We start from the raw sequence: 56,558 nt of genomic DNA on the forward strand, positions 1-56,558 counted from the left end.
TGGTAGTACAGGTCGATGTGGTCGGTACGCAGCCGCTTGAGGGAGCCCTCGACAGCGGCACGGATGGTGGCCGGGCTGCTGTCGAGGACATGGGTGCCCCGCTCCGGTGCGGCGTGCGGGATCAGGCCGAACTTGGTGGCCAGCACGACCTCGTCACGGCGGCCCGCCAGCGCCCTGGCGACGAGTTCCTCGTTGACGTAAGGCCCGTAGACCTCGGCGGTGTCGATCAGGGTGACGCCCCGGTCGAGGGCCCGCGCGATGGTGCGGACGGATTCGGCGTCGTCGCTGCCGGCGCCGGTGTAGTAGGAGGACATGCCCATCGTGCCCAGGCCGACACGGGCGACCTTCAGATTTCCCAACGTGGTGTGCTTCATGATGACTTTCTTGGAGTGGGCGGATACGGCCGCCGCGGATTGCGACACGCTGCGGGCGACGCTGCTGCTCGGACACCCCATGTCACGGTTTGCACCAGATGTCATCGGGCGAACAGCCGTCTCCAGGGAATCTCGTTTCGCTGTCCGGTGGCAGTGTCTGGTCTTCCAGGTAACGCCAGTACCTGCCTCGCAACCGGGGCCCGCCTTCTGTGGACGGCCTCGGCGCACCGCTGCGCCGAGCCGTGCGGAACGCCGACGTCAGGCGCGTGCCGGGCGGTCTTGTGGGGCATGTGTTCCGCTGCGGACCCGGGCTGTGTCCGCCGCCTCGTCAGCGAGTCGTAGCAGTTCGGTGACTGGCAGTGACCGGGCGGGGCGCTTGTCCCGTGCGAACTCGGTGGCCAGACGTTGCAGGAGTTCGTTCACGGGGGTCGGGACGCCGTACAGCCGGCCCAGCAGGACGATCTCACCGTTGAGGAAATCGGCCTCGATCGTGCCCGTGCCGCGAGCCAGGGACTGCCAGGAGGAGCCACCGCCTCCCTGGGCCCATTGGACCTTGGCGCCGCGTGCGTCGTGCTGTTCTTGCGCGCTCGCATACGGAATGCCGGCGGCATCGAGTACTGTTTCGCCCTCGGTGCGCACCTGCGCGTACAGTCGCCGACCTCCGTCACCTGGGACCGGCCCGCTCAACGCGTCGATCGCGTTGGCGAGGTTGCCCAGCAGTTTGGCGTACTGCCAGCGCGCCACGTCCGGCACCACGGGGGCTTCGAAGCGCGCTGTCTCCAGGTCGGCGGCGATCCGGCGGACGGTGTCATCGGTGCCATGGGGGTGCCGCCCGAGGTGCAGGATGCCGCTGAGCGGAGCGCCGGACGCGGAGACGACCCCTGGTTCGACGAAGGTGGCCGGCAGCCAGACGCAGACGCCGTACACGTGGCGGAAGCGGCGCAGGGCGATCCGCTGGCTCTCGACGCCGTTCTGCGCGCACACCACGGGAAGCCTTTCCGCGGCCGTGCCGCCGCCTTCCACCGGTGCCTGGCCCCAGGTGTTCAGGGCGCCCTCGCAGTCCTGTGTCTTGACGGTCAGCACGAGCACGTCCGTGGCGCGCAACGCGCCCAACGTCTCCGGAGCGTCGACGACGGGGAGTCGGTGGACGCGCTCGCCGTCGGGGGCGCGGAAGCGCAGGCCGCCCGACTTCAGCGCCGCGTACTGCGCGCCCCTTGCGACCAGGACCACTTCGTGCCCTGCCTCAGCCATCCGCGCCCCGATGGTTCCGCCGATCGCTCCCGCTCCGATGACGATGTAGCGCGTGCCGCTGCCGCCGTCGGCGGGGCGGGAAGACGTGTCCGTCGCGCGCAGGCCGATGCCGGATACTTCGGAATGTCCAAGAGCCGTCTGCTTCATGATCACTTTCCCGGGTCGGAGGCGGCCGCCGCTGGCGGCTGGCGGTGTCGCCGACGCGTCGGCGCCGGCCGCGCTGAACAGCCACCTCCAGCAAACCCTGCTTCCCCTACAGGTGGCAGTGCCTGGTGTTGCAGGTAATGGCAGTACCTGTCTCGCCCAAGGGGGCTCGCTTACCGTGGAGAGATGGACGACCGAGCCGAGATCAGGGAGTTCCTGGCCTCCCGCCGGGCCCGCATCACCCCCGAGCAGGCGGGACTGCCCGCCTACGGCGGCCACCGGCGGGTAAAGGGGTTGCGCCGTGAAGAGGTCGCGATGCTGGCCGGTGTGTCGGTCGACTACTACGTGCGACTGGAGCGAGGCAATCTCTCGGGTGCCTCCGACAGCGTCCTGGACGGCGTGGCCCGCGCCCTCCACCTCGACGACGCCGAACGCCAGTACCTGTTCGACCTCGCCCGGCACGCCTCCCCGCCCACCAGGGCCCGCCGCCGCACCGCGGCGAAGCGCCTCCGGCCCGCCCTGCAGTACATGTTGGACGCCATCACGGACGCACCCGCATGGATCCACAACGACCGCCAGGACCTGCTGGCCGCCAACGACCTGGCACATGCCCTGTACGCCCCACTCCTCGCTGGCCCGCGCCGCCCCGCCAACATCGCCAGGTTCATCTACCTCGACCCAGCCGCCCGCGACTTCCTCCCCGACTGGGACAAGGCCGCCGACGACGTCGCCGCAATGCTCCGTGGGGAGGCCGGTCGAAACCCCTACAGCAAGGACCTCACCGACCTCATCGGGGAGCTGTCCACCCGCAGCGAGATCTTCCGGAAACGCTGGGCAGACCACAACGTCCGGCAACATCGCACCGGACCCAAGAGAATTCATCATCCAGCCGTCGGAAACCTGGAGCTGAACTTCGAGACCATGTCCCTGGACTCCGACCCCAGCCTCACACTCGTGATCTACACCGCCGTCCCCCACAGCCCCAGCGCCGACGCCCTCCGTCTCCTGGCCACCTGGGCCGCCACCCAGAACCAGTCGCAAGCCGACCTTGACGAACGCCTCACGTAAACAACGGTGGCAACGCAGGCGCTGGTCGTGAACCGCGCTGCACATCTTGAAGGGGAGCCGCTCGCCGTTCGAAGCTGCCGGCTCTGCGTCCCACGTCGGTGGTTCCTTGACTGCCCGTCAACGCCGACCGGTCAGCTGACTCCCGACCGAATGATCCTGCCCAGGTGCGAAGTGCCGCTCGGCAACAGATGCACGCGGAGGCCTCTCGGCCGCGGGTCCATGAGCGGCGCCTTCACGCCGCACGCGTACCCGTTTCCAGACCGGAGCGGGGCCGAGGGCGGCGCCGGGAATCCTCAGGAGAGCGCGGTCTTGGCCGAGTTCCAGAGCACGCCGCGGTTCACGCGGTCGGGATAGAGGCGGAGCATCGACGTGTAGAGGTCGGTGTGGTCGTCGGCCGTCGCCGCCGCGGCCGTGAAGTCCTCGATGTAGCGGCGCGTCCGCCTCACGTCGTCGGGGCTGTCCGGATCGCCGTCGCGCTTGTGGCCGGAGACCACGGCGCTCGGGCGCAGTGCCTCGATCACGTCCAGGGCGCGCAGCCAGTGCTCCGTGCCGTCACCCTTGGCCTCACCGAGGTAGAGGTGGACGTCGCCGTAGACGGCGTCGCCGGCGACCACCAGTCCGAGGGAGGGCACGTGCAGGGCGCTCGTGCCGTCGGTGTCGGTGTGACCGAGTTCGATCGCGCGCAGTTCCTCGCCCTCCAACTCGATCCGGCCGTCGGGCAGCGGCTCGGGGACGAGGTGACGGTCGGGGAGCTGGTCAGGGAAGCGGGGCTGCCAGAACCCGTCGAACCAGGCGGACCCCCACTGCGCCCCAGCGTGGGCCGCGACGTCCGGTGCGGCGACCAGCCGGGCCTGTGGGAAGCGGTCGAGTACTGCGGGCGCCCCGAAGAAGTGGTCGCCGTGCGCGTGCGTGACGAAGATCGTGGTGACGTTCTTGCCCTGCGCGGCGACCCAGTCGGCCAGGCGGCGCGATTCGTCCACGGTCAGCAGCGGGTCCACGAGCACCGCATCACGTTCGCCGTAGATGAGCGTCGACGTTGTCGGGGACCACATCCGCCGATTCTCGCCCGGTGGGAGGTCGTCGGACACCGCCGGCTTCGACGGAGCGACGTGGACGGTGTAGGCGAGTGCGGTCATCACGACTCCCGCTGTCTGGGACCGTACAGCGGCCGGGCCGGCCATCAAATGAGGCCGGGACACGATGGTCGAAACGTGCTGAATTAGACCTCCAGGCGCTTTCGACAGTAGCTGGGTCCGAGCGGAGGTACCACTTTGCCCTGCATCGCCGATCTCCGAGGAGGTGCTGACCTACGACACGATCTTGCTTGCCAGCCAATCTGGAACACAGAGGGTCCCGTGATCACGACGAAGCTCACCGACCCCCATGGCTCCCACGGCGCAAAGTCTGGCCTGCAACACCAGCGCCAGCCGCTGTCGCACCGCATGAGTTGCTGCTGCGGTGCGTGGGGGACAGGGCTGGGGGAACCCTGCATGGCGGCACGCAGCACTTGCATATGCCCCTGACCTGCTGAAAGAAACACACATTTTATATGCTTGTAGGTGTGATGTAAGGGCATGCGGTGGCCAGGAGGTTGATAACAATGGTTCCCCTGCTTCTGGTTCTTCTGCTGGCTCTGATCCTCTTCGGCGCGGGCTTCGCGCTGAAGGCACTGTGGTGGATCGCGGTGATCGTGCTCGTCGTGTGGCTGCTGGGCTTCGTCGTGCGTACGGCGGACAGCGGCGGCCGCAAGGGCCGCTGGTACCGCTGGTAGACGCATCACACCCGGCGCGGTCAGCGCGCCACACGCGTAAGGGTTGGGGCTCGGCCGGATACGGCCGGGCCCCAAACGCGTAACCAGCCGAGCGGTTCGGAGGGATCGGGCTTATCGGACGCACCGCCGGGTACGTGAGACATACACCGGCCCCGCAGGCCCAGCAGTGGAACCCTGCTCCTCCTGTCTGCGGGGCCGCTGCATGCGCTTGTTCCGCTCGCCGGACCTGCTGATCGGCTCGCATGGTGCCCGAGGTTGGTCGTCTGCTGTGTCTGCCGTCGCCGGGCACTCGCGGCTGCGCCCCCAGTGAACGGCAGCCTCACGACGCACCCCTTGCGGCGGCGTACTGGCGCATGATCCCCAAGGAGCAGAACCAGGGCGGCGGCAAGGCTCTCGCCAACTTCTACCTCTACAACCGGATCCTGGAGAAGGATAAGTTCCTCGTCTGGATCAAGAACTAGTCACCCGCCGAGCGTCCGGGACATGCCATGACCGAGCAGGCCACGCACGGGCAGCAGCTCGTGCCCGTGCACTACCACCAGTTCAGGATCAGCGATGAGTGCGGCCCCGCCGGCCCCGACCTGTCCCGTCGGCACAACGGCCTGATCGAGGTAGAAGACGGCATCGCCACCATCCTCACCGGTATCCACACCGGCGATGTCGATGTCACCGTCACCTTCCACACCGACGCCCCCCAGCCCGGAGACGCCGACTGGGAGGAGATCGTCGAAATGCCGATGCACTCGGCATCGGGCGAACTCATGGTGCGCGGCCTGATGTCCGACCTCGACGAGGAACTGCCCGAGCTGTCCTTCAGCGGGCCGGGCGACTACCGGCTGCGCGTCCACGCCCGCGGCCGCGACACCGCCGTCGACCTCGCACCGGATGACGTCACCGAGTGGTACCTCATCCAGGTATGGCCCGCACCGCCCCAGGACGCTGCGGTGCTCCGCCAGAGCGACGACTACGGCGCCTCCGTCCGAGCGGAGTGACCGCCGCCGCATCCACCGGTCCACGGCCGTGACGACGTGAGCCCCGGACACGGTCGGTCCGGGGCTCATCCGCACCCCCTGCGCGTCCAAAGGCCGCGGCGCGGCGCTACGAACGCGATCCCCGCAACTACCTGGCCTTTCTCCGACTGGCAGCCGCCGGCCTGTGTTGCTACAAACGACTCGTCCGCCTCACCACATAGGACATGGTCTTAAGTGTCGAAACCGGGGCTGGGCAGCCCGCTTCCCGGTAATACTCGGTGCACGCTCGACTCACCTCCCAATTCGGCGGCAGCGAGGGGATTCAGGTATGACGTCAGGCATGGGGCAGCAGCCCTTAGACACAGACGACCCGCCGCAGGTCGGCTCGTATCGGCTGGAGGCGCGGCTCGGACAGGGCGGCACAGGCATGGTGTACCTGGGGCGGACCCGGGGTGCCGACGCAGTCGCCGTGAAAGCGATCTCCCCGCAGCTCGCCGGGAATGAGGGCTTTCGGTTGCGGCTCACTGAGGACCTGGCCGCAGTCGGCCGGGCCACGGGCCCGGGACGGCATCGCGCAACCGTTCCATCGACCCCGGCGCATCGGCACCTCCCGACCACAGCCGGAAAGCCTCGCCCGAACCAGTGTCCGACGCCGCCGAAGCAGGCTGACAACGAATCGACTCCCCACCCAGTCATGACCGGCAACGGCTGACCGCCCGGTCCTTGCCGGACGCGTTGGACAAAGGAGTACGCAGCCATACCGCAAGGACGAACTCGGTTGAGAACCAAGGCCGTTGGTGTGCCTTGGTCTACCGTTGTTACACCCTGGTGCGGTCTAGCGCGATGCCACCTGGGTATGTCAATGGGCGACGGAGACGGTCAAAGGGAGCGATGTCGTGATCGAACTGACCACTGTCATCAAAGATCTACGCGAAGAGCTGGAACAGGCCGTCACCGCCGGTGTGGGTAAGGCTCTGCGCTTCGAACTGGGCACGATCGAGCTGGAGGTCTCGCTCGCCTTGGAGAAGAAGGCGGGGACGAGCGGGAAGGTCCGCTTCTGGGTCGTCGACCTGGGGGCCGACGGATCCGTCAGCAGCAACGCCGTACAGAGAGTGAAGCTGTCCTTGTCCCCGACGCTCGATGTGGCCGGTGTGCGAACGAGTGCCTTCGTGTCAGGTGAAGAGGGTACGGTTGAGCAGTAGTTGGAGCCCCGAAACCCCGGCGGGCCTGGACGCGCGTCATGCCGTCCAGATCGTGACAGTGTGTGCCGACGGGCACGGACGGCGCGGATCCGGCTACTGCGTCGGTCCCGGTCATGCTCTGACCGCGGCGCATGTTCTCGCCGGCGCCGAATCGATCCGTGCACGCTTCGTCGATGCCTGCGGCACTCCCACGGACATCGACGTCGAGCCGGTCTTCGTCCATCATGACCTCGACATCGCCGTGCTGGAGTGGAGACTTGATCGTCAGGAGGCCCGGGCTGCTCTGCCCGTTGCGCCTGTGCCCCTGTACGGTCGGCTGGAGCGTTCCACTCCGTGCGAGGCCCTGGGTTTCCCCCGCTTCAAGATGCACCGCGAGGTGGAGCCCGATGGGCGCTTCACTGAGTATCGGGACACGCGGCATGCTCAGGGCCGTGCCTCGGCGCAGTCGGGGCGTCGCCGGGGCAGGTTGGAGATCATCGTTGACCCTCCCGAGCGCGATCCCGACCCTTCCAGGTCCCCCTGGGAAGGCATGTCGGGTGCCGCCGTATGGAGTGGTGGCTGTCTCATCGGGGTGGTCAGCGAGCACAGGCGTACGGATGGTTTGGGAACGCTGACGGCCAGCCGAGTGGACCGATGGCATCAAAAGCTCAGTCAGGATGAACGTGACACCCTCCATGGACTGATCGGTCTTCCCCTGACTCCTGAGGAGTTGCGGCAGGCAGATCCAAGGGCCCGGCATGTTCGCGACCTCGTGGCGGCGAGCCTCGACTCCGCACGCGAACACCCCTATGTCGGCGCTGTCATCAACGATGCGGCGCCGCCGTTGACGGACCTCTATGTGGGACAGCGAGCTCGTCGCCGTAGTCTCGACCACGGCCCGGAGCTGGCCACCGAATTTTCGCCTGACGATCTGCTGGAGGAGATCCGGAACAAGGGCAACAGCGTGATCGTCGTCACGGGGGGTCCAGGCGGAGGCAAGACGACGCTCCTGCGCACGGTGATAGCTACGACGGCGGAGCGCTACCTCGCGGGCGGCGAGGTGCAGATGCTTCCCATCCTGCTTCCGGCCGCCGACCTGCTCGGGGAACAGCCAGTGCCGGAGGTCGTCGCCAAAGCCGTCACACGCGGCCTGAGCCGCTTCGGACTGTTTGAGGCCCCGGCAGCCGAGATCTTCACCACGGAGGCAGAACCAGGGGTTCCATGGCTGATCCTGGTGGACGGCTTGGACGAAATCGTCCTGCCGGAGGCGCGACGCACAGCATTGCAGAGCATCGCCAGTCTCATCACCCGCGCACGAAACGATCCCAATCGCATGCCCAGCCCATTCCGTTTCGTACTCGCGACTCGCCAACTCCCGCCCGGAGAGCTGGACATTCTCGGGCATGACCTACTGGAATTCGAACTGTGCCCTTTCGCGCCCTGTGAGTTACGCGAGCTGGCCACGGGATGGTTGCGCGCCCTCGGGGACGCCGATCCACAGGAATCGTCTACTCGCTTCATACACGGCGTCCCGCCTTCTCTGGCGACAGGTCTGGGCACGGTTCCTCTCATGGCGACCATTCTATGCGTGCTGCACTGCGCCGCACCCGAAGCACCCATGCCCGTCAGCCGCAGCGACGCCTACCGACGCTTCGTCGCTGCTCTCCTTGAGCGCCAGCAAGCCGCAGGTCTGTCGGGTATTCAGGAACAAACCCGCCAGGCACTGGAGCGGTTTGGCGCCGACGCACTGAAGCAAGCACGGAGCACCATCGACCATTTCCACGCGATCGTCTCTGACATCGCGGCCCGACAGAAGGGTGAGGTGACGACTGACCCGGATGCTGATAGACGAGTTCTGGCACGAATAGAGGCGTCTGCCTACGCGGCGCCATCGACTGTCCCGGAGGAGACCTGGCACCGATTTCTCGGCGACCTGCTGCGGCGCAGTGGCCTGTTCACGGAGGAAGAGTCTGGATTCCGGTTCCTGCACCGGACTCTGGTGGACTACCTGGCGGCCGAGTCGCTGGCCAGCGACCACAAGCAGCGCAGAGCACAGCTGAGCAGCCATCTCGCTGACGGCCGATTGAAGAGTCGCAGCAAACGCCTTATCCAGCTGGATAAGCGCACGAGTGAACTGTCCTATGTGGGATTCTTGTTGGACGCGTCCACCTCGGATGACAAGGTCAACGACCATTTGAGGCGGCTGGCGCGGCGTGGAGATCTCACCGATCTCGAATTCCTGGCTGCGCATGTGCGACTGGGAACCCAGCTGCCGACCGATATCTCGAGCAGAGTCACCGCGCGGCTGCTCAACCTGGCCCGGAAGGCCGACAGCACTACCGGAGGCGAACCGCTACGCGCCGCCATCGCCCTGGCGGACCTCGGTGACACGCAGGCCGGAAGAATCCTCCACGAAATGGCCGAGGGCAAGAGTCTCCTGGACACCGTCGGCAAGGTGGCGATGCACTACGACGACCACAACAGCACGCTAGTCGAAGTAATACGCCTGTACAGCGGAATGGCACGCGTCCAGGCCGCTCTCAGGCTGGCCGACAACGGCGACGAGCGCGGAGCCAAACTTCTGATGGAATTCGCCCACTCCCCGTCGCTGCAGCCGTTGGCTCGCTCCCATGCTGCTGGCGCTCTAGCCCATATCGGCCACGAGAGCGCTGCCGAGCTCCTCCTGACCTTGGCCAGGGACCCAGAATTCGACGGCTCCGCACGAGCCTTGGCCGGTCGACTTCTTGGAACGCAGCTGGGCGACAAGCGCGCTCAGCGAATCCTGGTCGACATGGCTCGCGACCGCACCCTCGATCCGATCTGTCGGGTCAACGCAGCCCATTCACTCGTACGCCTGGGAGACTCGCGGGCCCGAAGTGTTCTCATGGAACTGGTCGAACCCCCTTCCAAGAGGAAACAGGACGGTTATCGGGACGTAGTTACTTCCTTCGTCCGAGTGAAAGCCGCGAGGTTGCTCGCCGAAACCAACGACAAGCGTGCCATGGAACTTTTGAGTAAGCTACGCCACGATCACAGCATCTGGCCCTTCTATCGTCGCCGGGCCAAGGTACTGATGGTCATGATGCATGAGGGACGTCTACAACCTCGCACCGACGATGACCTTCTGGCGCTCGAACGCGACATCCGCGAGATGACCTACGGGCGGACTCTCCGCATCGTGAGCGCCTACTTTCGGATCCAATCCCGGGTACTTCTGCCATTCGCGCTCCGCAGGCTCGGGTCCGACACGGACCGGTCCAAGTAGAGGGCCCGGTGCCCCGGTCGCGGGACCGTACAGGGGCGGACCGGATCCATGCCCTCGACAGGGTTCCGGAGGGGTGAATATTCGTTGCCTGGAGAACAGCACCCTTGGATGCGCACTCATCTGCTGGCGGCGCCTGAAGTCACTCCGATAAGAGTTCCTACTCCGTTGCGAACTCGCCGAGTATCGGTTACTGCCTGTGGGGAAGACATCGGTCGTACCAACCAAAGGCACGCGGTTTGTGCCCCTGACGGTCAGCTGCCGGCTTGACTAGCTGCATGGGGTGTCGCTGAGTGGCTCGGGGTGGGTTTCCGAGCAAGGTGGAGGCGGAGTGAATGTTCGGACTCTGGCAGGCCGATACGTACTGGAGCGTCCGCTGGGCCGTGGCGGCATGGGCGAGGTGTGGGCCGGGCATGACAATGTGATCCACCGTCCCGTTGCGGTCAAGCTTCTCCGACACCCCGACGACGGGTCCAGAGTCGACCTTTTCTTCCGTGAAGCCCGCACGGCTGGCAACCTCAGCCATCCCGGTGTTGTCGCCATCTTCGATCTCGGGCAGGATCGCGAGAACGGCGACTTGTTCCTAGTCATGGAGCTGCTGACCGGGCGAGACTTGGCGTACGTGTTGCGTACTGACGGTCCGCCGGCGGTGGCTGAGGCGGTGGGCTGGGTCACGCAGGCCACCGATGCCCTGGCTGCGGCACATGCAGCGGGAATCGTGCACCGGGATCTCAAACCAGCCAACCTCATGCTCACGGAGGCCGGCACCGTCAAGATCCTGGACTTCGGCATCGCGCGCTATCTCGACACCGTCAGCCAGACCAGCCACGTGATGGGAACGCCCGCCTACATGCCGCTCGAACGACTGCGCGGACAGCCGGGCGATGCCAGAAGCGATCTGTACTCCCTGGGTTGTCTGCTCTACCACCTGCTCACCGGGCAGACTCCCTACCTCGCTAACGACGTTGTCTCCCTTGTCTACACGCACCTCCATACCCGCCCAAAGCCGCCAAGTGTTCACCGGCCAGAAGTCCCCGCCGTCTTGGACGCCCTCGTCATCCAACTGCTTGACCAAGACCCCGATCAGCGCCCCGCGACCGCAGGGGAAGTCCGCGACCGCCTGGGCGTCATCGCGCCGACTCTGCCCTCCGAGGTGCCACCGCCCATGTCTCAAGGGCCTTCCCTGACGATCCCGCACACCCGTTTGCGCACCACAGCACTCGCTGTCACCAACGAAGCGCCGTCACCTCCTTCGTCGAGGCACGAGGGCCCTCCCTCGCCGATCCTCCAGACTTGTCGGTTCCGGCTGGCCGTCGCGGACGCAGGCGTCGATGGCGTGGCGTTCTCGTCGGACGGAGCACTGCTGGCGGCACGCATTGCAGACGGACGCAACACCATCCGAATCTGGGGGATGGGCTCCGGCGCTCATCAGCACGATTTGAACGTCATCCGGATGCACCGAACGGGCTTGTTGCGGCAGCCCGCAGAAGTCCTTGACTCGGATGACCCCTGGATGGACAGGAACGCGGCAGACTGGGCGTTCTCGCCAGACGGTGCGCTTATTTTCACCGCACGCCGCTCGCGCCCTCCGCGCTGGGAAGTTCGCAACGGAACCTTCCGGCGGACCTTGGCGAAAGTCTTTCCCAGATGTCTGGACAGCATGCCCTCATGGGCCGAGATATGGGATGCGCGCGCCGGAGTGCTCTTGCACACTCCCGACGACTACTTCGTCGCGTTCTCGCCCGACGGCGTGTGCATGGCCACGGAGCGCGGCATTTGGGACGCCCGCACCGGCACCCTCATGCACCAGCTCGGCTCCGTCCGCGCGTTCTCACCGAACGGCCGTCTGGCAGTCACCATTTGGCACGAACGCAACGGCGGCTATGCGGCCCGGCTCTGCGACCCGCGGACGGGTGCCGTCTTGCACACGCTGACCGGCGACGCCCGCTATGTGAGGAGCGTGGCGTTCTCGCCCGACAGTTCCGTGCTGGCCACAGACAGTGACGAGAGCACGGTCCGTATCTGGGATGCATCCAGGGGCACCGCCCTGCACACACTGCCCATCGGCAGCGGGAACGACATGGTGCAGATGGCGTTCTCCGCTGACGGGACACTCCTCATGACTCACAACGTCGGCGTCGTCCAAATCTGGGATCCTCACACCGGGACACGTCTGCACAGCCAGGAGTGGGTCTACGAGGCCGAGCTGTCCCCCGACAGCACATTCCTCGCCACCACCCGGCTAGGGGGGAGTCCATTCCAGGACGGTCGTATCGGCATCCGCGACGCTCGTACCGGGGCCCTTCTGCACGCCCTGGCCCACCGCGCCGGGGACCGCCAAGACACCGGCGAGCGAGACACCTGGGCATCAGTGGCAGGCTTCTCCCCGGACGGCACGCTTCTGGCTACCCAAAGCTGCCGGGGGACCCTCGTCTGGGACCCGCGCACAGGCGCCCTCCTTCGTCACCTCGACGGCGGCTTCGGCGCGTTCTCCCCGGACAGCACACAGCTCGCTCTCCGCGTACGCGGCGGCATCGAAGTCTGGCGTGTCGGGCAGTGAACCTGAACTGATTCTCCTGAGCGACGGGCTCGTGCGAAACCTGCGCGCTCGGTATCGCAACTCGAAGATCATTTCGTTAGGAGTTCTTACTCGGACTCCGGTTACGTCGTGGTGCACGAGACCGGGGAGGCTTTCACGATCAAGCAGCTCCGCAGGCGCGCGTACTGGCTCATGGAGGTCCTTGGCCTGCGCAGAGTACGTCTCGACGACGCTCGTGCCTCCTGCCTCACCTTCCTTGCAAATAACGGTGTGCCGGATCACATCCTCGCCGGGTGGGCCGGGCACACGAACGTGAAGACCACGAAAAAGTGGTGCGTGAAGCCAGACGTGGAGGACCTCCGCGAAGCTGCCACCACATGGGGCGGCCTGCCCGGTGAGGTGAACGGTCGTGCGTGCGGCCGGCGGCGTTACCCAAGGGGTGGTCATCAGGTGCTGGTCGGATTGATCCGAACGGTTCCCCGCTGCTTCGTCCCGCCCTTCGGGACGGCGCCCCATGCTTTGCTGCAAACTCGGAACGGCTGGCGGCAGTGCTGATGAAGGAAGCAGCGCGTCGACGTGAGGGCCGGCCGGGAACGCGGCCAGCAGGACACGCTGGGTCGGGGGCGCGCGTGCACACCGAGAGGCTCTGACTCGATCGATGACACCGCCGGCAGTGCCCGAGGAGTCGAGCCGCGGATGCATCGGGTCACAGGATTCCCCCGGCTGTGTGAGATTTTGTGGGACGTGAGAGGGTCGGAGCCGTGAGCGAGACACCCCCGAACACCCTGCAATACCGCTTCGACGGGCGAGGAGACGCCCCGGTCCTGATCCTGGGTCCCTCACTGGGTACCACCTGGCACAGGTTGTAGAGACAGTCCAGGGGCGTCTACATCAGTCCAGTGCGGGCATGAAATGGCAGGTCAGGGCCTCCTGGTTCGTAAGGGGCTGCCCAGTTGGTGATCGCGGCGTGATAGGCGAGTGATACGGCGAGGCCCCGCCGGGCCCCCTCCTGACGGGACCTCTGTGCGGAGCCGTGAGGCGGCGAAGCCGCACCGGAATGCTCCGGTGCGGCTTCGTCGTGAGATCAGCTGCGCTGGCCGCACGATGCGGCCGGCACCTCATGCGGTGCGTGTCCTGTCTCGCTTCCAGGGTGCGCCTGCTTTGCGATTGCACTCGCCGGGAGGATCCATGTATTCCGCAGGCGAAGCTGAATGCCAGCCCTTGTTCGGCCACCACTCGGCCGTCGAGCTTGTCGATGCCCACCCGCCCGGGCGTGAAGTCAGTCTTCTGATCGGGAGCGCCGAACGGTCTGCCCGAGGCGTGCTCCTCGTGGAGGAGAACGGTCATCTCACGCGGTGCGGGATCCTGCGGCATGCCTTTCGCGGTGAACAGATGGCCGGCGCTGACGAGGGTGGCCCGCGCCTGGGTCAGCTCGCGCCAGCGTGTGTTCCCTCCGTGGGCTGCGATCGCCTCGGTGAGCAGTTCGTTCATGCAGGTCTCCTGCGCCCGTGTGGACAGCGTGCAGGGCGCGATCGACGGTCTCCTGATTTTCCGACCGGGGCTACGTAGTCGATGACGGCGCGCGCGGCGTCCTCCCCGAGCATTCGGATGATCACCCAGGTCGTGAGGTACTGGGACGCCAGGCAGCCTCCTGCGGTGGCGATGGTCCCTCGGCGGGGAACGGCGCGTCCAGCACGGTGACGTCGCAGGCTTCGACAAAGGGCCGGGTCTTCCTGTCCGTACAAGCCGGCATGCCGTCCAGCAGCCCCAGCCGGGCGAGCACCAGCGCGCCGGAGCACTGCGCACCGATCAGCTGTCGCGACGGGTCGAGCTTCAGCCGGGAGATCAGTCGGTCGTCGGCGACCACGGCTCGCGTCCGCGCGCCGCTGCCGATCAGTACGACGTCCGCTTCGGTCACGAACTCCACGGGGGCGCTGTCCGGTCACCCCGACGCTGTTCATCGACGTAACCACCGGCGTCGGCGTGTTGACGGGACGTGACCTTCAAGGTCTACTCGGGTGCTCCGCACGGTCTGTCGATGGTTCCCGAGTTCGCGGAGCGGTTCAATGCCGACCTCCTCGAATCCGCCCGCGGCTGACCGGCATGGTTCAGGCGCTCCGATGACAGCCGGGATGCCGATGAGGAAGACGGCACCAGCACCGCTCTTTCCTACGCCGGAAGCAGGTCAGGCGTTGATCCGGGTGAGGGCAACTGCGGTTCTGCCCCCGAGGACGGGGCCGAGAACCACCAGCCGTCGGTGATCGTCTTGCCGTCGCCCCCCGGAGGGGCAAAGCTGACTTTGAGAAGAAATCGAACAATCTTAGATCTGGAGGAGTCCACGCCCCGGTCAGTAAAGGATCAAAGGGAGAGGGAGTCATGGCGACGCAGAGTTCCGAGACGTCGGCGACTCCGATGGATGCCGCGCCGGCCGTGTCCAGGCAGCCCGACGGTGTCGGGAAGCGTGTCGGGGAGATAGCGGAGATCACCGTCCTCTGGGATGTCGAGCCAGGCGGGGCCGAGAGGTTCCGCCAGCACGCCGACCAGATCCAGGACGATGCCTTTCACTACGAGAAGCTCGTCGGCACTGTCCACGACTTCCGCGTCACGTTCATCAACAACGACACCCAGGCCATAGGTGCGGTCACCTATGACGGTGACTTCAAGCCGTACATGGCAGATATCTTCGCCAATGCCGCGCCGTGGTTCGACGAGATGTTCGAGGGTGTTCTCAAGGGCTACCCCGGGGCGGCCAATCCCGGCATCGTCGACTGGTTGACGCCGAAGATCGTGGAGGCCGACATGTGGTACGCCTCCAATCCGAGCATGACAGTCAAGGACACCGCGAAGGCCCAGAAGGTATCGGAGGCGTTCAACTCGCTGCTGGATGCGGCGGCCGGCTAGCGGCTTGTCTCCCAGCGGTCGTCGTCGCCGCCTCAACGGGCCGCCCGTCGGAAGGCGACGCGTCGCCGGCAGTTGTATCCCGTCCCAGGTGCTGCGGAGGTGACCCCGGCTTGGCGCCTGGCCCACCATTCAGGCGGCCCGGCAAGAGTGCTCGGGTGCCGGGCCGGACCTCTTCAGCGAAGGTCGCACCGTCATGTCCGACCACTTCTCCGGCATGCGAGCCGAGGCCGATCCAGCCATCGACCTCGCCGATCTCTACGCCTTTCCCAGCCCGTCCCGGACTGGCCGGCTCGTCCTCGTCATGGACGTCTTCCCCACTGCCCGCCCAGGGGCTCTCTTCTCCGACGCCGCGAGCTACCGGTTCCTTCTCCGCCCGGTGGCCGTCACAGTGGATCATCCCGGTTCGCCATTCGAACTCGGCGCTGATGAGTACGCGTTCACCTGCACGTTCTCAGGCCCGGTCGAGTCGGATACCGGGGGAGAGCTGCCGCAGTGGGGAACGTGCGTGGTCCCGGAGGGCGAGTCGGTCGCGTTCCGGGTGGACGACGAACGGGGTGGCGAGGGCCAGGGCGTACGCGTCTACGCCGGGCTGCGGATGGACCCCTTCTTCATGGACGTCGGCAAGGAGGTGGCGACGCGCGCGGAGCGGCGGCTCGCCTTCCTCCCGAGGGGAACCAACACAGCTCAAGATCTCGATGTGCTGAGCATCGTCGTCGAGTTCGACGTCGCCTCCCAGCTCGGCCCGGCCTCGGGCATGGTGTTCGCCGTCGCCGCGGAGACCGTCACGGCCGGCGCCTATCCGCTGCGCCTCGAGCGGCTCGGCCGCCCGGAGGTGAAGAACGTTCTCCTGTCGGAGAACGGGGTCGACACCGCGAACACGGTCGTGGATCTGCGTGATCTCTACAACGAGGAGGACCCCTTCGGGCCGGGGCCGCGCCACCTGGCCGCCTACCGCTCGCGGCTGAACGCCAACCTGGCGTTCTTCGACGGTCTCGACGACAAGACCGACTGGCAGACGGGCCCGGACGGGACGCACCCGCTGACCGACCTGCTGCTCGCCGACTTCCTGGTCGTGGACGTGGCGAGGCCCTATGCCGAGGACAGTTACTTCGAGATCGAGCGCGCTGTGCTGGAAGGGCGGCCGTACGCGTCCTGTGGCGGACGCTCGCTCAACGACGACGTCATCGACACGCTGTACACGCTGATCGTCAACGCTTTCCGCGGCCCGCGGGTCAGCGACGGTGTCGACCGGGCGACCGCTCCGGCCGCTCGAGAGTTCCCGTACCTGGCACCGCCCAACCTCGACCCGCCCGCACCGGTCTCCGTGCCGACGGCCTCCGCGAGCCGATGACAGGCGGCTCCACCGCGGCCGATCGCATGACCACCGGGACGAGGCCCGGTCCCTCCGAAGGCCCGGTGACGACGACCGGCGTGATCGCGACGCGCAATCTCGACGCGCGTATCGAGGGCCTGACAGACCAGGCGTCGCGGGAGAGCCTGCCCGGCGCCGGATGGGCCGAGCTGGTCGAGCTGACCGCTCTGCGCGGGCATGTGCGGGGCCGTGTCGACGAGGCCGAGCACGCCGCGTCGCTGGCCGATGCCTTCGTCGACCGGATGCCGCGCGATCCCCGGTCCCGTGTGGCCCGCGCCAGGCTGGCCGCCTGCTTCCACCGCTTCCCGGCCGCGCTGGCCGATCTCGACGCGGCGGCGGCCCTGGGACTCGATCGGCGAAGCCTGGACGAGGAGCGGGCCGCCGTTCACCAGTCGGCCGGACGGTACGACGAGGCGCTCGCCCTGCACCGGCACGCGCTGTCGCGACGGCACGACTTCAGCACCCTGGGCGCCCTCGCCCGCTGTCACGCCGAGCGCGGGGAGGCGGCCGATGCCGAGAGGTGGTTCATGGCGGCGAGGCGTGGCTACCGCGGAGTGAGTCCCTTGCCGCTCGCGGTGCTCGAATTCCAGTGTGGGCAGGCGTGGCTGTACGGAGGCAGCCCCGCACATGCGCGGCCCTGGCTGGAGGCAGCGACACGCCGGCTGCCGTCCTACCTGCCGGCGCAGGCCCGTCTGGCCGGAATCGACGCCGGCCGGGGCGACTCCGCCGGGGCGGTCGGGGAGCTGCGCCGGATTGCGCTCGGCAGTGACGATCCGTACTACGAGGCTCAGCTCGCCGGGGTCCTGGGCGGGAGGGGGGCGTGGGGCGAGGCGCGGTTCTGGCGTGCCCGGGCCGCCGTTCACTACGAGAGCTTGCTGGCGCGCCACCCCGAAGCGTATGCCGATCACGCGGCGGAGTTCTGGCTCACGGTGGGCGGCGACCCTGGACGGGCCCTTCGGCTGGCGCTGTGGAACCTCGCGCTTCGGCCCACCCCGCGTGCCCGCGCCCTCGTCGAACGGGCGAGATGCCGTGTCGGAGAGCAGCAATAGAACCAGCGATTGGTACAAATCGGCCGACGCTTCGCCTAGGGGATGACATGACGACGGTTGAAGGCCCACCTCTGCAACTCGACGACATCCAGGGCATCGTGCTGCGTACCCGGCCGTCCCCGTACGTCGGCACCTACATCCTGCTGCGGGTGGACGACCCCCGCGCCGGCCGTGAGCTGATGGGCCGCCTGGCCGGCCTGGTCGACTCCGCCGCCAACTGGTGGCAGCCGCCCCTGCCGGCGCTCCTCAACGTCGCGGTGACCCACCGGGGGCTCGAAGCGCTCCAGGTGCCGCACACCTCCCTGAACAGCTTCCCGGAGGAGTTCCGGCAGGGCATGGCGGCACGGGCCGAGTTCCTGGGCGACACCGGCGAGAGCGCGCCCGCACACTGGGAGCCGCCTTTCGGCACCGGTCAGGTGCACATCGTGCTGTCCCTCGTCGCCGCCGACCAGGAGTCGCTGGCGGTCGTCCTCGAACGGGCCCGGCAGGCGCGCGCGCAGCTCCCGGGCGTGCAGGTGGTCTACCGGCAGGAGCTGTACCAGCTGTCCTCGGGGCGTACCAGCTTCGGCTACAAGGACGGCATCAGCAATCCCGCGGTGGAGGGCGGCGGCGCGGAGTACCCGCCGGGTGGCGGTCATCCCCTCAAGGCGGGTGAGTTCGTGCTGGGCTATCCCGACGAGACGGGGAACCTGCCGCCGATGCCGGAGCCGGATGTGCTGGGCCGTAACGGTACGTTCGTCGTGTGGCGGAAGCTGCACACCCGCGTGGCCGCCTTCCGGCGGTATGTCCGCGACAACGCCCGCAGCCCGGATGAGGAGTCGCTGCTCGCCGCGAAGATCGTAGGGCGCTGGCCGAGCGGAGCCCCCTTGATCCTCGCGCCCGAGTCGGATGATCCGGACCTGGGCGCGGACGAGCAGCGCAACAACGACTTCGGCTACGCGTCCGATCCGCGTGGAGCGGTCTGCCCGCACGGTGCCCACGCCAGGCGTGCCAATCCGCGCGATTCGGAGATCATCGGGGACGTCGACCTTCACCGGCTGATCCGGCGGAGCACCAGCTACGGGCCGCCACTGCCCGCCGGCACCGTGGACGACGACGGTGCCGACCGCGGCATCGTGTTCATCGCCGTCAACGCACACCTCGACCGCCAGTTTGAGTTCGTGAAGTCGCAGTGGTTCAACGACGGCAACTTCACCGGCCTCGACGTGGAGAAGGACCTGCTCACGGGTGACAACGACGGCTCGGGCGTCTTCACGATCCCGCAGCACCCCGTCCGGCGCCGCCTGCACGGCGTCGAGCGCTTCGTCACCACGCGCGGCGGCGAATACTTCTTCCTCCCCAGCCTCAGCGCACTGCGCTGGCTGGCCGATCCGGGCGCCTGACCCGATCCACGCATCGGCGGGCTTCCGGCTTGAGATCCAGGAGGGTGGTCGGCTCGCTGACCCGGTCCGAGAGACAGGAGGTGAGCGACATGGACGTACGGCCCGTCCTTGGCACCGGCGTGAGTGGCACCGTCGGCGGAGTCGGACGCATGGTCTTGGACCACGTACGGGCCCGAGGGGTGCCGGTGAGGGCTCTGGCGCATCACGACGACGAGCGGGCCACGGCGCTGCGGGCCCTGAGCGGGGTGGAGGTGGTGATCGGCGACCCCACGCGGGGCGCCGACGTGGTGCAGGCGCTGGCGGGCTGCCGCCGGGACTACTTCGGGATGGGTGTGTCACGGCGTACCTGGAGGCCGCCACGACGGTCGCGGCGGCCGCCCGGGACAGTGGCGACCTCGATCTGCTGGTGGGCATCTCGCAGATGACGGTGTCTCAGATACGCCTCACCAGCGCTGCCGAGTCACGCCAGCAGCGGCTGCACTGGCTGTCCGAGCACGTCCTCGACTGGTCGGGGGTGCCGGTCGTGCACGTTGGGCCCACGGTGTTCATGGAGAATCCGCTCTTCACCACCTTCGAGCACATCGCCACCATGGCACGGCTGCACCACGACAACCGCTACGACCGGACCACGAACGACATCCCCGGACTCCTCGGACGCCCTCCCCTGGGCTTCGACCCTCTCCTGCGGAACACACCCGCCGCGTAGCACCGCTGCCGCGCTGGCACACTCTGCGTGAGCGCAGCGGTCGTACCGATCCGTTGCAACGTCCTGACGCGTCCACCCGGGGTGCGGGCCGGGCAGGGCGCCGAGGAGGCCGGCGGGTCAGGTCCGCTCGGCGCCGGCGCGCTTGCGGGCGCGGTAGTTGCGCAGGTTGGCCGCGTTGCCGCAGATGCGGACGTCGTGCCAGACGCCGCTGTTGTTGCGGGAGCGGTCGTAGAAGGACGTCGCGCAACGGGGGTTCCGGCACGTCTTCAGGCGGCGCAGGGTGTCGGTGCACTGGGCCTGGTGGGCCTCGATGAGGACGAGTGACGCGACCTGGCGCCATCCCGTGCCGCGCGGTTCGGCCTGGATGCGGCCGTGCTCGTCGAGCCGTAGGGCGGTGGGCAACGTCATGAGCGAAGCGACCGGGCCGGCCTGAGGTGACGCGTCACGGGTGGGTGCCTGCACGAGCCGGTTCAGGTCATGGCGGAAGTCCCGCAGCGCCCGAACGTCCTCGGCCTTCAGGCCGATGCCGGGTGCGGGCCGGTGGGTCGCGTCGCTCCAGCTCTCCAGCGCCTGGTCGAGCCACACGACGGCGTCCTCGACGGACTCCAGCAGGTCGGGCAGGCGCGGCCGGCCGGCGGAGAGCGTGTTGAGCAGGTCCTGTACCAGGGCCAGGCCGCCCGGGGCGGGCTCCAGGTCGTAGCGGACCGTCGCAGTCCAGGACATTCTCGGTTCTCTCTTCAGGATGTGGGCAACCGTGACAACGCTGCTGTAGCTATTTCACCTATTACTCATTAGAGGGTAACCGGCTGATCAGTTCGTGTCATCCGGCCGCTGCGGGGTTCGAGGGTGAACAGAAGCGTCATGATGTCGGGTACCGCTGGAGATGACGGCGGAACCAGTCGGCTGCCGCCCCGCTGGACTCCTTGAACCCCGCGAGATAGGGGTCGAAGTGGCCGCCCGGCAGCAGCACCAGCCGCTTCGGCTCCAGTGCGCGCTCATAGGCGGTCAGGGCCAGGTCGGTCACGGTGACGGTGTCGTGTTCGGCGACCAGGAGGAGAAGCGGGGTGGGTGAGACCCGGCTGATCCAGGTGCCGGGCTCGTACATGCGAGCGGCGCGCGTGGAGCGGACGGTCACCTGGTTCTCCCACACCCCGGACGGTGCCGGCTGCTGATAGAAGTCGATCGCGTCCCTGGTCCGGTAGGCGGCCGGCACGGTGGGGTCGTCGCTGACGACCGCCTGGGTGCGGGGCGGCTCGCCGCGGAACCGGGCTCGCTCGTCCTCGTCGAACGCCTCTTCCAGAGCGGCTACGGCGTCCGGTGCCACGCGCCGCAGGCCCTGCTCGTATCCGCTGATCGTGGGCACCTGCGCGACCACGCACCGCAGGCGCCTGTCGGTCGCGCCCAGGACGATCGCATGGCCGCCGGCGTAGCTGGTGCCCCACAGACCGATGCGGTCCGCGTCGACCTCGGGGCGGCTCTCCAGGAAGGTGATGGCGCGGCGCCAGTCGGCGATCTGCTGCCAGGGGTCCACGTCGTCGCGGGGAGAGCCCTCGCTCGCCCCGAAGCCACGGTGGTCGTGCACGAGGACCACGAAGCCGTTCTCCGCGAAGGTCTCGGCGAAGCGCTCCAGCCCGTGCTCCTTCACGCCCGCGTACCCGTGAGCCATCGTGATGGCCGGGTGCGGGCCGGGACCGTCCGGGACGAACAGCCAGCCGCGCAGTGTGACGCCGTCCTCCGCGGCGAAGGCGATATCCGTGCGTTCCGACATGGTGTGTTCCTCTTGGTCCGCGAGCGGTCACGCCGGCCGCGGATCGCCGTCGTAGAAGCAGGCGGGGTCGATACGCCCTTGCAGGCGGGCTCGCAGTTCGTGGGAGAACCGCAGTGCGGCGCCCAGCGGCCGGTGGTGGATCGCCGCGCGGACGATGCGCCCGTCGTCGTCCGCGGTCAGGACGGTCACGCCCTGGACCGGCATGCCACTGAACGCCGTGGCTTTCCACTCCAGGTAGGTGCGCGGCCCGTCGGAGCCGTCGTGGGTGAACTCGAGGGACTCGTAGATTCCGCTGGCGGCGGCCAGCACCTGCTTGACCTGCTCGCGGCCCTCGACGGGCCGGGTGAGCACGGTGGCCTCCAGCACGACCTCCTCGGCGAACGCCTGCGCGAAGGCGTCGGCCGACTTGTCGGTGAACGCCGTCCTCCATCGCTGCCGGCCTGCGCGTGGAGCCGCGGGGCCGGCGGCCGGTGTCCCGGCGAGAAACGCGTCGAGCAGCGCGGCGACCGCGGTGGGCCGCTCGATGTGTGCCCAGTGTCCGGCTCCGTCGACCACGGCCACATCGGCCGCGACGAACCGTCTCCGCACCCGCTCGGCGTCCTCGGCGGTGACGAATCCGTCGTCGCCGCCCCGGATCACGAGCACGGGCCCCGTGTAACGGCTGGCCCGCTCCCCGTCCCGGTGGCCCGTGTCCCAGCAGTCGACCAGCGCTCGTACCACCTCGGGGCGCACCCGGGCGCCGATCACCGTGAGCCGGTCGAGGTCCGCCTCGCCGAGACCGCTGGAAAGCCGCCGGCGCACCTCTCGCTGGGCACGTGGATCGCCGCCCAGCCGGCGGAAGGGTTCGACGGTCTCCGCCGGCAGGTGAGTGCCCGCCAGGGGCTCCGGCGTCATCAGGACCAGCCCGAGCGTGCGCTCGGGACGCGTGGCGGCGACGAGTTCCACGATCGGCGCGGCCATGCTCTGGCCGACGAGTACCACCGGCTTGCCGAGGGCGTCCACGACGGCCCCGACCTCGGAGACGAACCGGTCCAGCGTGAACGGGCCCTCGGCGTCCGTGCGTTCGCCGAGACCGGCCAGATCGAGTTGCACCGTCTCGATGTCCTCGCCGCCCAACTCCCCGACCACACCGTCCCAGACGTACTGGTCGTCGAGGAAGCCGTGGACGAAGACCACCGCCCGGCTCCCGGCGCCGCCCCGCCGGAACCGCACGTCCGTGTCCGCGACGCGTTCCGTCCTCACGTGCCTCACTCCTTCCCGCGTGCGGCGGTGGCCCCGGAGGGCGACCACGCGTCGGTGTCGATGGGTGACCATCCCGTCGCGCGCCCGTCGAGACGCGACGCGCGCCGGTCCTGGAAGGACTTCAGCACGTCGTCATCGAGAGGGGTGGTGAAGACGTTGTCGACGACGGTGTACTCGGCGGCCAGCCGGCCCACGACCGGCAGCGCCGCCGTGTCGATGCGCCCGCGCTCGAGATAGAGATCGTCCCGGATGTGGAACCGGACGACCTCTCCCCATACGACGTGGTCGTGCAGGTCGCCCACGGGGATGATCCGGTTCACCACGCACTCGAAGGCGATCGGTGCCTCCTTGATCCGGGGCGGCCGGACGACCTCGCTCGGGGCCTTCGCCAGGTCCAGCGCCGTGAATTCGTCTACCTCGGAGTCGAACTCGTGGGCCGAGCGGTGCAGTTGGTCGGCCAAGGGGAGGACCGCCAGGTTGGTCACGAACTCGCCGGTGTCGCGGATGTTGACGAAGGTGTCCTTCAGGGTCACTCCGTCGGAGCGCGGCTGCAGGCTGATCGAGACCATGGGCGGTTTGCGGCCCACCGCGGTGAAGAAGGAGATCGGTGCGAGGTTGGCGACGCCGTCCGTGGAGACGGTGCTGACCCATGCCACCGCCCGGGGCAGGATGCTGCCGATCAGCAGCTTGTACGCGGACGTGGCGTCCACGTCGCTTCCGTCGATGATCATGTGAGTGCTCCGCATCGTTGTGCCGATGAGCCGGTGCGTCCGACCGGACAGTGGCCGGTGGGTGCGCCGGAACCGGTTACGGGCGGCCGGGCCGCCCGTCACCCTTTGGCGGACCGGGCCGAGCCCCACAACGCGCCCTGGTTGACCCGCCCGGGATGCAGTTCCAGCATGCCGCGGTAGAGGTCGGCGGGGGTCGTGGTGCGCTCGGCGACCGCCTCGAAGTCGTGCAGGTAGCGCCGGGTCTCGGCGATGGTCGCCGGGTCGTCCGGGCGGCCCGGCCTCTTGTGTCCCGCGACCACCGCCCGCGGGTTCAGCGCGGCGATGGTGTCGAGGGCGTCGAGCCAGGACCGGCGGCCCTCGGCGGGCGATTCGGCGAGGTAGAGGTGGACGTCGTTGTAGACGGCGTCACCGGCCACGACCAGGCCGACGGAGGGCACGTGCAGGCACGTGGTGTCGTCGGTGTCGGTGTGTCCGAGCCCCACGACGACGAGGTCGTTTCCCTCCAGGTCGAGGCGGTCGCCGTCCAGTGGTTCCGCGGCCACCAGCCTGTCCGGGATCTGGCCGGGGAAGCGCGTGCGCCAGAACGACGCGACGAACTCCGGCGCCATCTGCTTCTCCATCTGCCGCACCACGGCCGGCGTCGCCACGGCACGCGCGTGCGGAAAGCGCTCGAGGAGGGTGCCCAGCCCGAACCAGTGGTCGCCGTGCCCGTGCGTCACGAAGACGGTGGTGAGGTTCTTGCCGCTCGCCGCGACCCAGTCGGCCAGTCGCCCGGCCTGCTCGGCGGTCATCAGCGCGTCGACCAGCACCGCATCGCGTTCGCCCGTGATCAGCGTCGCCGTGATGGGCGACCACATGCGCCGGGGGAGGTCGGGCGGCAGGTCCGTGACCTCGGTGGGGACCGCCGGTGCCACGTGGACACTCCAGGTGAGAGGTGCTGGGGGCATGTTGCGTCCTTGAGTCTCCGGGGCGGTCACGCCCTGATGTGCAAGAGATCGGTCACGCCGCCGCGTCGGCAGCTGTCGTGACCACCCGCCCTCTTGCGAAGGTACCCAGCTATTGCAACATAAGCAATACCGATATAGCTATGTCGGCAGTCAGAACAGGAGCGCCGGAGATCGCGAGTATGGCAGGGTGAATACTTGCTCATGCAACCACCAAGAGCCACCTCCCTCTACCGCAACCAGAGAAAATAGTCAAAAGTATTACACTCATTTCACTAGGTTCATGCGGACTCTGCCGCACACTCCCCGAGGAGGCGCCACCATGACCGCATCCGTGCCGACCCCACTGGCGTACGAGGTCTACGTCTCGGACGGGACACCGCGAGCCGGCGAGGAACGCCTGCCGAACGGTGACCGGCTCATCTCCTCGCCACTCGCCACGACGCTGATCTTCGGCCGGGAGGACGCCGTACTGGTCGACCCGCCCCTCACCCGCGAGCAGACCCAGCGGGTAGGCGACTGGATCGAGCGGTCCGGCAAGCGCCTGGCGTACATCTACGCGACCCACGGGCACGGGGACCACTGGTTCGGCACCGCGGATCTCGTGGAGCGATTCCCCGGCACCACCGTCTACGCGACGCCGGGCACCATCGAGGTCATGCACCGGCAGGCCACCAAGGGGCGTGAAGAACTGTGGGACAAGCAGTTCCCCGGTCTCATCCCCGACACTCCGGTCCTGGCCCAGCCCATCCCCGCAGAGGGCTTCCTGCTGGAGGGGAACGTCGTCCAGGCGATCGAGGTCGGCCACACCGACACCGACGAAACCTCCGTCCTGCACGTACCGTCCACCGGCCTCGTCGTGGCCGGCGACGTCGCCTACAACGGCGTGCACCAGTACATCCTCGAAGGCGGGAACGGGGGCCTGCAGGAATGGCTCAAGGCCCTCGACCGGGTCGCCGCGCTCGAACCGAGGGCCGTCGTGGCGGGTCACAAGAACAAGGACCTTCCCGATGATCCCGCCATCCTGGAGCAGACCCGGCAGTACCTGCTCGACGCCATCCGACTACTCGGCCAGAACCCCACGGCCCGCCAGTACTTCGACCAGATGACCGCGCTCTACCCGGACCGTCTGAACCCGGGTCCGGTGTGGTACGGGGCGGTCGGGCTCCTCGGAGAGTGATCTGCCGAGATCCTCACGGAAGTGCGAGCCTTGGCGCCCTGTGCCGGCTGGCCTGGGCGCCTGAGCCGACGATTGAATGGGTGGGGAGGCGCGCAGCCGTCGGCCCCGCCCAGCACACGCCGCGTACGGGCCGATATCAGGTGAACCGAGCGTTGCTGACGTCGATGGAGACCATCGTCTGGTCCAGGATCGGGCGGTTGTCCGCAGCGCTTCGGTAAGCCCGACGCCTGGTGGGCAGACGGATCCCGTCCGCTTCCACCATGTCGTAGACGTACTGCGCTGCGGCGAACCCACCCGCGATGTCGACGTGATAGTCATGCCGACGCAGTAGATGGTCGGGGCCGAAGTAAAAGTCCTGCTGAGTGCTGTGGCTGGCGATGCCGGGCGGGAAGGTCGCGCGCAGCCCGCGCCAGAGTTCGTCTCCTTCCCGCCACGGTTCGATTTCGGTGACGGTGAAGCCTGGCATCACCAGGAGGAAAGGCGTCGTGAGGTACGTCCACAACGCGTATCCGTTGAAGTAGGCGCGGTCCAGCGAGTCCCAGGGGGTGTCGAGCTCGTGGCCTGTGAACGACTTCCGTGGCTGGTCGCGTTCGGCTACGACGCGGCCGTCGAGTTTTTCGATGCTGATGCGGTCGGCCCTGAAGTCGGTCTTCTGGTCGGGAGCGCCGAACGGCATCACGGAGGCGTGCTGTTCGTGCAGCCAGACGGTCATCTCCCGGGGGGTGGGGTCCTGCGGCATCCCCTTGATGACGAACATGTCGCCCCCGCTGACGATCGTGGCACGGACCGTGGTGAGTGCGTTCCAGCGGGCGAGGCCACCATGGGCATGGAGGGCCTGTGCGAGCAACGTGTTCATGTCGGTCTCCTGCTCAGTCATGCCAGGCGGCGGTGGCCGAAGGGTCATCGATTGGGCGGCCCGGCTTCGGCGACGCAGCCGCAGTCAGGCAATCCGCGGTGACCTCATCAGCCGGGCGGCTCTCTCATCGTTCACTGGTTCACCGGCGTCACGCACCTGGGTGCTGATCCCGGGGACGCTGCAGGCGCAGTCGGAACCGGCGTAGACAGTGAGTATCCGCAGGTACACCCCACGTGGTCGGCGCTGGTGCGCGGGTTCGTTGCGGTCCGCCGGTGGAGAGCGTAGGGGTTTTCTTGTACCGCGCTTCGTGCAGAGCCACGGCTGGGTGCCGATCTGCGGCGGCGCAGCGTCTGGCAGCCGGGCAAGCTGGAAGGCGGAGGTGGTTCCCATGGCCGGTGATACGCCGCTGATGGTCGTGGACGGCGGGGGCGTGCTCGTGCAGTGGAGCCACCAGGCGGAGGAGTTGTGGGGGCGTCCGGCGGGCGAGGTGGTCGGGCGGCCGGCAACCGACCTGGTCAGCCCTGTCCCCGCGCCGGGCGGTGGTGACGTGGAGCGCTGCAGGCATGACGGTCTGCGTGATGTTGCAGTGAGCGCCACCGACGGTGGCCTGTGTGTGCGACCGGTGCTGCGGGACGACGGTTCGGTGGCGTGGGGGATCTTCCTCCCGTCTGCGGACGGGATGGTGCCCGGCATCGACAGCGCGGTGCTCGAGGCGCTGTGCGCTCACATGGCAGGGGCTCTGTTCGTGGTGGACGAGGAGTTGCACGTCGTGTCGGCCAATGCGGCGGCCCAGGCGCTGTCCGGCGTGAGCGCGCGGGAGATGCTAGGACGCCCCCTCACCGATGCGTGGCCCCTTGCATCCCCCGACGAACTGGAGCACATCCTGCGCCAGGCCATGGCGGACGGTATGTCGGCGACGGAGCACGTCATGCGGATGACCCCGAAGAATGATCGCCAGCACACGCACACCGTTTCGGTGCTCCCCCTGCGCGACGCACCGGGGGCGGTGGTCATCGTGCACGACGTGACAGATCAGGAGAAGGCGCGCCGCGGAGTCCAGGCCCTGTATGCCGTCCGGGAGCGGGTGGGACAAACCCTGGATGTGGTGGCCACCTGCGAGGAGTTGGTCCACGCACTGGTCCCCGGGTTCGCCGACATCGCCGTGGTGGAAGTGGTCGAGCCCGTGGTGCGTGGAGAAGAACCACCGCTGAGCCCTCTGGGAAGGGACGTGCCGCTGCGCCGGGCCGCCTTCGCGAACAGCGGCGGAGATCAGCAGGCCCGGGCGCATCCGGTGGGAGATGTCCGCGCGCTGCCGTTCCCGACCCCGTACGCGCAGGCGCTGGCCGACCTCAAACCCCGCACGATCGCCCTCGGCCCCGACACGCCCTGGCTGGCGGCCGATCCGGCGCGGACCGAAGCGATTCGCGCATCCGGCGCACGCGCCCTGCTCGTCACACCGCTGACGCTGCGCGGAAAGGTGCTCGGGCTGCTGAGCCTCTACCGCACCCAGCGATCCGGCGGATTCGACGAGAAGGAACTCGCCCTCACCCAGGAACTGGCCACACACACCGCCCTGAGCATCGACAACGCCCGCCGCTACACCCGCGAGCACACCATCGCAGCGGCATTGCAGCGCCACCTGCTGCCCCCGGCTCTTCCATCGCAGACCGCGATCGAGACCGCCGACCTGTACGTGGCCGACGGCCGGGGCGCGGGGGGCTGGTCCAACGCCTGCGCCCTGCCCGGCGCCCGTACGGCCCTGGTCGTCGGGGAAGTCGCCGGCCACGGCATCCACACCGCCGTCACCATGGGTCAGCTGCGGACCGCCATGCAGTCGCTCGCCGCACTGGACCTGGAACCCGACGAGTTCCTCGCCCGGCTCGACGACACCATGACACGTCTCGCGTGCGAGCGGAGAGCGCTGCCACTCGGCGACCCCGCGCGCAGCCAGCGCCTCAGCGCGACGTGCCTGTGCGTGCTCTACGACCCGTTCGCTCATACGTGCACCATCGCCTCCGCCGGACACCCGCCGCCCGTCGTCGCCGGCCCCGGCACCCGAGTGGTCGAGCTGGCTGCGGGTGGTGCCCTCGGCGGCGGTGGAGGGCCCCCGTACGCCACCACCGCCGTCACCCTGGCCGATGGTGAGGTCCTCGCCCTCTACACGACCTCGCTTCTGTCTGCGGCACGGCCCGAGGACGGCACAGGTGGCACGCAGGCGCTCCAGCGCTTGCTCGCCGACATCGACCGGCCCCTGCAGGATCTGTGCGACGACATCCTCTACCGGCTCCGCATCGATGCCCTTCCCGGCGACGCCGTCCTTCTCCTCGCCCGAACCCACTCCTTCCCCGCCGACCGCGTAGCCACCTGGCCGCTGGACGACGAGCCCACCGCCCCCGCCGTCGCGCGGCGCCACGCCCGGCGCCGGCTCGCCGACTGGGGCGTGGACGAGGACACCGCCTACGACACGCAAGAGGTCGTCAGCGAGCTGGTCACCAACGCCCTGCGGTACGGCGCACCGCCCGTACACCTGCGCCTCATCAAGGACCGGAAGCTCACCTGCGAGGTTCACGACTCCGGCATCTCCGCTCCGCGGCTGCGCCACGCACGGACGGTCGACGAAGGCGGCCGCGGCCTGTTCATCTGCGCCCAGCTCGCACAGAACTGGGGTATCCGCTACACCAACGACGGGAAGACGGTCTGGACCGAGCAGGCCCTCCCCTGACAGCGCCCATAGCGCCTCTTCGACGAGGAGTCGTGCACAGAGGCGCTCTGGCTTTCCCGCGGCTGTCTCAGCAGGTCGACGGAGGACCTGGTGCGGGTGGCGTCGTGTTCGAGTCTTCAGCGGCCGGCCGCGATCAGCGCAGGAGGACACCGAAGACCATGCCACCACTGCCCACCCGCAGGTCCGCCTCGAAGAACTGCGCGTGGCCGGCTCGGCGGCCCTCGGCTCGGATGGGCACCCAGGCGATGCCGTGCTCGTCGACCTGGCCCCGTGATGCGGTCGCGGTTGTCTTCGCATTCCAAGCCATGGGACACCTTCCAGAACTGTTGTCCAGAACGATCTGTCCAGCGTCTTCTCAAACCAGGGCAACAGTCGTTCGGCCGGACGAGGCTCGCCGGCACGCCCTCGCCTTGCAAGCCCGCTCCGGAGGGGGTGATCCTGAGGGAGAAGGCATGCCATCCGATCGTGTGAACCGAGCGCAAGGACCGCGGAGCCGGCGGCGTCCGCGGCCCGGCAGAGAGCGGGTTCCAGATGAGGCTTGTCGTCGATCTCAACCGGTGCCAGGGATTCGCGCAGTGCGTCTTCCTCGCCCCGGACGTCTTCTCCCTGCACGGCGAGGAAGCGCTGCTGTTCTCGCCCCGCTTCGACGAGGCCCACCGTGACCGGGTGGAGAAGGCCGCTGCCGCCTGCCCTGTCCAGGCCATCCTCGTCGACTACTCCGACGAGCCGACGAAGGGTGTGCAGCCCCATGTCGGCTGACACGGATGTCGAGGTCCTGCGGCGCCAGGGCCGCATCGTCGTGGTCGGTGCTTCGCTGGCCGGTCTGCGTGCGGCGGAGACGCTGCGCGAGCAGGGCTTCACCGGATCACTGACCATGATCGGCGACGAGCCGTACGAACCCTACGACCGGCCGCCGCTGTCCAAGCAGGCGCTGCTCGGGCGGGCACGGCCCGAGGACACCGCGCTGCCACGGCGGCGCGACATCGACGCCGAATGGCGTCTGGGCGTCGCCGCCGAGAGCCTCGACAGGGCCGCGAAACAGGTACGGCTGGCGAACGGCGACACCGTCGACTACGACCGCCTGCTGATCACCACCGGGACCCGGGCGCGGCCCTGGTTCCACCCGGAAGAGGCCGCGCTGGACGGGGTGTTCGGGCTACGTACGCGCGAGGACTCCGCACGCCTGCGCCGGAAGCTGACGTCGGGTGTGTCCCGGGTGCTGGTGATCGGCGCCGGTTTCACGGGTTCCGAGGTCGCCTCCGCCTGCCGGGAGCTGGGCCTCGATGTCACGGTCGCCGAGCGCGGCCCGGCGCCGCTGGTGGGCGCGCTCGGCGGGGTGATCGGCGCGGTCGCGGACCGGCTGCAGCGGGGGCATGGGGTCGACCTGCGCTGTGGCGTCAGCGTCACCGCTCTCGGGGGCGACGACGTGGGGCGGCTCAGGCGTGCCCATCTGTCGGACGGTTCGGCGATCGACGTGGAGGTGGCGGTCGTCTCGCTCGGTGCCATGCGGAACACCGAATGGCTCGCCGGCTCGGGGGTGGCGGCGGGTGCCCGGGGGGTGGCGTGCGACGCCGGGTGCCGGGTGTTCGACGTCAACGGCATCGTCACCGACGACATCTACGCCGCCGGTGACGTCGCCCGCAGCCCGCACCCGCTGTTCGACTACCAGTTCCTGGCGCTGGAGCACTGGGGCAACGCGGTCGAGCAGGCGGAGATCGCCGCCCACAACATGATTTGTGCGGGTCCGGACCGCCGTCCGCACCTGTGGCTGCCGATGTTCTGGTCCACCCAGTTCGGGGTCAACATCAAGTCGGTGGGTGTTCCTTCGCTGGGCGACCAGCTGGTCGTCGCCCAGGGGGCGCTCGCCGAGGCGCGGTTCGTCGCGGTGTACGGCTATCGGGGCCGCGTCATCGCGGCGGCGTCCTTCGACGGAGCCAAGTGGCTGGGGTTCTACGAGCAGCAGATCGCATCCGGCGCGCCGTTCCCGCCGGAGTATCAGGCGGTCGACCGCCGGACCGAGATGTTGCATCCGGTCGACCCGGCTTTCCCCGACCCGCATCTGCCCACCCACGGGGCCACGGTCACGCTGACGGGTCATTCGCCGAGCGAGCGGCGTGTCTCGTTCGTTCCGGCGCATGCCTGATCACCGGCCCTGCACCGCCCCGAGCCCCTCAGGAGCCACCCATGACGTCCGGCACCCTCATCGCGCAGATCACCGACTACGCCCATCGCGCCGATCCGTACCCGCTCTACGCGGAACTGCGCAAGCAACCGGTCAGGCGCCTGGACGACGGCTCCTACGTGGTCAGCACCTACTACGAGGTGCGGAGCCTGGCCAACGACCCGCGGCTGAGCAACGACACGAGGAACCGTCCACCCGGCTACGCCCGCACCGGGCAGGCGGGGGAGAAGCTCGGCCTGCCGCCCAGCTTCATCTTCACCGACCCACCCGTCCACGACCGGCTGCGCGAGACCATCACCCGGCCGTTCGGCCCCCCGCACAGCCCCAGGTTCCTCGACGGCCTGCGCGGAGAACTGGCCCAGGTGGTCACCGAGCTGCTCGACGCCTTCGAGGGCAAGGACCAGGTCGACATCGTCGAGGACTTCTCCTATCCCCTTCCCGTCACCGCCATCTGCAAGGTCCTCGGCGTGCCGCGCGAGGACGAACCGCGCTTCCACGGCTGGGCCGACGCCCTCGCGTCCGGACTCGACCCCCGCCCCGGCGACGACAACGGCCAGGAAAGGACAGAGCGGTCACGCCAGGAGCTGGACGCCTACCTGGCCGACCTGATCGAGACCAAACGCCGCCACCCCGGCCCCGGAATCCTCAGCGCACTCGCCCCCACCATGACGCCAGAAGACCTGCAGGCCACCGCAGCCCTGCTCCTGGTCGCCGGCCACGAGACGACCGTCAACGCGATCACCAACACGACCCTCACCCTGCTGCGCCACCCCGACGTCCTCGACCGCTTCCTGAAGGATCCGGGCCTGGCCGTCCCGCTCATCGAGGAAGTGCTGCGCTACGAGCCTCCGGTCCAGTTCGTCCCGTGGACCACCGCCCTGGCCGACACCGACGTCGCCGGAACCACGATCCCCAAGGGCTCACCGGTCTGGCTCATGCTCGCCGCCGCCAACCGCGACCCCAAACGCTTCGAGGACCCCGACCGCTTCGATCCCGACCGCAAGGACAATGAGCACCTGGGCATGTACACCGGCATCCACTACTGCTTCGGCGCCCCGCTCGCCCGCATCGAACTTCATCTGGCCGTGCCCGAACTGTTCCGCCGCGTCAAGTTCTCGCGGCTGCTGGAGGATCCGCCGCCCTACCGCGCCAACGCGGTCCTGCGCGGCCCCCGCCACCTTCCCGTCGCCATCGAGGGCCTCACAGCGTGAGCGCCGCGGCGGGTGCCGATGCCCGGCGGCTGGTGCGCCCCGCGATCCCCGTCAACGGATGAGGGAGGGAGACGATGTCATGTTCCCCCAGTTCTTCGGCCGGGCCGCCGGGCAGCGGGACGGCACGGATGTGTCCGCCCAAGTCAGCGACGTAGGCGACGCCGACGGCCAGCCCGATCGCCTCGGCGAAACCGCGCGCCAGGATCTGCGGCGGCTCGCCCAGCGTTCCCGCTGCCGGATCGCGGCCCGGTTGAGGGTGTTTCCGTCCGGCGGTGCGCCGCGGTCGGTCCAGCAGAACCAGTCGCCGTCGAGGTGCAGGTCGATCGGCTCGGGCAGGCCGGACCAGGGCAGTTCGACGTCCGTGCGCCGCTCGGGGCTCTCTCCGGACGGGAGGTCCAGGCCGGCGCGGAACATGCGGCCCCTACCGCCCGAACCTGCCCACAGGACCTGGCGAGCTGCTGAAGGAGTACGTCGACGCCGGCCACCTCGGCGTCAAGACCGGGCAGGGCTTCTACACCCACACCTGAGATCCAGGAACCGACGATGAAGATAGCGATTCTGGACGACTATCAGAATGTCGCCCTGAGCCTGGCCGACTGGGATTCGCTGGACGCTCACACCGACGTCTTCAACACTCCGTTCGACAACGAGGAAGCGACGGTGGCCGCCCTGGCCGACTACGACGTGGTCGTGGCGATGCGTGAGCGCACGCCGTTCCCCGCATCGACGCTGGGACAACTGCCTCGACTGAAACTGCTCGTCACCACCGCCCCCGTCAACGCGGCGATCGACGTCGACGCCGCCCGGGAGTCGGGCATCACCGTCTGCGGCACGGGTTACCTCGCCCACCCGACGGTCGAACTCACGTGGGGTCTGATCCTCTCCGCAGCACGGCTGATTCCGCAGCAGGTGGCGTCCGTGCGGGCCGGCGGCTGGCAGGTGGGCCTGGGCACGAGCCTGAACGGTGCCACCCTGGGGATCCTGGGCCTGGGGCGACTGGGGACCCGAGTGGCGGAGATCGGTGCGGCCTTCGGCATGGACGCGATCGCCTGGAGCCAGCACCTCACAGCGGAGGATGCCCGGGCGAAAGGCGCGACCTACGTGTCACGCGACGAGCTGTTCTCCCGCTCGGACGTGCTGAGCATTCATGTCGTGCTCAGCGAGCGGACACGGGGGCTGGTCGGCGAGCGTGAACTGCGCCTGATGAAACCCACGGCGATCCTGGTCAACACGTCCCGAGGGCCCGTAATGGACGAGACCGCCCTCTTGCGGGCTCTCCACGAGAAAACGATTGGCGGAGCAGCACTGGACGTCTTCGACCGCGAACCGCTGCCCGCCGGCCATCCCCTGCGCTCTGTGCCCAACGCCGTGGTCACCCCGCACATCGGATACGTGAGCCGGGACCTGTACGAGGTCTTCTACCGGGATGCGGTCGAAGACATCGCGGCCTGGGCCGCAGGGTCTCCGCTCCGCCTGCTGACATGAAAGGCTTGCCCCGTTCAAGCCCCTGCCCGGCACCCACGCCATAGCGCAGTCGAATTGATGGGTCGGGTCTGCTGCACGATCGGGTGACATCTTGATCTGCCCCAGACCCAGACAGCAGGGCCATCTGACGGCAAGCGATCGTCTGCCAATGCCGGTACCGAGGCATCGTTTGCTGCCCTTTGCGGAGTCAGCCCCGTCGCGTATTCGTCGGGCCGTCGGAGCACGCGCCGGCTCAACCACGGCGGCGACCGCCAGGCCAACGCGGCCCCGCACCGCATCGTCTTCACCCGCCTGCGCCACGACCCGCGCACCCAGGCGTACTACGAACGCCGCACCCAGGAGGGCAAGGCCCGCCGTGAGATCATCCGATGCCTCAGGCGATGCGCAGCCCGCGAGGTATTCAACCTGGTCAGATCGGTTGCCCGCACCCCCGCGTCATAGGGGCGTCCGTGAGACGTGAGAGGGTCTGGGGCGTGAGCGAGACACCACCGAACACCCTGCAATACCGCTTCGACGGGCGAGAAGACGCCCCGGTCCTGATCCTGGGTCCCTCACTGGGTACTACCTGGCACATGTGGGACCGGCAGGTGCCGGAGCTGGCCGAGCAGTGGCGGATCTTCCGTTTCGACCTGCCCGGCCACGGCGGCGCCCCCGCGCACCCGGCCGGCTCGGTCGCCGAACTGACCGGCCGGCTGCTGGCCACGCTGGACGCGCTCGGTGTGCAGCGGTTCGGCTACGCGGGCTGTGCGCTGGGCGGCGCGATCGGCATCGAGCTGGCCCTGCGCCACCCCGAGCGGCTCGCCTCCCTCGCGCTGGTCGCGGCCTCGCCCCGGTTCGGCACCGCCGACGAGTTCCGCCAGCGCGGGGTGGTCGTCCGTACCAACGGCCTCGACCCGATCGCACGGACCGCGCCCGACCGCTGGTTCACCGGCGGGTTCGCCGCCGCGCAGCCCGCGATCACCGAGTGGGCCGTCCAGATGGTCCGCACCACCGACCCGGGCTGCTACATCGCCGCCTGCGAGGCCCTCGCCTCCTTCGACGTCCGGCCCGAGCTCGGCCGGGTCGGCGTGCCGACCATGGTGCTCGTCGGCTCCGACGACCAGGTCACCGGACCCGCCGAGGCCCGCACGCTGGTCGCCGGCATCCCGGACGCCCGGCTCGCGGTCGTCCCCGGCGCCTCCCACCTCGTGCCGGTCGAGCAGCCCGCCGCCGTCACGGACCTGCTCGTCCACCACTTCGCCACCGCCTGGCAGCAGCCTTCCGACACCGGGCAGACCGCGCTGCCGGCCGCCCTTGCCGCCCCGGTCCCGGCCGCGCCGCCGCAGGCCGTCCCGGTCGCCGAGATCGCCCCGGCCCTCGCACAGGCGGGGCCCGCCGGGCAGGGCGACCGTTACGCGACCGGGCTGAAGGTCCGCCGCGAGGTGCTCGGCGACGCGCACGTGGACCGGGCGCTGGCGCAGGCCGACGAGTTCGCGGGGGACTTCCAGGAGTTCATCACCCGGTACGCCTGGGGGGAGATCTGGGACCGGCCGGGGCTGGACCGCCGCACCCGCAGCTGCATCACGCTCACCGCGCTGATCGCGGGCGGCCATCTGGACGAGCTGGCCTTCCACGTCCGGGCGGCCCTGCGCAACGGGCTCACCCCGGACGAGATCAAGGAAGTGCTGCTCCAGGCGGCCGTCTACTGCGGGGTGCCGGCCGCGAACAGCGCGTTCCGGGTGGCCCAGCGGGTCATCAGGGAGGAGACCACGCCCGCCGAGTGAGACGCGGGCCGCCGGATTCGGCAGGATGGGCAGACATGAAGCTCACGAAGAAGTCCCATGCCTGTGTCCGGCTCGAGAAGGAGGGGCGGACGCTCGTCATCGACCCGGGCGGGTTCTCCGAGCAGGACGCGGCGGTCGGCGCGGACGCGATCCTGGTCACGCACGAGCACCCGGACCACTTCGACGAGGGGCGGCTGCGGGCCGCCCTCGAAGCCGACCCGGCCGCCGAGATCTGGACCCTGAGGTCGGTCGCGGACCGGATCACGGCGGCCTTCCCGGGCCGGGTGCACACCGTCGGCCACGGCGACGCCTTCACCGCCGCCGGCTTCGACGTACAGGTCCACGGCGAGCTGCACGCGGTGATCCACCCGGACATCCCGCGGATCACCAACGTCGGCTACCTGATCGACGGCGGTGCGGTCTTCCACCCCGGCGACGCCCTCACCGTCCCCGACCACCCGGTGCGGACGCTGATGCTGCCGGTGATGGCGCCCTGGAACAAGATCTCCGAGGTCATCGACTACGTCCGCGAGGTCGGGCCGCAGCGCGCCTACGACGTGCACGACGCCCTGCTCGCCGACCTCGCCCGCCCGATCTACGACGGCCAGATCGGCGCGCTGGGCGGCACCGACCACCAGCGGCTCGCCCCCGGGGCGTCGGCGGAGGTCTGAGCGCGGGAAGCGGCGTTGTCACACCCTCCGGGTAGGTTGTGAGGCATGCGCATCGCTACCTGGAACGTGAACTCGATCACCGCCCGCCTGCCCCGGCTGCTGGCCTGGCTGGAGAGCAGTGGCACCGACGTGCTCTGCCTCCAGGAGGCCAAGGTCGCCGAGGCGCAGTTCCCGTTCGACCAGCTGCGCGAGCTGGGGTACGAGGCGGCGGTCCACGCCACCGGCCGGTGGAACGGCGTGGCGGTGCTCTCCCGCGTCGGCCTGGAGGACGTCGTCAAGGGCCTGCCCGGCGACCCGGGCTACGACGGCCTGACCGAGCCGCGCGCCGTCTCGGCCACCTGCGGCCCGGTCCGCGTCTGGTCGGTCTACGTGCCGAACGGCCGCGAGATCGGCCACCCGCACTACGCGTACAAGCTCCAGTGGTTCGAGGCCCTGCGGGCGGCGGTGTACGGCGACGCGCAGGGCAGCCGCCCCTTCGCCGTGCTCGGTGACTACAACGTGGCGCCGACGGACGAGGACGTCTTCGACCCGGCCGTCTTCGAGGGCGCCACCCATGTCACCCCCGCCGAGCGCGCCGCGCTGACCGCCCTGCGCGAGACGGGCCTGGACGACATCGTGCCCCGACCGCTGAAGTACGACCGCCCGTACACCTACTGGGACTACCGCCAGCTCTGCTTCCCGAAGAACCGCGGCATGCGCATCGACCTGGTGTACGGCAACGAGCCGTTCGCGCGGGCCGTCAAGGACGCCTACGTCGACCGCGAGGAGCGCAAGGGCAAGGGTGCGTCCGACCACGCGCCGGTGGTGGTCGACCTCGACGTGTGATGCCACGCTGGGCCCATGCAGCTTCCTTTCCTGGGCCCCCGGCACAAGAAGAAGCGCGACGCGGGGGAGTTCCCCGCCGACCCCGAGGCGGTCGCCGCGCTGCTGTCCGAGTGCGAGCTGCTGCGCTCGCAGGCGGGCCGGGCGGGTGTCCGCCTCGACGACACCCCGGCCTCCCTGGAGGCACTGGACCAGATGGACCCGCGCTGGCGGGAGGACCCCGAGATCCTGCCCTGGCTGGGCCATGACGCCGGGCTGTACCTGGGCACGGTCGTGGTGCGCACCGTGGCGGGCGCCCGCTGGCAGCTGCGCTCCGACGGCGAACCCGTCGTACGGCTGGCCTCCGGCCGGTTCCTGGAGGTGGTCCCGGCCGGGCAGGAGTGGGCCGTGAGCGGGGTCCCCGAGCTGTCCCAGCTGTACGCCGAGATCGCCGAGAACTGACCCGGCGCGGCCCCCGCTCCACCCCCCTGGCGTAAATACGGCTTATGCCCGAAAAGTGCGTGTCGTCGTTCAACTCCGCTGACGTCTGGATAGTTTGCGGCAACCACGACACAGCTGAGAGTGAGTAGGGCTGCGGATGGCCGTCGATCCGTTGATCGAACTGCGGAACGTCAACAAGTACTACGGGGAGCTGCATGTCCTCAGGGACATCGACCTCACCGTCGGGAAGGGGGAGGTGGTCGTGGTCATCGGCCCCTCGGGCTCGGGCAAGTCGACGCTCTGCAGGACGATCAACCGGCTGGAGACGGTCCAGTCCGGCACCATCACGCTCGACGGACAGCCGCTGCCCGCGGAGGGCAAGGCGCTAGCCCGGCTCCGCGCCGAGGTCGGCATGGTCTTCCAGTCCTTCAACCTCTTCGCCCACAAGACGGTGCTGCAGAACGTCTCCCTCGCCCAGGTCAAGGTGCGCGGACGCAAGAGGGACGACGCCGACCGCCGCTCCCGTGAACTCCTCGACCGCGTCGGCCTGCTGAACCAGGCGGACAAGTACCCGGCCCAGCTCTCCGGCGGCCAGCAGCAGCGCGTCGCCATCGCCCGCGCGCTCGCCATGGAACCCAAGGCGATGCTCTTCGACGAGCCCACCTCCGCCCTCGACCCCGAAATGATCAACGAGGTGCTCGAGGTCATGCGGCAGCTCGCCCGGGAGGGCATGACCATGATCGTCGTCACCCATGAGATGGGCTTCGCCCGCGCCTCCGCCAACCGCGTCGTCTTCATGGCCGACGGCCGCGTCATCGAGGACCGCAGCCCGGAGGAGTTCTTCACGAACCCGCGCAGCGAGCGTGCCAAGGACTTCCTCTCCAAGATCCTCAAGCACTGACCGGGGGACCGCGACCATGTGCCGTACCACCCGTGTGCCACGCGCCCTGTGCGTCCTGCTGGCCCTGCTGGCCGCCGCCTGCGGCAAGGAGGGCAGCCCGCCCGGCAAGGGCCCGGCGCCCGAGAAGCTCCCGCACTACCGAGTGGCCCAGGACGTCCGCCTGCCCGGCTCCCGGACCTGGACCCGGGCGAAGAAGCGCGGCTACTTCGTCGTCGGCGCCAAGGAGGACCAGCCCTATCTCGGCGAGAAGGACCCGGCGACCGGCGTCTACTCCGGCTTCGACATCGAGATCGCCAAGATGATGTCCGCCTCCCTCGGCTTCCCGCCGCAGACGATCCGCTTCCGCACGATCGCCTCCGCCAACCGCGAAACCGCCCTCCAGAACGGCCAGATCGACTACTACGTCGGCACCTACACCATCAACGCCAACCGCAAGAAGCTCGTCGGCTTCGCCGGCCCCTACTACCTGGCCGGCCAGTCCCTGCTCGTCCGCAAGGGCGAGGACGACATCCACGGCCCGCGGGACCTCGCCGGCAAGCGCGTCTGCTCGGCGGCCGGTTCCACGCCCTACCAGCGCATCAAGGCCGACTACCCGAAAGCGGTCCTGGTCGCCTACGACACCTACTCGATCTGCGTCGACAACCTCCTCACCTACCAGGTCGACGCGGTCACCACCGACGACGCCATCCTGATCGGCTACGCGGCCAAGGCCCCCGGCGAACTCAAGGTCGTCGGCAAGCCGTTCTCCGAGGAGCCGTACGGCATCGGCGTCCCGCACGGCGACAACACGCTGCGCTTCGCCCTCGACGACGCACTGGAGGCACGCGAGAAGAACGGTGACTGGAAGAAGGCGTACGAGGCCACGCTCGGCCTGTCCGGCGTGCCCGCCCCGAAACCGCCCGCGATCGACCGCTATCCCGCGAACTGAGCGAGGACGGCATGAACGTACTGACAGACAACTTCTCGACCTACGGCGAGGGCTTCCTCGGCACCCTCGAACTCACCGTCTACGCCTCCCTGCTGGCGCTCGTGCTGGGATTCGTGATGGCGTCCTTCCGGGTCGCCCCCGTCGGCTCGCTGCGGATCTTCGGCACCGCGTGGGTCACCGTGCTGCGCAACACCCCGCTCACCCTGCTGTTCTTCGCGGTGCTGCTCGGCCTGCCCCGGTTCGGCCTGGTGCTGCCCTTCAAGGTGTTCGCGGTCCTCGCCCTCGGCTGCTACACCTCGGCCTTCATCTGCGAGGCACTGCGCTCCGGCATCAACACCGTGCCACGGGGGCAGGGCGAGGCGGCCCGCAGCCTCGGCATGTCCTTCGCGCAGACCCTGTCGCTCGTGGTGCTGCCGCAGGCCTTCCGGTCCGTCATCCCGCCCGTCGGCTCCACCCTCATCGCCCTCGCCAAGAACTCCGCGATCGCCGGCGCGTTCAGCGTGACCGAGCTGCTCGGCACGTACAAGACGATCAACGAACTCGGCTACAACATCGTCTGGACGTTCGTCTGGATCGCCGTCGGCTATCTGATCATCACGCTCGCCATCAGCGCCCTGTTCCATGTGCTGGAGCGCATGTGGGGAGTCGCCCGATGACCGAGTCCACCGCGCTCTACGACGTCCCCGGCCCGCACACGCGCCGACGGCACGCCCTCTACGGCACCCTGTCCGCCGTCGTCCTCCTCGCCCTCGCCGCCTGGATCCTGTACCTCCTCTTCGACACCGGCCAGTTCACGTCCACCAAGTGGAGGCCCTTCGCCTACCAGGGCATCCAGGAACTGCTGCTGCGCGGCCTCGGCAACACCCTGAAGGCGTTCGCCCTCGCGGCCGTCCTCTCGCTCGCGCTCGGCGGGGTGCTGGCCACCGGCCGGCTCTCGGACCACCGGCCGGTGCGCTGGCTCGCCACGCTCGTCGTGGAGTTCTTCCGCGCCATGCCCGTGCTCGTGATGATCTTCTTCATCTTCGTGGCGCTGAAGGTGCAGCCGCTGCCCGCGCTCGTCGCCGGTCTCACCCTCTACAACGGCTCGGTGCTCGCCGAGGTCTTCCGCTCGGGGGTGAACGCCGTCGAACGCGGCCAGCGGGAGGCCGCGTTCGCGCTCGGCATGCGCAAGACGGCGGTCATGGCGCACGTCCTCGTCCCCCAGGCGGTGCGGGCCATGCTGCCCGCCATCATCAGCCAGCTGGTGGTCGCCCTGAAGGACACCTCCCTCGGCTTTCTCATCACCTACGAGGAGTTCCTCCATGCCGGGAAGCTCATCGCCTCCAACCTCGACTACGATTTGCCGTTCATCCCCGTGGTGATGGTGATCTCGCCGATCTACATCGGGATGTGCATGCTGCTCTCGTGGTTCGCCGGCTGGGTGTCCCGCCGTGAGCAGCGCAGCCCCAAGACCGAGGCCGTGGTTCTCGCCGCGGCCGGCCCTGGGGCGCTGCTGCCAGGTGGGGAGCCCCCCATGGCCCCGCGACCGTAAGGGGGGCGGCAGTTCACACGGGCCATGCTCGTCCGGCGGCAGCCGGAGATCACTGCTCGCCGAGCGGGACGGACACGTACGACGGGTCGTCCACGGGCGAGGAGAAGGTCAGCTGCGCGCCGGACGGGTTGTGCTCGGCGTAGAGCGGGTCGACCGTGTCGACCACCAGCGCGAGGCGGTGCCCGGCGGGCACGTCGTAGGCCGTGGAGAACAGGTCCAGGTCGACGGCGAACGGTTCGCCGGGCGTCCGTCCGTGCCAGCTGTAGGGGGCGTGCGTGACCAGCTTGCCGAGACCGAGCGGGCCCACGTCGTACAGGTAGGCGATGAGCGTGCCGCTCTCCTTGTCCGGGGTGAGCGTGGTGTGCAGGTTCGCCGTGCCGCGCACCCGCTGGGCGGCGCCGTACCGCTCCGACTGCCACACGGCCGCCCAGCGGCGCGGCAGCAGCGGCATCGAGGCGACCGGCGGCAGCTGGGCGACCTGGTCCAGGATGCTGGAGAGGAAGACGATCCCGCCGTCCGCGCCGGAGTCGACGTTCGCGTGGATGGTGGTGGAGCCGGTGAGCGCCAGCTTCTTCCGGGTCGCGGTGACCGACTTCCAGTCCGGGTAGCCCTCGTATCCCCCCGTGCTGCGGGACTTCAGCCGGACCGGCTGCTCGCGCTCGACGCCGTTGTCGGCGCCCTTGAGGTAGTGGTCGAACCAGCGCCCGGTGTCCGTCCACACGTCGTTGGGCAGCCCGAACAGGCCGGTCAGCTCGGGCGTCGCGTGGTCGCCGGGGCGCAGCTCCAGGCGCTTGGGGACCGTCAGCTTCTCGTAGAAGGAGGCGTACTGGTTCGCCGGGAAGACCGTGTCGCCCCAGGCGTTGGCGAGCATGACGGCGGCGCCGTTCCGGTTGAGCTGGTCGGCATAGGTCGCGACGGAACGTTTCTTCCCCCAGTCGATCATCTCCTGTTCCTTGTCGAGGTCGGAGGCGTAGAGGTTGTCGAAGAGGGCGCGCAGCTCGGGGCTCTCGCGGCCGGTGAGGGTGGCCGCGCCGTCCAGTACGGCCGCCGCCTGGAGGTGCTGGGTGCGGCCCGAGTAGATCGAGTCGATCAGGTCGGCCCAGCCGCTGAGCGCGGCGACGGCCTTGACGCGCTTGTCGTGGGCGGCGGTGAGCAGGCTGATCCCGGCGCCGTACGACACCCCGGCCATGCCGATGTGCCCGGGGTCGGCCGGGGTGTGCGCGAGGGCCCAGTCGATGACCCGGGAGGCGTCCGCTATGTCGGGCGGACCGGCCACTTCTATCTGTCCGCCGGACTGCCAGAAGCCGCGCACGTTGTAGCCGACCACCACATAGCCGGAGTCGGCGAGCTTCTTCGCCTGAGCCAGGTACTCGACCTGGGGCAGGCCCCAGCTGGTGGGCAGCACGATGAGCGGGTAGTCGCGGGTGCCGTCGGCGCCCTCGGGGGTGAGCACGTTGGCCTTCAGTACGGTGCCGCCGTCGCCGGTGATGTCCACGAAGCGGATGGACGGCGCGGCCTCGGCGGCCGGTGCCAGAGCGGCGACGGTGCCGGCGATCAGCGCCGCCGAGGCGGCTGAGGCGGCGAAGGTGCGCAGTGCGGTGCGACCTTGTCCCATGGGTCACTCCTCGACTCGTGTCCGTGCAAAGTGACCCGACGGTAACCGCGCGCTCTTACCGTAAGTAACCCGTCGGTACGTACGGGTAAAGATTGTTGACGCGTACGACTGTTGAACGGCTAGCCGGCGTCCGCCGCCGTCTCCGGCAGGGGGCGCAGCGCGGTCCGCGTCACGTCCGCCACCAGCTCCACCACGTCGGGGCCGTACGCCTGCGAGTTGACCACCTTCAGCAGCAGGACGAAGGAGCCGGTGCCGTGCTTGCGGTGCAACCGCTCGTGGTGCCGGGCGAGATAGCGGGTGGCGGCCTGGTTGGTGATGGCGCGCTGGCCGCAGAAGAGGAACACCGGGCGGGAGTCGGCCTGCCCGTCCACGGTGAGCCGGGCGAGCAGCACGTACTCGCTCCGGCCGCGCTCCATGCGGTAGTCCTCCGTGCCGATCCGCAGGGCGCCCAGCTCGGGGCCGGTGTCGGCCTCGACGTTCATCCGCACGCCCGGCAGCAGCGAGGACAGGTGCGCGGCCATCCGGCGGTTCGAGTACGGCCCTCCCACGCAGAACTCCGTCCGCTCGCCGAAGCCCTGCTGGGCGGCGTCGTGCGCCACCACCCGGACGTGCGCGTTGCACTCCTTGATCAGCGCGGACAGCTCCAGCAGCGCGAACACGTCGTACCGCATCACCGACAGCTCGGAACCGCCCGCCTTGTGGTTGACCACCAGCAGCGACTCGGAGTGGTCGGGCATTCCGAAGAAGACCTGCCTGCGCCGCAGCCGGCGCCTTGACAGGTACGTCCGGGACACCCAGCCGAGCGCGGCCGAGACGCCCGCGGCTATCACGCCCAGGACGATGTTGCGCACGTCGTCGTTCATGGCCGCGCATGCTAGCGGTCCCCGGTGACCGTGTACGTACCGGTGTTCGATGTGTGACGTTCGTGTGGCGGGCCCAAGAGGCGTACTGTCGGTACCACGGCTATCTGGTTACGCTGCGCGCACTGTCCCGACGGGAGGTACGCATGGGTCGCCCAGGTACGCGCACATTGGCGGTTCTGGCGGTATCGGCCGCCATGGTGTCGGTGGGGGCCGCCGCGCCGCCCGCGCCGGCGGGCGGGAGGGCCGCCAAGGTCCCCGTGGCCGTCGGCTACGGCGGTGCCGTGTCCAGTGTCGACGCGGACGCCTCCGCCGCCGGCATCGAGGTCCTCAAACACGGCGGCAACGCGGTGGACGCGGCCGTCGCCACCGCCGCCGCACTGGGCGTCACCGAGCCCTACTCCGCCGGCATCGGCGGGGGCGGCTACTTCGTCTACTACGACGCCAGGTCCCGTACGGTGCACACCATCGACGGCCGCGAGACCGCGCCGCTCAGCGCGGACTCCGACCTGTTCACGGAGAACGGCAAGCCGCTCGCCTTCGCCGACGCCGTCAGCAGCGGCCTGAGCGTCGGCACCCCGGGCACGCCGGCCACCTGGCAGAAGGCGCTGGACGAGTGGGGCAGCGAGCGGCTCGGCACGCTGCTGAGGCCCGCCGAGCGGATCGCCCGCGACGGTTTCACCGTCGACGACACCTTCCGCGCGCAGACCGCGTCCAACGAGACCCGGTTCCGCTACTTCCCGGACACCGCGAAGCTGTTCCTGCCCGGCGGACAGCTGCCCGCCGTCGGCTCCACGTTCAAGAACCCCGAACTCGCCCGCACCTACGAGCAGCTGGGCCGCCAGGGGGTCGGCGCGATCTACCGCGGCGACATCGGCGACGACATCGTCAAGACGGTCGAGCAGCCGCCCGTGGACCCCGCCGCCGGCTGGAACGCCCGCCCCGGCAAGCTCGCCGAGAAGGACCTGGCCGTCTACCGCGCCAAGCTCCAGGCGCCCACCAGGACCTCGTACCGCGGTCTGAACGTGTACTCCATCGCGCCCTCCTCCTCCGGCGGCACCACGGTCGGCGAGGCGCTCAACATCCTGGAGAACACCGACCTGTCCAAGGCGAGCGAGGTGCAGTACCTGCACCACTACATCGAGGCCAGCCGGATCGCGTTCGCCGACCGCGGGCGCTGGGTCGGCGACCCCGCCTTCGAGAACGTACCGACCGGGCAGCTGCTGTCCCAGCGGTACGCCGACTCGCGCGCCTGCCTGATCAAGGACGACAAGGTGCTCACCAGCCCGCTCGCGCCCGGCGACCCGCGCCGCCCGGCGGCCTGCGGACGGGGCGGCACGGCGGCCCCGACGACCTACGAGGGCGAGAACACCACCCACCTCACCGTGGCCGACAAGTGGGGCAACGTCGTCGCCTACACGCTCACCATCGAGCAGACCGGCGGCAGCGGCATCACCGTCCCGGGCCGCGGCTTCCTGCTCAACAACGAGCTGACCGACTTCTCCTTCGCCCCGGCCAACCCGGCCGTGCACGACCCGAACCTGCCGGGCCCGGGCAAGCGCCCGCGCTCCTCGATCTCCCCGACCATCGTCCTCGACGGGCACAACCGGCCCGTGGTGGCGCTCGGTTCGCCCGGCGGCGCGACCATCGTCACCACCGTCCTGCAGACCCTCACCGGGTTCCTCGACCGGCACCTGCCGCTGGTCGACGCGATTGCCGCACCGCGCGCCAGCCAGCGCAACGCGGCCAAGACCGAGCTGGAGCCGGGCCTGTACGACAGCGCGCTGCGCGGGCGCCTCGAAGCCATCGGGCACTCCTTCAGCCTGAACCCCGAGATCGGCGCCGCGACCGGCGTGCAGCGGCTGCCGGGCGGGAAGTGGCTGGCAGCCGCCGAGAAGGTACGGCGCGGCGGCGGCTCGGCGATGGTGGTGGACCCGGCGAAGTAGCGCGGGTCCGCGGGGCCTCCTCCGGATCCGGGGCGCGGGCTCCCGGACCGGGGGCGGGCCGCGGGGGCAGCGGCCTGCCCGGAAGACTGCCCCCGGGGGCATTGCCGGGCCCGGCGGGGGCAGACGATGCGGCACATCGCCGTACGGCTGCTCGCCTGTGTCCACCATCTCAACGAGGTCGCGAACGGCGAGGTGGCGATCCACGCCGAGCAGAAGCCGATGGCCGCGATCGAGGCCGCGCGCATCACGCCCGAGGACCTGACCGGGGGCAAGTTCCTGGTCCGCGGCAGCAAGCGTCCCTGCCTGGCCCGCGGTGCCCTGCTGCGGCAGGTGAGCGACACCGTGTTCGACGGGGAACCCGGCGTCAACGGCGGGGCGGGGGCCTACTACAAGGGCCCGCTGCGTGCCGTCGAGGCGTACGCGCTGGGCCGGCCGTGGGAGCACCCCGACGCGATGGAGACGGATCACGAACCCGGCGACGCGGCCTGGCACGCCCGGATCCTCGGCGAGCTGACATCCAGTCAGGGGCGTGTGACGGTGATGGACGGAAAGGAGACGCGGGCGTTCGAGACGGACTCCAGCGACTACGACTCCGACCATCTGCCGTACCTGCCGCAGCGTGACCTGGACGGCGACTACGTGGGGATCGAGAAGGCGCCGGCCGCCGCCACCGCCAAGAAGCGGACGACAGCGACTCGCTGCAACGCCGAGCAGTGGCAGCGCCTCTTCGCGCGCAATGCAGCGGGGCTAGCTCTCCGGCTCCGGAGCTGACGGCTCCGGGCCCGGGGGCCGGGCCCTGCTCGTCAGGAAGTCCAGCCGCCCGTCCCGCACGTCCACGGTCACCCGGTCGCCCTCGGAGATCGTGCCGTTCAGCAGCAGCCGGGACAGCCGGTTGTCCACCTCCCGCTGGATGGTGCGGCGCAGCGGCCGGGCGCCGTACTCCGGCTGGAAGCCGCGCTCGGCGAGCCAGTCGACGGCCGCGTCGGTGAACTCGACCGTGACGCCCTGCCCGTCCAGCAGCCGCCGGGTGCTCTCCAGCAGCAGGTCGGTGATCTGCCGCAGCTGCTCGCTCGTCAGCTGCCGGAAGACCACGATCTCGTCGATCCGGTTGATGAACTCCGGCCGGAAGTGCTCCCGCAGCGGGCGCAGGATCTGCTCGCGCCGCGCCTCCTCGTCGGCCTCCGAACCGCTCGGCCCGAACCCGATCCCGGCACCGCGCCGGGTGATCGCCTCGGAACCCAGGTTGCTGGTCATCACGATGACCGTGTTGCTGAAGTCCACGGTCCGGCCCTGCGAGTCGGTGAGCCGGCCGTCGTCCAGGACCTGCAGCAGGATGTTGAAGACGTCCGGATGCGCCTTCTCCACCTCGTCCAGCAGGAGCAGCGAGTACGGGTGCCTGCGCACCACCTCGGTGAGCTGCCCGGCCTCCTCGTGGCCGACGTACCCGGGCGGGGCGCCCACCAGCCGGGAGACGGTGTGCCGCTCCTGGTACTCGCTCATGTCGAGGCGGACCATGCGGTCCTCGCTGCCGAACAGGGCCTCGGCGAGCGCGCGGGCCAGCTCGGTCTTGCCGACTCCGGTCGGGCCGAGGAAGAGGAAGCTGCCGATCGGCCTGTTGGGGCTCGCCAGGCCCGCCCGGGAGCGCAGCACCGCCTCGGTGACCACGGAGACGGCCTCCTCCTGGCCGACCACCCGCTGGTGCAGATGCCCCTCGAGGCCCAGCAGGCGTTCCTTCTCCTCCTGGGTCAGCCGGCTGACCGGGATGCCGGTCTGCCGGGACACCACCTCGGCGATGGCCTCCGTGGTCACCTCCAGCTGCCCCTCGTCGGCCTTGTCCTCGGCGCCCGCCTCCACGATCTGCCGCTTCAGCTCGGCGATCCGGTCGCGCAGCTGCTTGGCCTGCTCGTAGTCCTCGTCCGCGACCGCCTGGTCCTTGTCCCGCACCAGCTGCTCGACCGAGCGCTCCAGCGCGCGGACGTCCATGCCCTTGGTCCCCGCGCCCAGCCGGACCCGGGCGCCCGCCTGGTCGATCAGGTCGATCGCCTTGTCCGGCAGCCGCCGGTCGGTGAGGTACCGGTCCGACAGCTCCACGGCGGCGACCAGCGCCTCGTCGGTGTACTGGACCTGGTGGTGCGCCTCGTACCGGTCGCGCAGCCCGCGCAGGATCTCGATCGTGTCCTCGACGGTCGGCTCGGGCACCAGGACCGGCTGGAACCTGCGGGCCAGCGCCGCGTCCTTCTCGATCCGGCGGAACTCCTCCAGCGTGGTCGCGCCGACGATGTGCAGCTCGCCCCGGGCGAGGGCGGGCTTGAGGATGTTCCCGGCGTCCATCGCGCCGCCCTCGCCGCCGGAACCGGCGCCGACGACGGTGTGCAGCTCGTCGATGAAGACGATCAGCCGGTCGGAGTGGGCGCGGATCTCCTCCACGATGTTGTTCATCCGCTCCTCGAAGTCGCCCCGGTAGCGGGTGCCCGCCACCACCCCGGTGAGGTCGAGGGCGACCACCCTGCGGCCCGCGAGGCCGTCCGGGACGTCCCCGTCGGCGATCCGCTCGGCCAGGCCCTCCACGATGGCCGTCTTGCCGACGCCCGCGTCACCGATCAGCACCGGGTTGTTCTTGCCGCGCCGCGACAGCACCTCGATGGTCTGCTCGATCTCCGTGTCCCGGCCGATGACCGGGTCGACACGGCCCTGCCGGGCCAGCTCGGTCAGATCACGGCCGTACTTGTCCAGGGTCGGCGTGCCGGTGGGCCGCTGCTGCCGCTCCGGGCGTGGCTGGGTGCTCTCCGGGGCCTCGGGCGGCCGGGCGCCCGGCCCGAACCGGGCCGCGTTCAGGATGTGCCCGGCCGCCGAGTCCGGATTGGCGGCCAGCGCGCTGAGCACGTGCTCCGGGCCGATGTACCCGGCGCCGCTGGCCCGCGCCATGTCGTGCGCGTCCAGCAGGGCCCGCTTGACGGCCGGGGTCAGGGACAGCGAGGTCGGCGGCGGTGCCTCGCCCGGCGGGTGGACCGGGCCCGCCCGGTCGTCGATCTCCGTCGCGAGGGAGTCCGGGTCCGTGCCCGCCCGGCTCAGCAGGCTCCGGGTGGGCTCCGCCGACACCGCGGCGCGCAGCAGGTGCTGGGTGTCCAGATCCTGGCTGCCGTGCTCGGCGGCGTACTGCGCGGCCCCTCTGACCAGCTCCCGGGCCGGCTGGCTGAGCAGGCGGCCGATGTCGATGTGGCGGGGGCCTTGGGGGTTGTTCGGCAGTCCGCCGAAGAAGCGGGCCATGAAATCACCGAACGGGTCAGGAGGGTAGCCGTTGGTCATGGCGTGAATTCCTTCGCTGGCGACTGGCTCCGCCGGGTTACCGGGTGAAGGCTGTCCATGCCCACGATGACACGATCCGTGAGGGCGGGCATGTTCGCCCGCGGGGGTGACGGAGCCCGGCCGGCGGGCGGTCCGCGGGGCCTTGCGGGCCGCCCGCGCCGGCTCGGGCGGACACGCGTGCCGCGGGGCTCCCGGGACCGCGTCCGCGCCCGCCACCGTGCGCCCGGCGTGGGCCGCCGGGCGGCCGTCCCGACGTGTGTGCGGGGCCGGGGTGTCGGGCTCGGTGACGGCGGGCCATGGCCGGGGACGGTCCTCGATCGGGGCCTCGGGGCCTCGGGGCCTCCGGACCTCTGGGCCTTCGGCCGCCGCCGGGGAACTCGGGGCCGTTCGTGTGCCCGGTGTCCCATGCCGTGGCCGCCGGAGCCCTGGGGGATGCGGTGGCCCGCCGCACGGCGGACCCGGTCGGCGCCGTGCGCGAGGCCGCAGACGCGGTCCTCGGCGACGGCCGCCGCGAGGCCCGCGCCCGGGTGGGGATGCGGCGCCCCTGAGCCCATTACTGTACCGGTATTTGAATGGGAGGGCCGAGCAGGCAGAATGGGGGCCATGGTGCGCAACCCCCTCACCCCCGAAGAGCGCGAGCGCGGTGAGCGGCTCGGACGGCTGCTGCGCGAGGCGCGCGGCGGCCGGACCATGGCCGACGTCGCCGCCGAGGCGGGCGTCTCGGCCGAGACGCTGCGCAAGATCGAGACGGGGCGGGCGCCGACACCGGCGTTCTTCACCGTGGCCGCGCTGGCGAACGTCCTCGACCTGTCCATGGACGAACTGGTGGCGCGGTGCGCCCTGGTGCCCGTCTGAGGCGCCGGCGAGGTCGAGTCCCCGTGCCGGGCGGCCCGCGCGCTGCCGGAAAACTCTCCGTAGCAGTCCCGTAACGCGACTGGTGTTGCCTGACGGGTGGAGTACTGGCAGTCGGGCGGGAGCTGGGCGATGACTGTGGGGCAACTACCTTTACGGGTAAGGGAGTTCGCGAACTATCTGGACGCCCTGCTGGCACGCCTCGATCCGCGCGCCGGCTGGAACGGGGTCTTCTGGCAGCGCGACCCCGAGGGCATGCGAGCCTGCCTGGACGGGCGCGAGGTGCCGCCGTGGGACGTCGTGACGGCGCTGCTGGAGGACCTGGCCGTGGCGTACGGTTCGGCCGCGGCGGCGGCCGAGGAGCGGCGGGCCCGCGCACTGCACGTCGCCGCGCTCACCGCGTACGACGCCCTGCCCGGTGCCCGGGAGGCCTTGGCCGGCAGGCTCGACGGCATGCTGCGCGAACAGCGGCACGCCGCGGAACGCCACGCCGAACTCAGCCGCATGCTGTCCGCTCCGGTGTCCGCGGCGGAGGCCGAGTCCCTCCGCCGCGACCTCGCCTGGGCCCGCGACGACCATGCGCGCGCCACGGCACGCTGCGCCGAACTCCGCTCCCGGCTGGCCGAGTCGGACCGCCGGCTGATGCCTGGACCGCGGATCGCCGCCACCGGATCAGGAACCCCTTCCGCCACCGGCGCCCCACCCGGCATCCCGTCCCTCGCCGATGCCCCACCCGGCACCCAACCCCTCGCCGATGCCGAAACCGGCGCTTTCGCCCCGCCCGCCACCGGCGCCTACGCCCGGCCCGTCACCGGTGCTTTCGCCCCGCCCGCCAGTGGCGCCTACGCCCGGCCCGCAGCCGGCGCTGTCACCCCGCCCGACAGTGGCGCCTCCACCCCGCCCGCTGCCAGTGCTTTCGCCCCACCCGCCAGTGGCGCCTACGCCCGGCCCGCCGCCGGTGCTTTCGCCCCACCCGACAGTGGCGCCTCCACCCCGCCCGCTGCCAGTGCTTTCGCCCCTCCCGCCAGTGGCGCCTTCGCCCGGCCCGCCGCCGGTGCTTTCGCCCCTCCCGCCAGTGGCGCCTTCGCCCGGCCCGCCGCCGGCGCTGTCGCCCCGCCCGCCAGTGGCGCCTTCGCCCGGCCCGCCGCCGGTGCTGTCGCCCCGCCCGCCACCGGCGTTTTCCCCCCGCCCGCCGCCGGTGCTGTCGCCCCGCCCGCCGCCGGCGCTGTCACCCCGCCCGCCAGTGGCGCCTCCACCCCGCCCGCTGCCAGTGCTTTCGCCCCACCCGCCAGTGGCGCCTACGCCCGGCCCGCCGCCGGTGCTTTCGCCCGGCCCGCCGCCGGTGCTGTCGCCCCGCCCGCCGCCGGCGCCTACGCCCGGCCCGCCGCCGGTGCTGTCGCCCCGCCCGCCGCCGGCGCCTACGCCCGGCCCGCCGCCGGTGCTGTCGCCCCGCCCGTCACCGGCGCCTCCACCCCGCCCGTCACCGGCGTTTTCCCCCCGCCCGTCACCGGCGCCTCCACCCCGCCCGTCACCGGCGCCTCCACCCCGCCCGTCACCGGCGCCTCCACCCCGCCCGTCACCGGCGTTTTCCCCCCGCCCGTCACCGGCGCCGAAGCCGCGCCCCGCCCCGTGCCGGATGCCCCCGCCCCCGCCCCCGGCAAGCCCCGCAAGCGGCGCCGCGGGAGTGCCCGGTTCGCCGGGGCCGGCGACGGCGACGTGGCCGCCCCCGTCGTCGTGCCGCAGGTGGCGGCGGCCGGCGCCGTGCCGGATGCCGCCACCGGGCCCGCCGTGCCGCGCGGAGCCCGGTTCGCCGGGGCCGAGGAGGCCGTCGAGGCGGCGGTGCCGGCCCGTGCGCACGTGGACGAGGAGGCCGGGGCGGCGGTCGCCGGGGCCGTCGCCCTGCTGGTCCGGTTGCGGACCGACGGGCGCACCGGTGAGGCGCATGTGCTGCTGGCCGAGGCCGCGCGCTGGCCCGCCGGCCGGCTGCCGATGCTCGCCGACGCCCTGCACCGGGCCGGGCTCGGCGCCGACTGGGCCACCCTGCTGTGGGAGGCCGCGGCGCTCCCCGCCGACCGGCTGGTCGCCGCCGCCGACGCGCTCACCGCCGCCGGCCGGGACGACGACGGCCGCGCCCTGCTGCGGCAGGGCGCGGCACGCCCCGCCGAGCAGATCGGCGCGGCCGTGCTGCGGCTGGCCGGCGAGGGACGGACCAGGGAGGTGCGGGCCCTGTTGGACGCCTACGTACGCGTCCGCACCCCCGAGGAGGCCGCCCGGTCCGCCGCCGCCGACCCGCGGCACCTGGTCCCGCTGCTGCTGGCGGCCGCGCACGGCGTCTCCGACGAACGGCACTGGGACCTCGTGCACGCGCTGCGCGTCGCCGGGCACGCCATGTGACCGGCACCCGGCCCGCCGCGTCCCGGTCTGCCCCGATCCGCCCGCTGGCCGGCGGCCCCGCTCACCCACAGGAGTGTGAAACGTGATCGACTCCGCGGGTTGACGACAATGGTCTTGGCAAGAGCCTCGCGGGGGCTTACGTTCGTGCCTCTACGGCCTCCTCTACGGGCGTAGAGGCTCTGACGTCGTGTCGAAGGAGCAGCTCATGACCAACGTCGTCCGCGCCGCTCTGGTCCAGGCGACCTGGACCGGCGACACCGGGACCATGGTGGCGAAACACGAGGAGCACGCCCGCGAGGCGGCCCGCCGGGGCGCGAGGATCATCGGATTCCAGGAAGTCTTCAACGCCCCCTACTTCTGCCAGGTCCAGGAGCCGGAGCACTACCGCTGGGCGGAGCCGGTGCCCGACGGACCGACCGTGCGGCGGATGCGGGAACTGGCCCGCGAGACCGGCATGGTGCTGGTCGTCCCGGTCTTCGAGGTCGAGCAGTCCGGCTTCTACTACAACACCGCCGCCGTGATCGACGCCGACGGGAGCTACCTCGGCAAGTACCGCAAGCACCACATCCCGCAGGTCAAGGGGTTCTGGGAGAAGTACTACTTCAAGCCGGGGAACCTGGGCTGGCCCGTCTTCGACACCGCCGTCGGCAAGGTCGGCGTGTACATCTGCTACGACCGCCACTTCCCCGAGGGCTGGCGGCAACTCGGACTCAACGGCGCCCAGTTGGTCTACAACCCGTCCGCCACCCACCGCGGTCTCTCCGCCCACCTGTGGCAGCTCGAACAGCCCGCGGCGGCCGTCGCCAACGAGTACTTCGTCGCCGCCATCAACCGGGTCGGGCGGGAGGAGTACGGCGACAACGACTTCTACGGGACGTCGTACTTCGTCGATCCGCGCGGCCGGTTCGTGGGGGAGACGGCGAACGACGAGGCGGAGGAACTCCTCGTCCGCGACCTGGACTTCGACCTCATCGAGGAAGTGCGGCAGCAGTGGGCCTTCTACCGCGACCGCCGCCCCGACGCCTACGAAGGGCTGGTGCAGCCGTGAACGACCTCTACTCCCGTCACCGCCGGGTCCTGCCCGACTGGCTCGCCCTCTACTACGACGAGCCGATCGAGATCACCCACGGCGAGGGCCGGCACGTCTGGGACGCCACCGGCCGCCGGTACCTGGACTTCTTCGGCGGCATCCTGACCACGATGACCGCGCACGCGCTGCCCGACGTGACCAAGGCGGTCAGCGAGCAGGCCGGCCGGATCATCCACTCCTCGACCCTCTATCTCAACCGCCCGATGGTCGAACTGGCCGAACGCGTCGCCCAGTTGAGCGGAATCCCGGACGCCCGGGTCTTCTTCACGACCTCCGGCACCGAGGCCAACGACACCGCCCTGCTGCTCGCCACCGCCCACCGGCGCAGCAACACCGTCCTGGCCATGCGCAACAGCTACCACGGCCGCTCCTTCAGCACGGTCGGCCTCACCGGCAACCGCGGCTGGTCCCCCACCTCCCTGTCCCCGCTGCAGACCCTGTACGTGCACGGCGGGGTGCGCACCCGGGGGCCGTTCGCCGCCCTCGACGACCGCGCCTTCATCGACGCCTGTGTCGCCGACCTCAAGGACGTCCTCGGCCACACCCGGCCGCCGGCCGCGCTGATCGCCGAACCCGTCCAGGGCGTCGGCGGCTTCACCTCGCCCCCCGACGGCCTGTACGCGGCCTTCCGGGAGGTGCTGAACGCCCACGGCATCCTGTGGATCGCCGACGAGGTGCAGACCGGCTGGGGCCGCACCGGCGACCACTTCTGGGGCTGGCAGGCGCACGCCCGCAGCGGCCCGCCGGACATCGTCACCTTCGCCAAGGGCATCGGCAACGGCATGTCCATCGGCGGTGTCGTCGCCCGCGCCGACATCATGAACTGCCTGGACGCCAACAGCATCTCCACCTTCGGCGGCACCCAGGTCACCATGGCCGCCGGCCTCGCCAACCTCGCCTACCTCCTCGAACACGACCTCCAGGGCAACGCCCGGCGCGTCGGCGGACTGCTCATCGAGCGGCTGCGGTCGGTCGCCGCCCAGCTGCCCGGGGTGCGGGAGGTGCGCGGACGCGGCCTGATGATCGGCGTCGAACTGGTCAGGCCGGGCACGGACGAGGCCGACCCGGCCGCCGTCTCCGCCGTGCTGGAGGCGGCGAGGGAGGGCGGCCTGCTCATCGGCAAGGGCGGCGGGCACGACACCAGCGCCCTGCGCATCGCCCCGCCGCTGTCGCTGACCGTCGCCGAGGCCGAGGAGGGCGCGGCGATCCTGGAACGTGCGCTGCGGACCACGTACGAGAACGGCTGAGACGCCCGCACCACGCCGCGGGGGAGCAGGCACGAGAGAACAGGTGTACGGCCATGACAACCGCCTCGGAGTCCCGGCACACCGGCCCGCCGCCGCCCGAACCGGTGCTCTCCGTGCGCCAGGTGCTGACCCTGGAACGGGTGCTCGCCGGGGAGCCCGAGGTGGTGGCGGGCGCCGGACAGCTGGACCGGCCGGTGCGCTGGGTGCATGTCGCGGAGGCCGCCGACGTCGGGGTGATGCTCAGCGGCGGGGAGATGGTCCTCACCACCGGTGTGCTGCTCGCCGGCGACGAGGCGGGGCAGGCCGAGTACATCCGGTCCCTGCACCGGGCCGAGGCGGCGGCCGTCGTCCTCGGCCTCGGGCGGGCCTTCCCCACGCCGCCCGAGGTGATGCGCCGGGCCGCCGAGCGGTGCGGGCTGCCCATGGTCGTCCTGCACCGGCCGTTCCCCTTCGCCGAGCTGACCGAAGAGGTGCAGTCCCGGCTGGTACGGCGGAAGTACGCCGCGATCAGCCTGTCGGAGACCGTACGGACCGCCCTCACCGGACTGATCACCGCCGCCGCCCCGCTGCAGCGGCTGCTCGACGAGGTCGCCCGGCACAGCGGCTGTCCGGTCGTCGTCACCAATCTCGCCCACCGGGTCCTCGGCACGGCGGGGGAGCGGTCGGCGGTGGACGACGTCCTGCGCGACTGGGAGCGGATCGCCCGGCAGGCGGGCGGCGGCACGGGCGACGGCTGGATCCGCGCCGAGCTGGGCGGCCGCGGCGAGCGCTGGGGCCGGCTGCTGCTCTGCGGCTACCGGGGCGATCAGGCCACCGGGCGGCTGCTCGCCGACCGGGCCGCCGAGGCGGTGGTGCTGCACCGGATGCTCGGCGGCGGCTCCGCGCACAGCTGGGAGGAGCAGTCGGCGCAGAGCCTGCTGACCGACCTGGTCTCCGGGGTCGTACCGGCCAGGCAGCTGCTGCCCCGGGCCCGCGCCGCCGGACTGCCGGTCAACCGGCGCACCTTCGTGCCCCTCGTGGTCCGCGACCGCCGCCCGGACCAGATCGACCGAGTGCTGCGCCTGCTGGGGCTGCCGGGCATCGCCGCCGAACTCGCCGACCGGACGGCCGCCGTCCTGCTCAGCCTCGCCCGCGACCAGGACGCCGAGGCACTCACCGCGCACTTCGCGGCCCGGCTGGCGACGGGCTCGCCCGCCGTGGTCGCCGCCGCCGCTCCCCGCACCGACTGGGCGGACGTGCCCGCCGGACTGCGCGAGGCCCGGCATGTCGCGGACGCCGCCGCCGGCTCATCGGCGGCCCTCAGGCTGCCGGCCGTCGTACGGCTGCGGGACGTCCATCTGCGCGGCCTGGTCCGGCTGCTGCGCGACGACCCGCAGGTGCAGTCCTTCGCCGAGCGAGAACTCGACGGGCTGCTGTGCGCGGCCGAACCGGAGCTGCTGAACGTCCTGCGGACCTATCTGGCCACGGGCCGCAACAAGTCCCGCACCGCCCAGCTGCACCATGTCTCCCGGCCCGCCCTGTACCGCCGCCTGGAGGCCATACAGGGCCGCCTCGGTGTCGACCTCGACGACTTCGAACAGGCGGCCTCCGTGCACATCGCGCTCCTCGCGCATGACGCGCAACAGGGGTGAAACATGCGACGACCTGCGAAAACGGCGGTGAAACATGGGACCGCGCACGCGTGACACGGTGGCACGCCGACCGGCCACGGACGTGACACGCTGCCCGTCGAACCGGCCGTCCGGACTTCCTAGGCTCACCGCACACCGAGCTACCGGAGGTCCCGATGAGCCGAGTGATCCGTGCCGCCCTGTTCCAGACCGCCTGGACCGGCGACAAGGAATCCATGATCCAGGTCCACGAGCAGGCGGCCCGCGACGCGGCGGCACAGGGCGCCCAAGTCCTCTGCTTCCAGGAGCT

The 56,558-nt window shown here is 70.1% G+C and carries 51 protein-coding genes and 3 pseudogenes (2 of these 54 cut by a window edge); 38 read left to right on the forward strand and 16 right to left on the reverse strand.

Features of this window, described 5'->3' with window-relative positions; genetic code table 11:
• Positions 1-374, reverse strand: partial view of an aldo/keto reductase gene (locus ACF073_RS07285; RefSeq protein ID WP_392067412.1) — the beginning only. It extends 610 nt beyond the left edge of the window; the window shows 374 of its 984 coding nt (coding positions 1-374); its start codon is at positions 372-374; the stop codon falls past the left edge of the window.
• 258 nt (positions 375-632) lie between these two features.
• Entirely contained in the window at positions 633-1,772 is a 1,140-nt protein-coding gene (locus tag ACF073_RS07290; RefSeq protein ID WP_392067414.1) for a ketopantoate reductase family protein, read from the reverse strand.
• A 183-nt stretch (positions 1,773-1,955) separates the two neighbouring features.
• Here ACF073_RS07290 and ACF073_RS07295 point away from each other — a divergent pair, with 183 nt between their 5' ends.
• Positions 1,956-2,837, forward strand: coding sequence for a helix-turn-helix domain-containing protein (locus tag ACF073_RS07295; RefSeq protein ID WP_392067415.1), 882 nt, complete (start codon positions 1,956-1,958; stop codon positions 2,835-2,837).
• Between the two features lie 293 nt (positions 2,838-3,130).
• Here the strand turns inward: ACF073_RS07295 and ACF073_RS07300 are convergent, their stop codons facing one another.
• A complete protein-coding gene (locus tag ACF073_RS07300) occupies positions 3,131-3,973 on the reverse strand; it encodes an MBL fold metallo-hydrolase (protein ID WP_392067416.1) in 843 nt (280 codons plus the stop codon).
• A 464-nt stretch (positions 3,974-4,437) separates the two neighbouring features.
• Between ACF073_RS07300 and ACF073_RS07305 the strand changes: the two genes are divergently transcribed.
• From ACF073_RS07305 to ACF073_RS07335, 7 genes and pseudogenes are all read left to right on the forward strand, one after another.
• Positions 4,438-4,608 (forward strand): DUF5670 family protein, encoded by a 171-nt coding sequence (locus ACF073_RS07305; RefSeq protein WP_011113206.1) that lies wholly within the window; start codon positions 4,438-4,440, stop codon positions 4,606-4,608.
• Positions 4,609-5,096: 488 nt separating this feature from the next.
• Positions 5,097-5,600: a hypothetical protein gene (locus ACF073_RS07310; protein ID WP_392067417.1), complete on the forward strand. Its 504-nt coding sequence runs from the start codon at positions 5,097-5,099 to the stop codon at positions 5,598-5,600.
• Between the two features lie 104 nt (positions 5,601-5,704).
• Positions 5,705-5,800, forward strand: a pseudogene (locus ACF073_RS07315) (IS5/IS1182 family transposase); the annotation flags it as partial.
• A gap of 675 nt (positions 5,801-6,475) precedes the next feature.
• Positions 6,476-6,781, forward strand: coding sequence for a trypco2 family protein (locus tag ACF073_RS07320; RefSeq protein ID WP_392067419.1), 306 nt, complete (start codon positions 6,476-6,478; stop codon positions 6,779-6,781).
• Positions 6,771-10,025 carry a trypsin-like peptidase domain-containing protein gene (locus ACF073_RS07325; protein ID WP_392067420.1) on the forward strand — a complete coding sequence of 1,085 codons (3,255 nt, stop codon included), beginning with the start codon at positions 6,771-6,773 and terminating at the stop codon, positions 10,023-10,025. The genes ACF073_RS07320 and ACF073_RS07325 overlap by 11 nt, the downstream gene beginning before the upstream one ends.
• A gap of 328 nt (positions 10,026-10,353) precedes the next feature.
• Complete coding sequence (locus tag ACF073_RS07330) at positions 10,354-12,582, forward strand: WD40 repeat domain-containing serine/threonine protein kinase (RefSeq protein ID WP_392067421.1); 2,229 nt, start codon at positions 10,354-10,356, stop codon at positions 12,580-12,582.
• Between the two features lie 108 nt (positions 12,583-12,690).
• Positions 12,691-13,116, forward strand: a complete 426-nt coding sequence (locus ACF073_RS07335; RefSeq protein ID WP_392067423.1) for a hypothetical protein — start codon at positions 12,691-12,693, stop codon at positions 13,114-13,116.
• Positions 13,117-13,452: 336 nt separating this feature from the next.
• Here ACF073_RS07335 and ACF073_RS07340 read toward each other — a convergent pair whose 3' ends face one another.
• Together ACF073_RS07340 and ACF073_RS07345 are read right to left on the reverse strand one after the other, a co-directional pair.
• The gene (locus ACF073_RS07340) at positions 13,453-14,052 is read right to left on the reverse strand and encodes a hypothetical protein (RefSeq protein WP_392067425.1); all 600 of its coding nucleotides are present in this window, start codon (positions 14,050-14,052) and stop codon (positions 13,453-13,455) included.
• A gap of 13 nt (positions 14,053-14,065) precedes the next feature.
• Positions 14,066-14,552, reverse strand: a pseudogene (locus ACF073_RS07345) (AraC family transcriptional regulator); the annotation flags it as partial.
• 385 nt (positions 14,553-14,937) lie between these two features.
• On the opposite strand from ACF073_RS07345, the gene ACF073_RS07350 reads away from it, so the two are divergent.
• From ACF073_RS07350 to ACF073_RS07375, 6 genes are all read left to right on the forward strand, one after another.
• On the forward strand, positions 14,938-15,462 hold the full coding sequence (locus ACF073_RS07350) for a hypothetical protein (RefSeq protein ID WP_392067426.1): 525 nt from the start codon (positions 14,938-14,940) through the stop codon (positions 15,460-15,462).
• A gap of 193 nt (positions 15,463-15,655) precedes the next feature.
• Positions 15,656-16,813, forward strand: coding sequence for a DUF4331 family protein (locus ACF073_RS07355; RefSeq protein ID WP_392067427.1), 1,158 nt, complete (start codon positions 15,656-15,658; stop codon positions 16,811-16,813).
• 65 nt (positions 16,814-16,878) lie between these two features.
• Positions 16,879-17,883: a hypothetical protein gene (locus tag ACF073_RS07360; protein WP_392067429.1), complete on the forward strand. Its 1,005-nt coding sequence runs from the start codon at positions 16,879-16,881 to the stop codon at positions 17,881-17,883.
• A gap of 47 nt (positions 17,884-17,930) precedes the next feature.
• Positions 17,931-19,265: a Dyp-type peroxidase gene (locus tag ACF073_RS07365; RefSeq protein ID WP_392067431.1), complete on the forward strand. Its 1,335-nt coding sequence runs from the start codon at positions 17,931-17,933 to the stop codon at positions 19,263-19,265.
• A gap of 149 nt (positions 19,266-19,414) precedes the next feature.
• Entirely contained in the window at positions 19,415-19,690 is a 276-nt protein-coding gene (locus ACF073_RS07370; protein WP_392067433.1) for a hypothetical protein, read from the forward strand.
• A complete protein-coding gene (locus ACF073_RS07375) occupies positions 19,687-19,971 on the forward strand; it encodes a hypothetical protein (RefSeq protein ID WP_392067435.1) in 285 nt (94 codons plus the stop codon). Before ACF073_RS07370 ends, ACF073_RS07375 begins: the two co-directional genes overlap by 4 nt.
• 117 nt (positions 19,972-20,088) lie before the next feature.
• Here ACF073_RS07375 and ACF073_RS07380 read toward each other — a convergent pair whose 3' ends face one another.
• The 5 genes from ACF073_RS07380 to ACF073_RS07400 form a co-directional block, all read right to left on the reverse strand.
• Entirely contained in the window at positions 20,089-20,694 is a 606-nt protein-coding gene (locus ACF073_RS07380; RefSeq protein ID WP_392067436.1) for a CGNR zinc finger domain-containing protein, read from the reverse strand.
• Between the two features lie 136 nt (positions 20,695-20,830).
• A complete protein-coding gene (locus ACF073_RS07385; RefSeq protein ID WP_392067438.1) occupies positions 20,831-21,739 on the reverse strand; it encodes an alpha/beta hydrolase in 909 nt (302 codons plus the stop codon).
• A 27-nt stretch (positions 21,740-21,766) separates the two neighbouring features.
• Positions 21,767-22,981, reverse strand: coding sequence for an alpha/beta fold hydrolase (locus ACF073_RS07390; RefSeq protein WP_392067440.1), 1,215 nt, complete (start codon positions 22,979-22,981; stop codon positions 21,767-21,769).
• Between the two features lie 5 nt (positions 22,982-22,986).
• Positions 22,987-23,712 carry a flavin reductase family protein gene (locus ACF073_RS07395; RefSeq protein WP_392067441.1) on the reverse strand — a complete coding sequence of 242 codons (726 nt, stop codon included), beginning with the start codon at positions 23,710-23,712 and terminating at the stop codon, positions 22,987-22,989.
• Between the two features lie 98 nt (positions 23,713-23,810).
• Positions 23,811-24,659 (reverse strand): MBL fold metallo-hydrolase, encoded by an 849-nt coding sequence (locus ACF073_RS07400; RefSeq protein WP_392067443.1) that lies wholly within the window; start codon positions 24,657-24,659, stop codon positions 23,811-23,813.
• 319 nt (positions 24,660-24,978) lie between these two features.
• Between ACF073_RS07400 and ACF073_RS07405 the strand changes: the two genes are divergently transcribed.
• A complete protein-coding gene (locus ACF073_RS07405) occupies positions 24,979-25,836 on the forward strand; it encodes an MBL fold metallo-hydrolase (RefSeq protein WP_392067444.1) in 858 nt (285 codons plus the stop codon).
• A 136-nt stretch (positions 25,837-25,972) separates the two neighbouring features.
• Here the strand turns inward: ACF073_RS07405 and ACF073_RS07410 are convergent, their stop codons facing one another.
• Positions 25,973-26,692, reverse strand: a complete 720-nt coding sequence (locus tag ACF073_RS07410) for a hypothetical protein (protein ID WP_392067445.1) — start codon at positions 26,690-26,692, stop codon at positions 25,973-25,975.
• A 388-nt stretch (positions 26,693-27,080) separates the two neighbouring features.
• On the opposite strand from ACF073_RS07410, the gene ACF073_RS07415 reads away from it, so the two are divergent.
• Positions 27,081-29,414: a SpoIIE family protein phosphatase gene (locus ACF073_RS07415; protein ID WP_392067447.1), complete on the forward strand. Its 2,334-nt coding sequence runs from the start codon at positions 27,081-27,083 to the stop codon at positions 29,412-29,414.
• 133 nt (positions 29,415-29,547) lie between these two features.
• Here ACF073_RS07415 and ACF073_RS07420 read toward each other — a convergent pair whose 3' ends face one another.
• Complete coding sequence (locus ACF073_RS07420) at positions 29,548-29,721, reverse strand: hypothetical protein (RefSeq protein WP_392067448.1); 174 nt, start codon at positions 29,719-29,721, stop codon at positions 29,548-29,550.
• A 224-nt stretch (positions 29,722-29,945) separates the two neighbouring features.
• Here ACF073_RS07420 and ACF073_RS07425 point away from each other — a divergent pair, with 224 nt between their 5' ends.
• The 3 genes from ACF073_RS07425 to ACF073_RS07435 are packed head-to-tail and all read left to right on the forward strand — an operon-like array spanning position 29,946 to position 32,807.
• On the forward strand, positions 29,946-30,173 hold the full coding sequence (locus ACF073_RS07425) for a ferredoxin (RefSeq protein ID WP_392067449.1): 228 nt from the start codon (positions 29,946-29,948) through the stop codon (positions 30,171-30,173).
• Positions 30,163-31,557 carry an NAD(P)/FAD-dependent oxidoreductase gene (locus ACF073_RS07430; protein WP_392067451.1) on the forward strand — a complete coding sequence of 465 codons (1,395 nt, stop codon included), beginning with the start codon at positions 30,163-30,165 and terminating at the stop codon, positions 31,555-31,557. The genes ACF073_RS07425 and ACF073_RS07430 overlap by 11 nt, the downstream gene beginning before the upstream one ends.
• 41 nt (positions 31,558-31,598) lie before the next feature.
• Complete coding sequence (locus ACF073_RS07435; protein ID WP_392067452.1) at positions 31,599-32,807, forward strand: cytochrome P450; 1,209 nt, start codon at positions 31,599-31,601, stop codon at positions 32,805-32,807.
• Positions 32,808-32,858: 51 nt separating this feature from the next.
• On the opposite strand, the gene ACF073_RS07440 is transcribed toward ACF073_RS07435, so the two are convergent.
• Positions 32,859-33,221 (reverse strand): hypothetical protein, encoded by a 363-nt coding sequence (locus ACF073_RS07440; protein WP_392067454.1) that lies wholly within the window; start codon positions 33,219-33,221, stop codon positions 32,859-32,861.
• A 129-nt stretch (positions 33,222-33,350) separates the two neighbouring features.
• Between ACF073_RS07440 and ACF073_RS07445 the strand changes: the two genes are divergently transcribed.
• From ACF073_RS07445 to ACF073_RS07490, 10 genes and pseudogenes are all read left to right on the forward strand, one after another.
• Entirely contained in the window at positions 33,351-34,292 is a 942-nt protein-coding gene (locus ACF073_RS07445; protein ID WP_392067455.1) for a D-2-hydroxyacid dehydrogenase family protein, read from the forward strand.
• Between the two features lie 156 nt (positions 34,293-34,448).
• Positions 34,449-34,733, forward strand: a pseudogene (locus tag ACF073_RS07450) (transposase); the annotation flags it as partial.
• Positions 34,734-34,765: 32 nt separating this feature from the next.
• The gene (gene pcaC, locus ACF073_RS07455) at positions 34,766-36,055 is read left to right on the forward strand and encodes a 4-carboxymuconolactone decarboxylase (RefSeq protein WP_392067456.1); all 1,290 of its coding nucleotides are present in this window, start codon (positions 34,766-34,768) and stop codon (positions 36,053-36,055) included.
• A gap of 35 nt (positions 36,056-36,090) precedes the next feature.
• On the forward strand, positions 36,091-36,726 hold the full coding sequence (locus tag ACF073_RS07460; RefSeq protein WP_392067458.1) for an MBL fold metallo-hydrolase: 636 nt from the start codon (positions 36,091-36,093) through the stop codon (positions 36,724-36,726).
• Between the two features lie 45 nt (positions 36,727-36,771).
• Positions 36,772-37,551, forward strand: coding sequence for an exodeoxyribonuclease III (locus ACF073_RS07465; protein WP_392067459.1), 780 nt, complete (start codon positions 36,772-36,774; stop codon positions 37,549-37,551).
• A 15-nt stretch (positions 37,552-37,566) separates the two neighbouring features.
• Entirely contained in the window at positions 37,567-37,989 is a 423-nt protein-coding gene (locus tag ACF073_RS07470; protein WP_392067461.1) for a DUF6278 family protein, read from the forward strand.
• Between the two features lie 136 nt (positions 37,990-38,125).
• Positions 38,126-38,869, forward strand: a complete 744-nt coding sequence (locus ACF073_RS07475) for an amino acid ABC transporter ATP-binding protein (RefSeq protein ID WP_392067463.1) — start codon at positions 38,126-38,128, stop codon at positions 38,867-38,869.
• A 16-nt stretch (positions 38,870-38,885) separates the two neighbouring features.
• Complete coding sequence (locus ACF073_RS07480; protein ID WP_392067465.1) at positions 38,886-39,797, forward strand: glutamate ABC transporter substrate-binding protein; 912 nt, start codon at positions 38,886-38,888, stop codon at positions 39,795-39,797.
• An 11-nt stretch (positions 39,798-39,808) separates the two neighbouring features.
• On the forward strand, positions 39,809-40,453 hold the full coding sequence (locus ACF073_RS07485) for an amino acid ABC transporter permease (protein WP_392067466.1): 645 nt from the start codon (positions 39,809-39,811) through the stop codon (positions 40,451-40,453).
• Positions 40,450-41,328, forward strand: coding sequence for an amino acid ABC transporter permease (locus ACF073_RS07490; RefSeq protein ID WP_392067467.1), 879 nt, complete (start codon positions 40,450-40,452; stop codon positions 41,326-41,328). The genes ACF073_RS07485 and ACF073_RS07490 overlap by 4 nt, the downstream gene beginning before the upstream one ends.
• 49 nt (positions 41,329-41,377) lie before the next feature.
• Here ACF073_RS07490 and ACF073_RS07495 read toward each other — a convergent pair whose 3' ends face one another.
• Entirely contained in the window at positions 41,378-42,943 is a 1,566-nt protein-coding gene (locus ACF073_RS07495; protein WP_392067469.1) for a CocE/NonD family hydrolase, read from the reverse strand.
• 119 nt (positions 42,944-43,062) lie between these two features.
• Entirely contained in the window at positions 43,063-43,806 is a 744-nt protein-coding gene (locus tag ACF073_RS07500) for a hypothetical protein (RefSeq protein WP_392067471.1), read from the reverse strand.
• Between the two features lie 143 nt (positions 43,807-43,949).
• Here ACF073_RS07500 and ggt point away from each other — a divergent pair, with 143 nt between their 5' ends.
• Together ggt and ACF073_RS07510 are read left to right on the forward strand one after the other, a co-directional pair.
• Positions 43,950-45,749, forward strand: a complete 1,800-nt coding sequence (gene ggt / locus ACF073_RS07505; protein WP_392067473.1) for a gamma-glutamyltransferase — start codon at positions 43,950-43,952, stop codon at positions 45,747-45,749.
• Positions 45,750-45,875: 126 nt separating this feature from the next.
• A complete protein-coding gene (locus tag ACF073_RS07510) occupies positions 45,876-46,520 on the forward strand; it encodes a hypothetical protein (RefSeq protein WP_392067475.1) in 645 nt (214 codons plus the stop codon).
• On the opposite strand, the gene ACF073_RS07515 is transcribed toward ACF073_RS07510, so the two are convergent.
• Positions 46,497-49,055, reverse strand: coding sequence for an ATP-dependent Clp protease ATP-binding subunit (locus ACF073_RS07515; RefSeq protein WP_392067476.1), 2,559 nt, complete (start codon positions 49,053-49,055; stop codon positions 46,497-46,499). The genes ACF073_RS07510 and ACF073_RS07515 overlap by 24 nt on opposite strands.
• Before the next feature lie 398 nt (positions 49,056-49,453).
• Between ACF073_RS07515 and ACF073_RS07520 the strand changes: the two genes are divergently transcribed.
• From ACF073_RS07520 to ACF073_RS07550, 7 genes are all read left to right on the forward strand, one after another.
• Positions 49,454-49,603 (forward strand): hypothetical protein, encoded by a 150-nt coding sequence (locus ACF073_RS07520; protein ID WP_392067478.1) that lies wholly within the window; start codon positions 49,454-49,456, stop codon positions 49,601-49,603.
• Positions 49,604-49,658: 55 nt separating this feature from the next.
• The gene (locus ACF073_RS07525) at positions 49,659-49,910 is read left to right on the forward strand and encodes a helix-turn-helix domain-containing protein (RefSeq protein ID WP_392067479.1); all 252 of its coding nucleotides are present in this window, start codon (positions 49,659-49,661) and stop codon (positions 49,908-49,910) included.
• Positions 49,911-50,039: 129 nt separating this feature from the next.
• Positions 50,040-52,301 carry a hypothetical protein gene (locus ACF073_RS07530; protein WP_392067480.1) on the forward strand — a complete coding sequence of 754 codons (2,262 nt, stop codon included), beginning with the start codon at positions 50,040-50,042 and terminating at the stop codon, positions 52,299-52,301.
• A 205-nt stretch (positions 52,302-52,506) separates the two neighbouring features.
• Positions 52,507-53,349: a nitrilase-related carbon-nitrogen hydrolase gene (locus ACF073_RS07535; protein WP_392067482.1), complete on the forward strand. Its 843-nt coding sequence runs from the start codon at positions 52,507-52,509 to the stop codon at positions 53,347-53,349.
• The gene (locus ACF073_RS07540) at positions 53,346-54,638 is read left to right on the forward strand and encodes an aspartate aminotransferase family protein (protein ID WP_392067483.1); all 1,293 of its coding nucleotides are present in this window, start codon (positions 53,346-53,348) and stop codon (positions 54,636-54,638) included. Before ACF073_RS07535 ends, ACF073_RS07540 begins: the two co-directional genes overlap by 4 nt.
• 53 nt (positions 54,639-54,691) lie before the next feature.
• On the forward strand, positions 54,692-56,269 hold the full coding sequence (locus tag ACF073_RS07545) for a PucR family transcriptional regulator (RefSeq protein ID WP_392067484.1): 1,578 nt from the start codon (positions 54,692-54,694) through the stop codon (positions 56,267-56,269).
• Positions 56,270-56,424: 155 nt separating this feature from the next.
• Positions 56,425-56,558: the 5' end (the start) of a nitrilase-related carbon-nitrogen hydrolase gene (locus tag ACF073_RS07550; RefSeq protein ID WP_392067486.1), read on the forward strand. Its footprint extends 709 nt past the window's final position; the window shows 134 of its 843 coding nt (coding positions 1-134); its start codon is at positions 56,425-56,427; the stop codon falls past the right edge of the window.

This window comes from Streptomyces sp. NPDC015171 (assembly GCF_043079545.1).
Taxonomy (GTDB): Bacteria; Actinomycetota; Actinomycetes; order Streptomycetales; family Streptomycetaceae; genus Streptomyces.

Excerpts from the sequence above, each read along its gene's own strand:
- ACF073_RS07290 (WP_392067414.1), bottom strand. The coding sequence starts at position 1,772 with ATGAAGCAGACGGCTCTTGGACATTCCGAAGTATCCGGCATCGGCCTG.
- ACF073_RS07295 (WP_392067415.1), top strand. The coding sequence starts at position 1,956 with ATGGACGACCGAGCCGAGATCAGGGAGTTCCTGGCCTCCCGCCGGGCC.
- ACF073_RS07300 (WP_392067416.1), bottom strand. The coding sequence starts at position 3,973 with ATGACCGCACTCGCCTACACCGTCCACGTCGCTCCGTCGAAGCCGGCG.
- ACF073_RS07305 (WP_011113206.1), top strand. The coding sequence starts at position 4,438 with ATGGTTCCCCTGCTTCTGGTTCTTCTGCTGGCTCTGATCCTCTTCGGC.
- ACF073_RS07310 (WP_392067417.1), top strand. The coding sequence starts at position 5,097 with ATGACCGAGCAGGCCACGCACGGGCAGCAGCTCGTGCCCGTGCACTAC.
- ACF073_RS07340 (WP_392067425.1), bottom strand. The coding sequence starts at position 14,052 with ATGAACGAACTGCTCACCGAGGCGATCGCAGCCCACGGAGGGAACACA.
- ACF073_RS07350 (WP_392067426.1), top strand. The coding sequence starts at position 14,938 with ATGGCGACGCAGAGTTCCGAGACGTCGGCGACTCCGATGGATGCCGCG.
- ACF073_RS07355 (WP_392067427.1), top strand. The coding sequence starts at position 15,656 with ATGTCCGACCACTTCTCCGGCATGCGAGCCGAGGCCGATCCAGCCATC.
- ACF073_RS07365 (WP_392067431.1), top strand. The coding sequence starts at position 17,931 with ATGACGACGGTTGAAGGCCCACCTCTGCAACTCGACGACATCCAGGGC.
- ACF073_RS07370 (WP_392067433.1), top strand. The coding sequence starts at position 19,415 with ATGGTCTTGGACCACGTACGGGCCCGAGGGGTGCCGGTGAGGGCTCTG.
- ACF073_RS07375 (WP_392067435.1), top strand. The coding sequence starts at position 19,687 with ATGACGGTGTCTCAGATACGCCTCACCAGCGCTGCCGAGTCACGCCAG.
- ACF073_RS07380 (WP_392067436.1), bottom strand. The coding sequence starts at position 20,694 with ATGTCCTGGACTGCGACGGTCCGCTACGACCTGGAGCCCGCCCCGGGC.
- ACF073_RS07385 (WP_392067438.1), bottom strand. The coding sequence starts at position 21,739 with ATGTCGGAACGCACGGATATCGCCTTCGCCGCGGAGGACGGCGTCACA.
- ACF073_RS07395 (WP_392067441.1), bottom strand. The coding sequence starts at position 23,712 with ATGATCATCGACGGAAGCGACGTGGACGCCACGTCCGCGTACAAGCTG.
- ACF073_RS07400 (WP_392067443.1), bottom strand. The coding sequence starts at position 24,659 with ATGCCCCCAGCACCTCTCACCTGGAGTGTCCACGTGGCACCGGCGGTC.
- ACF073_RS07405 (WP_392067444.1), top strand. The coding sequence starts at position 24,979 with ATGACCGCATCCGTGCCGACCCCACTGGCGTACGAGGTCTACGTCTCG.
- ACF073_RS07410 (WP_392067445.1), bottom strand. The coding sequence starts at position 26,692 with ATGAACACGTTGCTCGCACAGGCCCTCCATGCCCATGGTGGCCTCGCC.
- ACF073_RS07415 (WP_392067447.1), top strand. The coding sequence starts at position 27,081 with ATGGCCGGTGATACGCCGCTGATGGTCGTGGACGGCGGGGGCGTGCTC.
- ACF073_RS07420 (WP_392067448.1), bottom strand. The coding sequence starts at position 29,721 with ATGGCTTGGAATGCGAAGACAACCGCGACCGCATCACGGGGCCAGGTC.
- ACF073_RS07425 (WP_392067449.1), top strand. The coding sequence starts at position 29,946 with ATGAGGCTTGTCGTCGATCTCAACCGGTGCCAGGGATTCGCGCAGTGC.
- ACF073_RS07430 (WP_392067451.1), top strand. The coding sequence starts at position 30,163 with ATGTCGGCTGACACGGATGTCGAGGTCCTGCGGCGCCAGGGCCGCATC.
- ACF073_RS07435 (WP_392067452.1), top strand. The coding sequence starts at position 31,599 with ATGACGTCCGGCACCCTCATCGCGCAGATCACCGACTACGCCCATCGC.
- ACF073_RS07440 (WP_392067454.1), bottom strand. The coding sequence starts at position 33,221 with ATGTTCCGCGCCGGCCTGGACCTCCCGTCCGGAGAGAGCCCCGAGCGG.
- ACF073_RS07445 (WP_392067455.1), top strand. The coding sequence starts at position 33,351 with ATGAAGATAGCGATTCTGGACGACTATCAGAATGTCGCCCTGAGCCTG.
- ACF073_RS07460 (WP_392067458.1), top strand. The coding sequence starts at position 36,091 with ATGAAGCTCACGAAGAAGTCCCATGCCTGTGTCCGGCTCGAGAAGGAG.
- ACF073_RS07465 (WP_392067459.1), top strand. The coding sequence starts at position 36,772 with ATGCGCATCGCTACCTGGAACGTGAACTCGATCACCGCCCGCCTGCCC.
- ACF073_RS07470 (WP_392067461.1), top strand. The coding sequence starts at position 37,567 with ATGCAGCTTCCTTTCCTGGGCCCCCGGCACAAGAAGAAGCGCGACGCG.
- ACF073_RS07475 (WP_392067463.1), top strand. The coding sequence starts at position 38,126 with ATGGCCGTCGATCCGTTGATCGAACTGCGGAACGTCAACAAGTACTAC.
- ACF073_RS07480 (WP_392067465.1), top strand. The coding sequence starts at position 38,886 with ATGTGCCGTACCACCCGTGTGCCACGCGCCCTGTGCGTCCTGCTGGCC.
- ACF073_RS07485 (WP_392067466.1), top strand. The coding sequence starts at position 39,809 with ATGAACGTACTGACAGACAACTTCTCGACCTACGGCGAGGGCTTCCTC.
- ACF073_RS07490 (WP_392067467.1), top strand. The coding sequence starts at position 40,450 with ATGACCGAGTCCACCGCGCTCTACGACGTCCCCGGCCCGCACACGCGC.
- ACF073_RS07495 (WP_392067469.1), bottom strand. The coding sequence starts at position 42,943 with ATGGGACAAGGTCGCACCGCACTGCGCACCTTCGCCGCCTCAGCCGCC.
- ACF073_RS07500 (WP_392067471.1), bottom strand. The coding sequence starts at position 43,806 with ATGAACGACGACGTGCGCAACATCGTCCTGGGCGTGATAGCCGCGGGC.
- ggt (WP_392067473.1), top strand. The coding sequence starts at position 43,950 with ATGGGTCGCCCAGGTACGCGCACATTGGCGGTTCTGGCGGTATCGGCC.
- ACF073_RS07510 (WP_392067475.1), top strand. The coding sequence starts at position 45,876 with ATGCGGCACATCGCCGTACGGCTGCTCGCCTGTGTCCACCATCTCAAC.
- ACF073_RS07515 (WP_392067476.1), bottom strand. The coding sequence starts at position 49,055 with ATGACCAACGGCTACCCTCCTGACCCGTTCGGTGATTTCATGGCCCGC.
- ACF073_RS07525 (WP_392067479.1), top strand. The coding sequence starts at position 49,659 with ATGGTGCGCAACCCCCTCACCCCCGAAGAGCGCGAGCGCGGTGAGCGG.
- ACF073_RS07530 (WP_392067480.1), top strand. The coding sequence starts at position 50,040 with ATGACTGTGGGGCAACTACCTTTACGGGTAAGGGAGTTCGCGAACTAT.
- ACF073_RS07535 (WP_392067482.1), top strand. The coding sequence starts at position 52,507 with ATGACCAACGTCGTCCGCGCCGCTCTGGTCCAGGCGACCTGGACCGGC.
- ACF073_RS07545 (WP_392067484.1), top strand. The coding sequence starts at position 54,692 with ATGACAACCGCCTCGGAGTCCCGGCACACCGGCCCGCCGCCGCCCGAA.